Source organism: Marinobacter sp. (genome assembly GCF_052091845.1).
In the GTDB taxonomy this organism is placed as follows: Bacteria; Pseudomonadota; Gammaproteobacteria; order Pseudomonadales; family Oleiphilaceae; genus Marinobacter.
The window spans coordinates 1-57,671 of record NZ_JBQDCO010000010.1 but is presented as its reverse complement, the minus strand read 5'-3'; the positions used below and the strand labels follow the sequence as shown (position 1 = coordinate 57,671).

50 protein-coding genes and 2 pseudogenes (1 of these 52 running past the window's edge) are annotated in these 57,671 nt (G+C 53.6%); 21 read left to right on the top strand and 31 right to left on the bottom strand.

Annotated elements, in window-relative coordinates:
• Together ACTHYN_RS05170 and ACTHYN_RS05165 are read left to right on the top strand one after the other, a co-directional pair.
• Nucleotides 1–285: the final stretch of a SpoVR family protein gene (locus ACTHYN_RS05170; protein ID WP_441811404.1), read on the top strand. It extends 1,266 nt beyond the left edge of the window; only the last 285 of its 1,551 coding nucleotides appear in the window; the start codon falls outside the window, past its left edge; it ends in the stop codon at nt 283–285.
• 161 nt (nt 286–446) lie between these two features.
• Nucleotides 447–1,895, top strand: coding sequence for a WS/DGAT/MGAT family O-acyltransferase (locus tag ACTHYN_RS05165; RefSeq protein WP_441811403.1), 1,449 nt, complete (start codon nt 447–449; stop codon nt 1,893–1,895).
• 21 nt (nt 1,896–1,916) lie between these two features.
• On the opposite strand, the gene ACTHYN_RS05160 is transcribed toward ACTHYN_RS05165, so the two are convergent.
• A complete protein-coding gene (locus tag ACTHYN_RS05160) occupies nt 1,917–2,546 on the bottom strand; it encodes a TetR family transcriptional regulator (RefSeq protein WP_441811402.1) in 630 nt (209 codons plus the stop codon).
• Nucleotides 2,547–2,739: 193 nt separating this feature from the next.
• Between ACTHYN_RS05160 and ACTHYN_RS05155 the strand changes: the two genes are divergently transcribed.
• Together ACTHYN_RS05155 and ACTHYN_RS05150 are read left to right on the top strand one after the other, a co-directional pair.
• Entirely contained in the window at nt 2,740–3,855 is a 1,116-nt protein-coding gene (locus ACTHYN_RS05155; protein ID WP_441811401.1) for a ferredoxin reductase, read from the top strand.
• 11 nt (nt 3,856–3,866) lie between these two features.
• A complete protein-coding gene (locus tag ACTHYN_RS05150; RefSeq protein ID WP_441811400.1) occupies nt 3,867–4,946 on the top strand; it encodes a fatty acid desaturase family protein in 1,080 nt (359 codons plus the stop codon).
• A 27-nt stretch (nt 4,947–4,973) separates the two neighbouring features.
• On the opposite strand, the gene ACTHYN_RS05145 is transcribed toward ACTHYN_RS05150, so the two are convergent.
• Genes ACTHYN_RS05145 through ACTHYN_RS05135 form a run of 3 tightly spaced genes read right to left on the bottom strand, consistent with a single transcriptional unit; the run spans nt 4,974 to nt 6,072 of the window.
• The gene (locus ACTHYN_RS05145) at nt 4,974–5,411 is read right to left on the bottom strand and encodes an RrF2 family transcriptional regulator (protein ID WP_441811399.1); all 438 of its coding nucleotides are present in this window, start codon (nt 5,409–5,411) and stop codon (nt 4,974–4,976) included.
• Between the two features lie 29 nt (nt 5,412–5,440).
• On the bottom strand, nt 5,441–5,809 hold the full coding sequence (locus tag ACTHYN_RS05140; protein WP_441811398.1) for a YbaN family protein: 369 nt from the start codon (nt 5,807–5,809) through the stop codon (nt 5,441–5,443).
• Nucleotides 5,810–5,856: 47 nt separating this feature from the next.
• Nucleotides 5,857–6,072 (bottom strand): hypothetical protein, encoded by a 216-nt coding sequence (locus tag ACTHYN_RS05135; protein WP_441811397.1) that lies wholly within the window; start codon nt 6,070–6,072, stop codon nt 5,857–5,859.
• Nucleotides 6,073–6,317: 245 nt separating this feature from the next.
• Between ACTHYN_RS05135 and moaA the strand changes: the two genes are divergently transcribed.
• The 3 genes from moaA (at nt 6,318) to ACTHYN_RS05120 (ending at nt 10,898) form a co-directional block, all read left to right on the top strand.
• Nucleotides 6,318–7,310, top strand: coding sequence for a GTP 3',8-cyclase MoaA (gene moaA, locus ACTHYN_RS05130; RefSeq protein ID WP_441811396.1), 993 nt, complete (start codon nt 6,318–6,320; stop codon nt 7,308–7,310).
• A gap of 112 nt (nt 7,311–7,422) precedes the next feature.
• Complete coding sequence (locus tag ACTHYN_RS05125) at nt 7,423–9,081, top strand: FAD-binding dehydrogenase (protein ID WP_441811395.1); 1,659 nt, start codon at nt 7,423–7,425, stop codon at nt 9,079–9,081.
• Nucleotides 9,082–9,167: 86 nt separating this feature from the next.
• The gene (locus ACTHYN_RS05120) at nt 9,168–10,898 is read left to right on the top strand and encodes a thiamine pyrophosphate-binding protein (RefSeq protein ID WP_441811394.1); all 1,731 of its coding nucleotides are present in this window, start codon (nt 9,168–9,170) and stop codon (nt 10,896–10,898) included.
• Here ACTHYN_RS05120 and ACTHYN_RS05115 read toward each other — a convergent pair.
• The 14 genes from ACTHYN_RS05115 to ACTHYN_RS05050 all read right to left on the bottom strand — a co-directional run bounded on the left by ACTHYN_RS05115 (nt 10,895) and on the right by ACTHYN_RS05050 (nt 29,541).
• Complete coding sequence (locus tag ACTHYN_RS05115; RefSeq protein ID WP_441811393.1) at nt 10,895–11,437, bottom strand: nitrous oxide reductase accessory protein NosL; 543 nt, start codon at nt 11,435–11,437, stop codon at nt 10,895–10,897. The two genes, ACTHYN_RS05120 and ACTHYN_RS05115, sit on opposite strands and share 4 nt — an antisense overlap.
• A 13-nt stretch (nt 11,438–11,450) precedes the next feature.
• Nucleotides 11,451–12,281 (bottom strand): ABC transporter permease, encoded by an 831-nt coding sequence (locus ACTHYN_RS05110; protein ID WP_441811392.1) that lies wholly within the window; start codon nt 12,279–12,281, stop codon nt 11,451–11,453.
• Nucleotides 12,278–13,210 (bottom strand): ABC transporter ATP-binding protein, encoded by a 933-nt coding sequence (locus ACTHYN_RS05105; protein WP_441811391.1) that lies wholly within the window; start codon nt 13,208–13,210, stop codon nt 12,278–12,280. The genes ACTHYN_RS05110 and ACTHYN_RS05105 overlap by 4 nt, the downstream gene beginning before the upstream one ends.
• Nucleotides 13,210–14,475 (bottom strand): nitrous oxide reductase family maturation protein NosD, encoded by a 1,266-nt coding sequence (locus ACTHYN_RS05100; protein WP_441811390.1) that lies wholly within the window; start codon nt 14,473–14,475, stop codon nt 13,210–13,212. Before ACTHYN_RS05100 ends, ACTHYN_RS05105 begins: the two co-directional genes overlap by 1 nt.
• Before the next feature lie 221 nt (nt 14,476–14,696).
• Complete coding sequence (gene nosZ, locus ACTHYN_RS05095; RefSeq protein WP_441811389.1) at nt 14,697–16,592, bottom strand: TAT-dependent nitrous-oxide reductase; 1,896 nt, start codon at nt 16,590–16,592, stop codon at nt 14,697–14,699.
• An 85-nt stretch (nt 16,593–16,677) separates the two neighbouring features.
• Nucleotides 16,678–18,768 carry a transcriptional regulator NosR gene (gene nosR, locus ACTHYN_RS05090; protein WP_441811432.1) on the bottom strand — a complete coding sequence of 697 codons (2,091 nt, stop codon included), beginning with the start codon at nt 18,766–18,768 and terminating at the stop codon, nt 16,678–16,680.
• 183 nt (nt 18,769–18,951) lie between these two features.
• The gene (locus ACTHYN_RS05085; protein WP_441811388.1) at nt 18,952–19,353 is read right to left on the bottom strand and encodes a ribonucleotide reductase subunit alpha; all 402 of its coding nucleotides are present in this window, start codon (nt 19,351–19,353) and stop codon (nt 18,952–18,954) included.
• 23 nt (nt 19,354–19,376) lie between these two features.
• Nucleotides 19,377–20,126 carry a Crp/Fnr family transcriptional regulator gene (locus tag ACTHYN_RS05080; protein ID WP_441811387.1) on the bottom strand — a complete coding sequence of 250 codons (750 nt, stop codon included), beginning with the start codon at nt 20,124–20,126 and terminating at the stop codon, nt 19,377–19,379.
• 181 nt (nt 20,127–20,307) lie between these two features.
• Entirely contained in the window at nt 20,308–21,114 is an 807-nt protein-coding gene (locus ACTHYN_RS05075) for a peptidylprolyl isomerase (protein ID WP_441811386.1), read from the bottom strand.
• 248 nt (nt 21,115–21,362) lie between these two features.
• A complete protein-coding gene (gene narI / locus ACTHYN_RS05070; RefSeq protein WP_441811431.1) occupies nt 21,363–22,040 on the bottom strand; it encodes a respiratory nitrate reductase subunit gamma in 678 nt (225 codons plus the stop codon).
• 23 nt (nt 22,041–22,063) lie between these two features.
• On the bottom strand, nt 22,064–22,816 hold the full coding sequence (gene narJ / locus ACTHYN_RS05065; protein WP_441811385.1) for a nitrate reductase molybdenum cofactor assembly chaperone: 753 nt from the start codon (nt 22,814–22,816) through the stop codon (nt 22,064–22,066).
• A 10-nt stretch (nt 22,817–22,826) separates the two neighbouring features.
• The gene (gene narH / locus ACTHYN_RS05060; protein WP_441811384.1) at nt 22,827–24,401 is read right to left on the bottom strand and encodes a nitrate reductase subunit beta; all 1,575 of its coding nucleotides are present in this window, start codon (nt 24,399–24,401) and stop codon (nt 22,827–22,829) included.
• The gene (locus tag ACTHYN_RS05055; RefSeq protein WP_441811383.1) at nt 24,398–28,141 is read right to left on the bottom strand and encodes a nitrate reductase subunit alpha; all 3,744 of its coding nucleotides are present in this window, start codon (nt 28,139–28,141) and stop codon (nt 24,398–24,400) included. The genes narH and ACTHYN_RS05055 overlap by 4 nt, the downstream gene beginning before the upstream one ends.
• A 131-nt stretch (nt 28,142–28,272) precedes the next feature.
• Entirely contained in the window at nt 28,273–29,541 is a 1,269-nt protein-coding gene (locus tag ACTHYN_RS05050; RefSeq protein WP_441811382.1) for an MFS transporter, read from the bottom strand.
• 155 nt (nt 29,542–29,696) lie between these two features.
• On the opposite strand from ACTHYN_RS05050, the gene ACTHYN_RS05045 reads away from it, so the two are divergent.
• From ACTHYN_RS05045 to ACTHYN_RS05025, 5 genes are all read left to right on the top strand, one after another.
• On the top strand, nt 29,697–31,559 hold the full coding sequence (locus ACTHYN_RS05045; RefSeq protein ID WP_441811381.1) for a histidine kinase: 1,863 nt from the start codon (nt 29,697–29,699) through the stop codon (nt 31,557–31,559).
• 62 nt (nt 31,560–31,621) lie between these two features.
• Nucleotides 31,622–32,293, top strand: coding sequence for a two-component system response regulator NarL (narL, locus tag ACTHYN_RS05040; RefSeq protein ID WP_441811380.1), 672 nt, complete (start codon nt 31,622–31,624; stop codon nt 32,291–32,293).
• Nucleotides 32,294–32,363: 70 nt separating this feature from the next.
• Nucleotides 32,364–32,876, top strand: a complete 513-nt coding sequence (gene ubiT / locus ACTHYN_RS05035) for a ubiquinone anaerobic biosynthesis accessory factor UbiT (protein ID WP_441811379.1) — start codon at nt 32,364–32,366, stop codon at nt 32,874–32,876.
• A gap of 134 nt (nt 32,877–33,010) precedes the next feature.
• Nucleotides 33,011–33,454 (top strand): hypothetical protein, encoded by a 444-nt coding sequence (locus ACTHYN_RS05030; RefSeq protein WP_441811378.1) that lies wholly within the window; start codon nt 33,011–33,013, stop codon nt 33,452–33,454.
• 36 nt (nt 33,455–33,490) lie between these two features.
• Nucleotides 33,491–34,213: an MOSC domain-containing protein gene (locus ACTHYN_RS05025; RefSeq protein WP_441811377.1), complete on the top strand. Its 723-nt coding sequence runs from the start codon at nt 33,491–33,493 to the stop codon at nt 34,211–34,213.
• On the opposite strand, the gene ACTHYN_RS05020 is transcribed toward ACTHYN_RS05025, so the two are convergent.
• The 6 genes and pseudogenes from ACTHYN_RS05020 to ubiU all read right to left on the bottom strand — a co-directional run bounded on the left by ACTHYN_RS05020 (nt 34,176) and on the right by ubiU (nt 40,102).
• Nucleotides 34,176–35,267: a methyl-accepting chemotaxis protein gene (locus ACTHYN_RS05020; protein ID WP_441811376.1), complete on the bottom strand. Its 1,092-nt coding sequence runs from the start codon at nt 35,265–35,267 to the stop codon at nt 34,176–34,178. The two genes, ACTHYN_RS05025 and ACTHYN_RS05020, sit on opposite strands and share 38 nt — an antisense overlap.
• Nucleotides 35,268–35,346: 79 nt before the next feature.
• Nucleotides 35,347–36,057, bottom strand: a complete 711-nt coding sequence (locus ACTHYN_RS05015) for an anaerobic ribonucleoside-triphosphate reductase activating protein (RefSeq protein WP_441811375.1) — start codon at nt 36,055–36,057, stop codon at nt 35,347–35,349.
• A gap of 1 nt (nt 36,058) precedes the next feature.
• Nucleotides 36,059–36,205, bottom strand: a complete 147-nt coding sequence (gene nrdD / locus ACTHYN_RS05010; protein ID WP_096280261.1) for an anaerobic ribonucleoside-triphosphate reductase — start codon at nt 36,203–36,205, stop codon at nt 36,059–36,061.
• 93 nt (nt 36,206–36,298) lie between these two features.
• Nucleotides 36,299–37,990: pseudogene (locus tag ACTHYN_RS05005) on the bottom strand (ribonucleoside triphosphate reductase); the annotation flags it as partial.
• 209 nt (nt 37,991–38,199) lie between these two features.
• On the bottom strand, nt 38,200–39,093 hold the full coding sequence (locus ACTHYN_RS05000; RefSeq protein WP_441811374.1) for a U32 family peptidase: 894 nt from the start codon (nt 39,091–39,093) through the stop codon (nt 38,200–38,202).
• A gap of 13 nt (nt 39,094–39,106) precedes the next feature.
• Nucleotides 39,107–40,102 (bottom strand): ubiquinone anaerobic biosynthesis protein UbiU, encoded by a 996-nt coding sequence (ubiU, locus tag ACTHYN_RS04995; protein ID WP_441811373.1) that lies wholly within the window; start codon nt 40,100–40,102, stop codon nt 39,107–39,109.
• Nucleotides 40,103–40,395: 293 nt separating this feature from the next.
• Between ubiU and ACTHYN_RS04990 the strand changes: the two genes are divergently transcribed.
• Complete coding sequence (locus tag ACTHYN_RS04990; protein ID WP_441811372.1) at nt 40,396–42,423, top strand: methyl-accepting chemotaxis protein; 2,028 nt, start codon at nt 40,396–40,398, stop codon at nt 42,421–42,423.
• 72 nt (nt 42,424–42,495) lie between these two features.
• On the opposite strand, the gene ACTHYN_RS04985 is transcribed toward ACTHYN_RS04990, so the two are convergent.
• The 3 genes from ACTHYN_RS04985 to hemN form a co-directional block, all read right to left on the bottom strand.
• Nucleotides 42,496–42,627 (bottom strand): putative transporter small subunit, encoded by a 132-nt coding sequence (locus ACTHYN_RS04985; RefSeq protein WP_441811371.1) that lies wholly within the window; start codon nt 42,625–42,627, stop codon nt 42,496–42,498.
• The gene (locus tag ACTHYN_RS04980; protein WP_441811370.1) at nt 42,627–44,303 is read right to left on the bottom strand and encodes a sodium:solute symporter family protein; all 1,677 of its coding nucleotides are present in this window, start codon (nt 44,301–44,303) and stop codon (nt 42,627–42,629) included. The genes ACTHYN_RS04985 and ACTHYN_RS04980 overlap by 1 nt, the downstream gene beginning before the upstream one ends.
• Before the next feature lie 453 nt (nt 44,304–44,756).
• A complete protein-coding gene (gene hemN, locus ACTHYN_RS04975) occupies nt 44,757–46,175 on the bottom strand; it encodes an oxygen-independent coproporphyrinogen III oxidase (protein WP_441811369.1) in 1,419 nt (472 codons plus the stop codon).
• Between the two features lie 229 nt (nt 46,176–46,404).
• Here hemN and ACTHYN_RS04970 point away from each other — a divergent pair, with 229 nt between their 5' ends.
• The 3 genes and pseudogenes from ACTHYN_RS04970 to ACTHYN_RS04960 all read left to right on the top strand — a co-directional run bounded on the left by ACTHYN_RS04970 (nt 46,405) and on the right by ACTHYN_RS04960 (nt 48,762).
• Nucleotides 46,405–46,539: a cryptochrome/photolyase family protein gene (locus tag ACTHYN_RS04970; RefSeq protein ID WP_441811368.1), complete on the top strand. Its 135-nt coding sequence runs from the start codon at nt 46,405–46,407 to the stop codon at nt 46,537–46,539.
• A gap of 10 nt (nt 46,540–46,549) precedes the next feature.
• Nucleotides 46,550–47,441: pseudogene (locus ACTHYN_RS04965) on the top strand (cryptochrome/photolyase family protein); the annotation flags it as partial.
• An 82-nt stretch (nt 47,442–47,523) separates the two neighbouring features.
• Nucleotides 47,524–48,762: a substrate-binding periplasmic protein gene (locus ACTHYN_RS04960; protein WP_441811367.1), complete on the top strand. Its 1,239-nt coding sequence runs from the start codon at nt 47,524–47,526 to the stop codon at nt 48,760–48,762.
• Here ACTHYN_RS04960 and ACTHYN_RS04955 read toward each other — a convergent pair.
• Nucleotides 48,759–50,447, bottom strand: a complete 1,689-nt coding sequence (locus ACTHYN_RS04955; protein ID WP_441811366.1) for an HAD family hydrolase — start codon at nt 50,445–50,447, stop codon at nt 48,759–48,761. The two genes, ACTHYN_RS04960 and ACTHYN_RS04955, sit on opposite strands and share 4 nt — an antisense overlap.
• Nucleotides 50,448–50,533: 86 nt before the next feature.
• Between ACTHYN_RS04955 and ACTHYN_RS04950 the strand changes: the two genes are divergently transcribed.
• Together ACTHYN_RS04950 and ACTHYN_RS04945 are read left to right on the top strand one after the other, a co-directional pair.
• Nucleotides 50,534–50,677, top strand: a complete 144-nt coding sequence (locus tag ACTHYN_RS04950; protein ID WP_441811365.1) for a DUF2256 domain-containing protein — start codon at nt 50,534–50,536, stop codon at nt 50,675–50,677.
• A gap of 108 nt (nt 50,678–50,785) precedes the next feature.
• Nucleotides 50,786–51,697 (top strand): cation diffusion facilitator family transporter, encoded by a 912-nt coding sequence (locus tag ACTHYN_RS04945; RefSeq protein ID WP_441811364.1) that lies wholly within the window; start codon nt 50,786–50,788, stop codon nt 51,695–51,697.
• A gap of 41 nt (nt 51,698–51,738) precedes the next feature.
• Here ACTHYN_RS04945 and ACTHYN_RS04940 read toward each other — a convergent pair whose 3' ends face one another.
• Nucleotides 51,739–52,206 (bottom strand): universal stress protein, encoded by a 468-nt coding sequence (locus ACTHYN_RS04940; RefSeq protein WP_441811363.1) that lies wholly within the window; start codon nt 52,204–52,206, stop codon nt 51,739–51,741.
• Nucleotides 52,196–53,797: a BCCT family transporter gene (locus ACTHYN_RS04935; RefSeq protein WP_441811362.1), complete on the bottom strand. Its 1,602-nt coding sequence runs from the start codon at nt 53,795–53,797 to the stop codon at nt 52,196–52,198. The genes ACTHYN_RS04940 and ACTHYN_RS04935 overlap by 11 nt, the downstream gene beginning before the upstream one ends.
• Before the next feature lie 111 nt (nt 53,798–53,908).
• Here ACTHYN_RS04935 and cadR point away from each other — a divergent pair, with 111 nt between their 5' ends.
• A complete protein-coding gene (gene cadR / locus ACTHYN_RS04930; RefSeq protein ID WP_441811361.1) occupies nt 53,909–54,373 on the top strand; it encodes a Cd(II)/Pb(II)-responsive transcriptional regulator in 465 nt (154 codons plus the stop codon).
• 95 nt (nt 54,374–54,468) lie between these two features.
• Here the strand turns inward: cadR and ACTHYN_RS04925 are convergent, their stop codons facing one another.
• On the bottom strand, nt 54,469–55,386 hold the full coding sequence (locus ACTHYN_RS04925) for an AEC family transporter (RefSeq protein WP_441811360.1): 918 nt from the start codon (nt 55,384–55,386) through the stop codon (nt 54,469–54,471).
• Nucleotides 55,387–55,575: 189 nt separating this feature from the next.
• Between ACTHYN_RS04925 and ACTHYN_RS04920 the strand changes: the two genes are divergently transcribed.
• The gene (locus tag ACTHYN_RS04920) at nt 55,576–56,025 is read left to right on the top strand and encodes a c-type cytochrome (protein ID WP_441811359.1); all 450 of its coding nucleotides are present in this window, start codon (nt 55,576–55,578) and stop codon (nt 56,023–56,025) included.
• A gap of 10 nt (nt 56,026–56,035) precedes the next feature.
• Entirely contained in the window at nt 56,036–57,454 is a 1,419-nt protein-coding gene (locus tag ACTHYN_RS04915; protein ID WP_441811358.1) for a cbb3-type cytochrome c oxidase subunit I, read from the top strand.
• Nucleotides 57,455–57,671 lie beyond the last annotated feature (217 nt).

The window sequence follows — 57,671 nt, the reverse complement described above, 5'->3', positions numbered from 1 at the left end:
ACCGCCATACATGACGAGCCAGGCTACCGTGAATTACGGGAAAAACTGGCCCGACAGTATAATCTAAGCTACCGGGAGCCGAACATTCAGGTATGGAGCGTCGACGTACGCGGTGACCGCTCATTGACGCTGAGGCATGTTCCTGTAGACCGGGTGCCCCTGGGCGAGGATACGGACGAAGTTCTCCGCCACGCACACAGGCTTTGGGGGTTTGATGTGCACCTGGAGAGCGTAGACGAGGACACTATTGTAGAAGAATTCCACTGTCCTGCGAAACACCCCTGAAGCCCGGATACGTCAGAGCGAGCATCACAACGCACAGGGATTGCCAGCCGACCGGCTTTTTTAGCAACGGTCATCGTCTATAAACCCGTGAATCAGTATACTCCCGGTTAACAATTAAAAGATTAACTTGCGACCCCGAAGCGGGAAAAGGTGCACAAGGAATGAAACGCCTGGGAACACTGGATGCGTCATGGCTAGCTGTAGAATCTGAAGATACACCCATGCATGTTGGCACCATGCAGATTTTTTCATTGCCCAAGGGCGCTCCCGAAACCTTCCTGCGCGATATGGTTAACAGCATGAAGGAAGACGGCGACGTGGCCCTGCCCTGGTGCTCCAAACTGGTGTGGTCAGGCCTGTTCGGCAGGCTGCTGGCGCCATACTGGAAAGTAGACAAGGATATCGACCTTGACTATCACGTGCGCCATTCCGCCCTGCCCAACCCGGGCGGCGAGCGCGAACTTGGTGTGCTGGTGTCGCGTCTGCATTCCAACCCCCTGGATTTTTCCCGGCCGCTGTGGGAATGCCACGTTATCGAGGGGCTTGAAAATAATCGCTTTGCCCTCTACACCAAGATGCACCACTCGATGATCGACGGCATTAGCGGTGTCCGTTTGATGCAGCGGGTTCTAAGCACAGACCCGAATGAACGAGGCATGTTACCACCCTGGTCTGTTCGGCCAGCGAGCCGGCGAGGAGCCAAAGGCGATTCGGAAGCAAGCGTTCCTGCGGCATTCTCCCAAGCCATGGACGCGCTTAAACTGCAGGCTGACATGGCGCCGACGCTTTGGCGAGCGGGCAACCGACTTGTACAATCGGTACGTCATCCTGAAGATGGCTTGACTGCGCCGTTTACCGGGCCTGTCTCCAAAATTAATCACCGGGTAACCGGGCAGCGGCGCTTTGCTACTCAGCACTATCAGCTTAAACGTTTAAAAGCGCTGACACGCGCATCCGGCGCATCGTTAAACGATATTGTACTTTATCTCTGTGGTACGGCACTGCGCCGGTTTTTGCTGGAGCAGGATGACCTACCCGATACCCCGCTAACGGCAGGTATTCCGGTAAACATCCGCCCGGCAAATGACCAGGGTACAGGTACTCAGATCAGTTTTATGATCGCCTCTTTGGCCACAAACGAAGCCGACCCTCTCGCCCGTTTACAAAGCATAAAATCTTCTACCCGCCGAGCTAAAGAACATTTGCAGAAGCTGCCCAAAAGCGCACTTAATCAGTACACCATGTTGCTGATGTCGCCCTACATATTGCAGCTGATGTCTGGCCTTGGTGGACGCATGCGCCCCGTATTTAACGTGACTATTTCCAACGTCCCCGGCCCCCAGAAAACCCTTTATTACGAGGGCGCAAAGCTTGAAGCCATGTATCCGGTGTCACTAATCGCCCACGGTGGCGCTCTGAACATTACCTGCCTGAGTTATGCGGGGGCACTGAACTTCGGCTTTACCGGCTGTAGGAGCACTCTTCCAAGCATGCAGAGGCTAGCGGTTTATACCGGAGAAGCGCTGGATGACCTGGAAAAACTGATACTGCCGCCGAAAGCCAAACCAACGCCCCAAAAAGCACAGGCAAGCAAAAGCGGACAGGTCTGAAGCAAGCAAGCGCGCCTGCTTTCAGGGGCGCTTGTTCTTCCAGTTTGCAGCACCCACAAAGATAAGCTGCAGGAACCGGGTTGTCCGCTTCCGGATCTGCTCTACCTGATACTCATCTTCAGACGACACTCCCAGCAGATCGGTAAGGCTGAACGCCACGCTGCGAATTACCAGATCACAGGTCATTTCCAGATCGTCATCACAAAGATGGTCAACCAGCTTTAGCCGTCGCAAATCGTTTGCCAGCTCACTGGAAAAATACCGCATTTCACTGCGGATACCCTCTTGAATGGCTCGGCTTTCGCCCGCCAGGCCCTGTGCCATAAACAGAAAAAAGCTGCGGTTAGCCTGGGCGTGACTGATAAAAATGCCTACCGACTCCTCCATCAGCTTGTCCGCTTGTAACACGTTTGCCCGCGCCTCTCGCATCATTTTTCGCAACACCAGACCCAGTTCATCGACGAGTTGCAGGCCAAGATCGTCCATATTGCGGAAGTGTCGATAAAAAGAGGTAGGCACCACACCAGCCTGACGGGTCACTTCACGAATACCAAGGCTGGCAAAATGCCTCCCCTTCCCAATCAGTGTAAGGGCTGCATTCATCAGCTTTTCACGGGTTTCACCAGGTTTCCGCTTTTTTCGTTCTGACATCGCCGACCCATACCGCAGTTATCCTTTAATTAAGGCAACAAGTGTACACACCCAAGAGATATAAATACCGGGTACTTGTCATTTAAAGCCAACAAAACGCTTGGCATTGTGCCACCCAATACCAATGTGTACAGTCGTACACAACTTGTGAACAACTGTACACATTCAGTGGCCGCGTAAGGAGAGAGGCACCATGCTGGCAAAAACCACGCAAACAAAAGCTCTGCACTGGCTTGGCAAGCAGCTTTTTAACCGGAATGACCCAGCTGCATTTTTCGACCCGTTACTGGAGAAGCTTGACCCCATGCTGGTGCAAGGCCATACCCCCGCACGGGTCGAGCAAACAGTTCAGGAAACCAGTGATACGCGCACCTTCGTACTGAAACCCGCCGCCCGGTGGCCGGGGTTCCTGGCAGGCCAACATGTGAATATCTGCGTTGAAACCGACGGTATCCAGCGTACCCGTACCTTCAGCCTTTCAAGCTCGCCTGAGCTGTGGGCCCAGCAGGGCTTGATTACTCTCACCATCAAACGATTACCGGGTGGCTTGGTAACAAACTGGATGCACGATAACCTGTGTTGCGGTGCGGTCATTAGCCTGGGCGAAGCCTTCGGTGATTTTCTACTTCCAGAACCACACCGGCCTGCCCTTTTTATCGCAGGTGGCAGTGGCATAACGCCTGTTCTAAGCCACCTGGAGACCATGGCAACCCGGGGTTTTCACGCGCCGGTGAGCCTGCTCTATTTCGTGCGATCACAGCAAGACGCTATCGCTGCAGAGCGATTAAAAGCTCTTGAAAGCCGCTACGGCCCTCTGACCGTGAGCGTCATTGCCACTCACGAAAAAAACGAACCCCGTTATTTGAACAGCCAGGATCTGAATAGCGTGCCCGGCCTGAAAGCGAGACAGGTTTTTCTATGCGGACCAAAGAGGCTGATGGATCTGGCAAGCCAGTTGTTGCATCAGCACGGCGTTAAGGACGCAGACATTCAAAGCACCTTTTTTTCCATTGCAGCGCCAGCGCTGAATCCGGATTTGGCGAACCATCCCCTGGGCGGAAAGGTAAGGTTTGCTAAAAGCAGCCTGGAAACCAGCTCTGAGGGTGGGGTCAGCTTATTGGAAATTGCCGAAGCCTCCGGCCTTACGCCCCGCCACGGCTGCCGCATGGGCATTTGCCATCAATGCAGTTGTCGTAAAACCAGTGGAACCGTGATTAACCGGCTCACCGGTAAAGCCTCCGGCCCTGGAAGGGAAAGCATTCAACTTTGTATATCCATTCCCCATGGCCCGGTAGCTATCGACGTTTAAGGAGCACAACCATGAAGCAATTGACGGAACGCCAGCTCCAGGGGCTGGAGCAAGATCTGAACACCATTCGCGACGAGGTACTTGCAGACCTGGGTCAACGGGATGCCCGGTATATCCGCCGTGTTGTTCGGCTTCACCGCGCACTTGAAGTAGGGGGCCGGGCAATGATGCCTTTCGGGTTTATTCCACCACTTTTCGCGGCAGCAACCCTGTCATTGGGTTTGTCAAAGATCATCGAGAATATGGAAATTGGCCACAATGTGATGCACGGTCAATACGATTGGATGAACGACCCTTCCCTGCATTCGCAAACCTATGAATGGGATACGGCCTGCGCCTCGGATTCCTGGCGGCGCACGCATAATTACGAGCACCACACGTACACCAATATTATCGGTAAGGATCGTGATTACGGCTATGCCCTGCTACGCCTGAGTAACGATGAGAAGTGGCGGCCGGCACATAGCCTGCAATTCTTGAACTACATTGTGCTCAGCGTCTTCTTTCAATGGGGAGTCGGCTTGCATGAATTAGAGTTCGAGCGGGTGCGCAGTGGTGAGGTTCGCCCTCGGGATAAGCTTCCATTCCTGCGAGATTTTGCCCGTAAAGGTGGCCGTCAGGCGTTCAAGGATTATGTTTTCTTCCCGCTCATCACCTTCCCTGTTGCGCCTGTCGTGCTGGCGGGGAACATAGGCGCCAATCTGATACGCAATCTGTGGTCATCTACGGTTATTTTTTGCGGTCACTTCACGGAAGATGCGGAAACGTTCGAAGAAAAAGAGTGTGAAAATGAAAGCAAGGGCCACTGGTACCTGCGCCAGCTTACCGGCTCATCCAATTTCACCGGCAACAGGTGGATGCACCTGCTGAGCGGGCACCTGAGCTATCAGGTTGAGCACCATGTTTTCCCTGATTTACCTGCTCACCGGTATCCAGAGATTTCCGGCATGGTTCAGGCCGTCTGCGAGAAACACGGCATACGATATAACACCGGCACCTTCAGCCATCAGTATGGCACCGTACTAAAGAGGATTCTGGCTTACTCATTGCCGGATAGGGTGCGTGTTAAACTGACCGGCCAACCGGCTTGATGCCGGGCTATGTATGCAGGCAGACAGCTAGGCTATTTGCAGCAGTCTCAATAATTGCGGCTGGTGTTGCTCCTTCATAACATCCTTCAGGGTGTAGCGATCGAGCACAGCAAGAAAAGCTTGCAGTGCTTCCTTGAAAACCGGCTGAAGGCCGCATACAGGGCTAATTTTGCAGGTATTGTTAGAAGAATGGCACTCTACAATACTGAGATCGTGTTCGGTTTCGCGCACGAGAATACCAACATTGATCTCTTCCGGCGTCATGTGCAGCCTCATACCGCCTTTTTTTCCACGAACGGTTTCAATATAGCCTTTTTTGTTAAGCTGGTGCACCACCTTCATCAGATGGTTTTTGGAGATTTCGTAACTGTCGGCAATCTCCTGAATCGTCGCCAGGCGATCACCCTGCACGGCCAGATACATCAGCACGCGAAGCGAGTAGTCAGTGTAGCGAGTAATGTGCATTCAACACTCCGGTTGTTCAGTCAAAGCGGTCAAAACGAAGGACGAGTGAGCAAGTAGCTTGCCACGCCCGCCAGAAACACACCGGAGATGGCTAGCACTATCCCCGAGGCACCCATGAAAAACATAAGGCCCCAACTCAGCAGCATCATGCTGCAGGCCAGTATCTTTGCCGTCACAGGAATCACCCTCTTCTGGCGCCAGTTTCTGATAGCAGGCCCGAACGAGGGGTGCCCTTCGAGCCAACTGGCAAAAGCCGGAGAGCCCTTACTGGCAAAAAAAGCCGCCAGCAAAACAAATGGCGTGGTTGGTAATAAAGGGAGCACCACGCCGATTGCAGCGAGAGCTATGGAAAGGTACGCAAGAATCCTGAATCCGGTTTTGCCGGGTTGCGCAGCCATAGCGGGCACCTCTGTACTGTTCATACTTTCATCTATTATACCGCTTATTAGTGAACAGGTCTCCCGAGGCGACTTAAAAAGACCAGCCGCGCGACATAGGAAATCTTGATACCCACCGCAAACAACAGGGTGCCAACATGGGCAAGAACCTGAATCATCATGGGAAAACGACCAGCCAGGGGATATGCCATTAAAATCGTCGCAATCAAACCAAACACAGACCAAACAATGGCGCTATTGGCGCGAAACAAATACTTTTCCATCTTTTTCTCCAGCAAAATATTTTCGAGCTTTGACACTTATCTGTAACATGTATTTTATAATCATGTTTTAATCGAAAATCAATCATTACCTGATAATTCCTGTTGCAGTTCGGTAAAGTAGATGCAACCAAAGGAGGCGCATAGACTTACCCCGCGAGGGGTATCGGATTCGCAGCCTGATTCTGCGATACTTGGTGTACCATAAACCGGTAAACGTGCATTTAGCCGTTACAGGAAAGAACACGATGTCCCAGAGCAAGCTGACAGACCGATTTGGCAGAACCGTCAACTATGTGCGCCTGTCCGTGACCGACCGGTGCGATTTCCGCTGCGTATATTGCATGGCAGAGGAAATGACCTTCCTGCCACGCCAACAAGTATTAACGCTTGAAGAAATCGCCCGCGTCGCACGAACCTTTGTCGACCTGGGCACAGAGAAAATCCGCCTCACAGGAGGCGAGCCTTTGGTTCGCAAGGACATTCTTGAGCTGGTAAAAGAAATAGGTACCTACGGCCTGCGTGATTTCGCCATGACTACCAATGGCAGCCAGCTACCTACAATGGCAGAGCCTCTGCGCAAAGCTGGCCTGAAGCGCTTGAACATCAGCCTGGATTCTTTGAACCCGGAAAAGTTTGCGAGCATAACCCGAACCGGCAAACTGTCGCGGGTGCTCGACGGTATAGACGCCGCCCGCGAGGCCGGGTTTCAGGGCATAAAACTGAATACCGTGGTAATGAAAGGCGGCAACGACCACGAAGTTCCTGATTTAATCGAGTTTGCCCGCAAGAAAAACGTCGACATTACCTTTATTGAAGAAATGCCCCTGGGGGAAATCTCTGAGCACGATCGCGGTGAGGCTCTGTGCACCAGTGACGAAGTACGCGATATTGTTCGCCAGTACCATGATCTGGTTCCTACCCCGGAAGATTCCGGCGGCCCGGCGCGCTACTACCGGATGCCCGACAGCAACATTAAAGTGGGTTTCATTTCGCCCCATTCCCACAACTTCTGTTCCACATGCAATCGGGTTCGGGTTACCGTCGAGGGCAGACTGCTACTGTGCCTAGGCAACGAGCACTCGGTAGATTTGCGCCGGGTTTTGCGCGGCCACCCGGTAACCAATGACAAGCTCCGGCAAACCATTATTGACTCCATGGATCTAAAACCAGAGCGCCACCATTTCTCTACCGAGGGCGACGTGCAAATCCTGCGTTTTATGAACATGACGGGGGGCTAGATCACACTCCGGTAAATCTCAACCTGTACCCCCGTCATGACACTGGTTTGATTAATCGTTAAGCATTAAGCTCTTGGATCAATTAACAATAAAAATGAGCCTGTAACGAGCGATGCATACCCATAAGACTGAAGTCGTTGTGATTGGGGCGGGGCTTGCCGGAATTGCCACGGCGCTGGAACTGCTAGACCTGAATGTACCAGTAGTGCTGCTGGACGGTTCACCAGAGGGCAAACCCGGGGGCCAGGCCAATGAAGCCTTCGGTGGCATGCTACTGAGCGACACCCGCGAACAAACCCGCAACAAGATTAAAGACTCCCCCGAACTCCTGCTTGCTGACTGGCACAACGCGGCCTGTTTCAGTGATGAAGATTATTGGCCAAAGCGCTGGGCCGAACTATACGCAGAACAGAACCGGCCCATGATTTACGACTGGCTAACGCAACGGGGCATCCGGTTTTTCCCTTCGGTACAGTGGGTTGAGCGCGGGCTTTACGGTAACGGCAATAGCGTTCCCCGCTATCACATTGCCTGGGGTTGCGGCCGGGGCGTGGTGCAAACATTGTTACAACGGCTGGAGGCGCACCCAAACCGCAGCCGACTTACCCTTCTCAACGGCCATCGGGTTAACACCTTGAACCTGAGTGATGGAAAGATCACCGGTTGCCAGGGCTCTATCAGCAACAAATTGCACAAAAACCAGAACCATGGCAGTGCCAGCCGAGGGGCTGAGGGCATAGCTTTTAGCGTGTCTGCTGCCCACACTGTTGTTTGTACGGGCGGCATTAACGGCAACCTGGAGAAAGTTCGCCAGCACTGGGATCCCTGCTATGGCCCTGCGCCGGAAAACCTGCTTAGTGGCTCCAGCCCCGATGCAGACGGTGCCATGCACGACGAGATTGTCAATGCCGGTGGCAGGGTGATCAACCTCAACCAAATGTGGAATTACGCCGCCGGAATACGCCACCCGGAACCTGCTTTTGCAGATCATGGTCTCAGCCTGATACCGCCGCGCTCGGCGCTCTGGATGGATCGTCATGGCCGCAGAATTGGCCCCATGCCGTTGATCACCGGTTTTGATACCCACGATCTTTGCAAGCAGATAGGCAACCTGCCCGGGCAGATCTCCTGGCAGGTAATGAATTACCGGATTGCCGTGCGCGAGTTGGCCGTGTCTGGCACAGATACCAACCCGGATTTTCGCGATGGCAAGCTGCTTCGCGTGGTTTGGAATACGTTGCGCGGGGGCGATCCGGCACTTATGGACTGGCTTATAGAACAATGTCCAGATGTGGTCAGCGCCAACACACCGGAAGAATTAGCGGCAAAGATGAATCAGGCGGCGGGTAACAGTGATGTCCATGCCGAAGACATGATTCGCGACATCTGCGCTTATGACAACAACATAGCCCGTGGCAAAAAACTGCATAACGATGACCAGATACGCCGGCTGCTTCAGCTACGGAACTGGCTGCCAGATCGTTTCCGCACCTGCAATCTACAGCCGATAATCGACTCAAGTGCCGGCCCATTAATCGCCATTCGCGAGCAACTGATAAGCCGAAAAAGCATGGGAGGCATGCAAACAGACACCCGGTCACGGGTTCTCAATCAGGCCGGCGAAGCCATTCCCGGGCTATACGCCGCGGGTGAAGCCACCGGGTTTGGTGGCGGCGGGATCTCGGGCATACGATCCCTTGAGGGCACATTTTTATCGAACTGTATTCTCAATGGCCGGCGGGCCGCGCAAGGTATCGCTGGTCAGCTATAAGGTTTCAGCACAGTGAATAGCCCCATGGCTCTGATCACTGTTTAGTCACACTATCTTTTTAAAATAATTACGGTCAGGGCAACTCCATGAAAAAAACCGGCGCCACTCTCGTTCGCCACGCACTGGAACAACTCGGCATACGCCGCACCTTTGGTATTCCTGGTGTGCATACAACAGAAATATACGACGAGCTGAACCGCTCTGTAAGCATCGAGCCGACCCTTGTTACGCATGAAGGCGGCGGAGCCTTCATGGCCGATGCTGTAAGTCGCAGTGGGGCCGAGCTGGGCACACTGTTGATCGTACCAGCTGCGGGCGTTACCCATGCGGCAAGCGGCATTGGTGAAGCCGGTATTGATGGCATTCCCATGCTGATTATTTCTGGCGGAATCCATTCAGAATCCGGACATCGCTATCAACTCCACGAGATGGATCAACACGCTCTGCTAAAGCCGATCACCAAGAAAACCTGGCGTATTACCCATCACCGGCAAATTATCCCCACTCTTTACGAGGCCTATGACCTTGCATTGCATGGCGAACCGGGGCCCGTTTTTATCGAAATCCCGGTCAACATCAGTAATTTTCTGGGCGATGTTGACGACATGCCCCGTTACCAGGCGCCACCCAAGCCAAAGCAGCCTGATCAGGCGCTGATTGAAGCTGCAGCCAAAGCCCTGGTGCAAGCCGCTCAGCCAGGCATTTTTGCCGGCTGGGGTGCGGTTGATGCGCAAGCGGAGCTGATTGAACTGGCAGAGCTGCTGGATGCGCCGGTTTCAACCACACTTCAGGGGCTCAGTGCCTTTCCGGGCAACCACCCCCTGCACACAGGTATGGGCATGGGCAGTTACGCCGTGCCGGCGGCTACAAATGCGTTTGCCAAAGTGGATTGCCTGTTGGCAATCGGCACACGGTTTTCGGAAATTCCCACCGGCAGCTATGGCATCAACCCACCAGAGAGCTTGATCCACCTGGACATCAACCCAGAGGTTTTCAGCGCCAATTACCCAGCCAGTCACGCTATCGAAGGCGATGCCAGAATAACCGTGCCGGCGCTTCTGAAAGCTGTAAAGACACTCAAATCAACGCCAGCCAATACCGGCATCCAGGAGCAGATTGCCCAAGACAAAGCTGCCTACAAGCAAGAGTGGCGTGACCACGATAGCGGCGACCGGGTAAACCCGGAACTGTTTTTCAGCCACCTGCGAGAGCGTCTGGCCAACGACGCCATTGTGGTCGCCGACGACGGTAACCATACATTTTTACTCGCAGAGCTGATGCCCATACACGGGGCCCGCAATTACATGTCACCCAGCGATTTTAACGCCATGGGTTACTGTGTGCCCGGTGCCATTGGCGCCAAGTTGTCCAACCCCAAACGGCAGGTTGTAGGCATTGTGGGCGACGGCGCACTGCTCATGACGGGCATGGAATTGGTAACGGCCGCACGCCTGCAGGCCGGGGTAATCATTTTTGTTTTCAACGATGGCGAACTGTCGCAGATTGCCCAGGCTCAGGAGATTCCCTATAACCGGAAAACCTGCACAGTGCTTGGCACACTGGACTATGAGGCACTTGCCAAGGCTTGTGGCGTAGAGTTTGTTTCGCTGGCAGGTAATCAGGATATTTCTGAAAGCATGGAAATTGCTCTGAGAAAATCGGCCGCCGGGCGACCGGTTCTGGTGGATGTTCGCATTGATTATTCCAAATCGACACGCTTTACCAAAGGCGTTGTAAAAACAAATCTTGGCCGTATGGCGACCAGGGACAAGGTTCGGGTTGTGGGCCGCGCACTTTGGCGAAAAGTCAGACCTTAGCTGCTCATATCCCCATGCATATCACCCGCGGGCATCTCTGTATTCAGGTGCTCCAGGGTGATGGCTTCATACCGCAAAACCTCACCACCATGCTCCACCATAAAGTCATGGGCCGCGGATTCTTCGGAGAACGATGCCAGTGTTTGTCCCATAGCGCCCTCGCGCTCAGAACCCACGACGAAAAAGGCATCGCGGGCATCGATCAAGGCAGCATCGTCCGGGCTGGCCCATTCAGTCTGGCTCATGTCGTGCACATACAGAGTGTGCTTGCGCCTTATGTTCTCCGGCTGCAACGCCCAGGCAAACATGTCCCGGGTGGAACAAAACTTGTGAACGGTTTGCTCTTTCTCCGTAATCACTTCGCCTTTCGGCCCGGGGAAGCGGGTGACAGACATACCGCATACGTGGCACTCATCGCCGGATTCAAAATGCACCGGAGCCGGTTTTTCGGCCACTTTTTCAGCTTCGCCGGAGCACCCCGAAAGGAGTACCGCAAGCATCAGTAAAGCAGGCAGGGATTTGAAACTAAACGGCTTCATCAGTATCTCCAAATTAAATGCGACGGCGCCGGAAAAGTGCCCAGGCGCCTGTTAGAGGAATAACAAACCAGAGTATCAACGCCACCCAAAGTCCGGACGGGCCGATGGGCAGATCAGCGCCCAGGCTGAGAACCCCACTGAGCTGTGCTCCATCGCTGAATGTAACGATATTCAGCAAACGGTATATGTCGGTTGGATTCAGCAGCAGAAGCCAGGGCAGCAAATCCGGATTAAACTCCCCCTGGCTGGCTACCAATGTGCCCAGCAGCATCAAGTCAAAAATCAGCACAAAAAAGAACCAGATCGCCAAGGCCAGGCCTGCAGCGACCGGCTTCTCACTGACCCGCACACTGACCACATAGGCCAGCGCAATAAAGCCCCAGCCAAGCAGTGTGGTAGACACAATAAAGCGCAGCATAGCCGCAGCAAGTGCCGCCACCGCCACATCCTCCACCAGCAAGGCAATGGCAACACCGGCAACGCCAAAGCCAATCAGGGTGGCCAGTGCCAGCGTAAGCCCGTGACCGAGGAACTTGCCAAACAGCAGTTGCCCGCGACTCAGGGGGTATGTCATTAGCAGTAACAGCGTGCCGCCCTCTTCCTCACCGACAATGGCATCATAAGCCAACAGCAACGCAATCAACGGAATCAGGAAAATACCCAGGCTGGCAAGACTGGCTATCGTCGCCGGGGTGGAGGCATAACCCACCTGGCCAGACGCAGCGGCACCAAACCAGGCAATGCCCAGCGCAAGTGTGGCGAACACCAGGGCAATGGCGACCAGCCAGCGGTTCCGGAAACTGTCGCTGAGTTCCTTACGGGCGATAGTCCAAATGCTGTTCACTGGGCACCTCCACGATGAGAAAGGCCGCCGGAGCCAATAAAATGCACGTACACGTCCTCCAGCGTTGGCTGGTAGATACCCAGGTCACGCACCTCTCCCGAGGCCATCAAAGCCTTAACCAGCGCCATTTTTTCTGCTGGTCGGACATCCACGTGCAGCCGGCCGTTGTCGTGCCGCATCATCAGGCCAGCCGAGGCCTTGTCATTATTAACGGCGGCTTCAAGTGCCGCCACGGTGCTTTCAGGCTCAAGAGAAAGCGTGACCGGCATGTTTGCCTGTCGGCGCAGTGCCGCAAGGTCCCCCACCGCTTTCACACTGCCGTCGGTTAGTATCGCTGCCCGATCAATGTAAGGCTCAACACCGGGAAGTACATGGGAACAAAGCACAATACCCGTGCCTTCATCACGCAGCTTGCGCAACAATCGGTAAAGATCGGCCGTGGCGACCGGGTCCAGCCCCACGGTGGGCTCGTCCAGCATCAACAACCGGGGATTTCCGAGTAAAGCCTGAGCCAGCCCCAGGCGTTGGCGCATACCCTTGGAGTAGGTTTTCACCCGGGTATCCATAGCATCTTCCAGCCCAACCTGGCCTAGCAACTCCGGCACCTGCCGCAGATTAGCGCCCTTTAGCCGAGCAAAGTGCGCAAGAATCTCGCGGCCGGTAAGCTGAGGATAAAACATTACATTCTCAGGCAAATAACCAATGTGCTGACTGATGCGAGGGTCCCCCGCTTCGCCATCCAGCACAGATACTTTGCCCTTGGACGGCGTCATCAACCCCAGAATCAGTTTGATACTGGTGGTCTTACCGGCGCCGTTATGCCCAAACAGCCCCAGAATTTCTCCGGGCTCCAGACGCAAATCAACGCCGTTCAGTACCAGCGCCTTTTCGTACCGATAGCTCACATTCTCAAGACGAAAACAGCTCATCAGGACTCCGGTTGTACTATTTTTTGTGGGCTCATCAACGGATGTGAATCACTGACACCCGCAGATTTGACCACGGGGAAAGCTTCCTGAACCCAGCGCAGGGTGTCCACCGCCGGGCTGAACATCAGAATTTTGGCTTCAGGGTAGGTCCATAACAGTCGGTCAACATTGTCGTTTGGCTCATAAGACACATCGCCAATACCATCCTGATTGCGATCCCAGCCCAGATAATCACTCCAGAAGTTGCCCTCACCATCCTTCGACCATTCCTGCGTACGCAGCGCCACATACTTCACCTGGCGCTGATTGTTTATAAACGCATTACTGAAAACCTCATTGTCTTCCGAGCCTGCAGTCAGATGAATGCCCACGCCACTGTCCCGGAACACATTACCTTCAAAGGTGTTATACAAAGAGTTGTAGATAAATACGGCCTTGCCTTCCGCACCTGAAACAGACACGCCGCCAGTCTGGCCCTGGGATACCCCCGAAACCACGTTGTCCCGCAGCACCGACTGGGTAATGAAGTTCATCAAAATGCCATAGTTCTGGTCATTCTCAGATCGGTTGTTAATCACCGTAAGCCGCTTGCTCTGCATCAGGGCATAACCGGTACGGGTGCCACGGGTCACGTTGCCTTCCAGAAGATTATCCATGGAATACATATAATGAATGCCATAGCGCAGATCCGACATAGTGTTATCGCGAATCTCATTGCCGTTGGACGTCTCAATATAAATCGCATCCCGCGTCTCGCGGATATCATTGCCTTCAATCAACGCGCCAGTTGTATTGAACAGATGAATACCATTACCCCGATCGTTCGGGCGCACGGTCGCATCGCCGCGAATAGTGTTGCCCCTGACCGTCACATCCGGCGTGGCATCCAGCCAGATACCAAACGCCGACCCTTGCAGGTCGCTATTCTCAATCGTTGACCCGCGAGCCTCCCGGGCAATAAACACCCCGGCATTCATCTCATTCAAATCCGTACCCCAGTTCCGGATACGGCAGCCACGAAGCGTTACACCCTCCGCCTGAATCTCAACGGCGTTACCTTCACCGCCGCCATCAATCAACGTTTCCGGAGAGCAGGCAACAGTGGCTCCCTGCACCCGGATAGCAAACGGCGAAACGGTTTCAGAAGGAAGCTCAAAGGTCGCGCCAGGCTCCAGTTCATCCAGCTGCTGCTGAATACCAGCCTGAGCGGTCAGCGATAGCAAAGCGACTGTCACGGCCGCCCCTAAACGCAAAATGTGGTGCATTAACGATCACTCAATAGGTTCAAGGCTTGCTGCAAATTCTGGCAAAGCAAGGGAAGAAGGCCTGTCAAAACTGTGCGGAGCCATGGATGGCGGAGCCCAGGCGCCACATGAATGTGCCGCAAGGAGCGTGTTTTGACAGGCCTTCTTCCCTTGATTTGCTTCTCCGAAGTATGACTAAAAAAACCGGAGCCCCATAAAGGACTCCGGTTATAACTGCTAAATCAGGCCTTCTCTACCAACATCCGGCCAGTCATCTCCATGTGCAGAGCGTGACAGAACCAGTTGCAGTAGTACCAGTGAACGCCTGGTTTATCGGCAACAAACGTCACCGAAGAGGTCTGCTGTGGGCTAATCTCCATCTGAACACCGTGATTAACCATGCAGAACCCATGAGTCACATCCTCAATGGTATCCTGGTTAGTGACATACACAGTCACCTCATCACCCTGCTTCACCTTGAATTCCGTCATGCCATACATAGGGGCAACAGACGTCATATACACCCGCACCTTGTTACCATCGCGGATCACCTTGTTGTCTGCCTCAAGCGTAATACCATCTTTTTCTGCTTGCGCTCGGGCACTGGCGAAATATGGATCGTCGCGGGTATAGACCTTCTTGGTCTTGATCTGATCACGACGTACAAGAATGCAATCGTGAGGCTCAGCAAAAGCCGGACCATCGTGAACCAGCTTCATTTCATCACCAGAAATATCGATCAGCTGATCGTTTTCCGGGTGCAATGGGCCAACCGGCAAGAAACGGTCCTTGGAAAATTTCGACAGCACCACCAACCATTTACCATCGGCGTCGCTGGTTTCTGTCAATGACGCATGGTTGTGCCCAGGCTGGTAGTGCACGTCCAGCTTCTGGCGCAGGTAGTTTACATCTTCGCCATTATAATGTTTAACGGCGTCAGCGATGTTCCACTTGGCTATCTGGCTATCGATAAACAAAGTGGTATAAGCATTGCCACGGCCATCGAATGTGGTGTGCAGAGGCCCAAGACCCAGTTCTGGCTCAGCAACAACAGCATCGCGAAGCTCAATTTTGTCATCAAACAAATCGTCCAGCTTATCAATCGCAATTACCGTAGCGGTTGGCGACAGCTTACCGGCAGCAATGAAATATTTGCCATCTGGAGACGTATTCAACCCATGCGGGTTTTTCGGCACCGGGATATAACGAGTCAGCCTGGATTTTCCGCGACCATCCACAACGGGTACCTTGGAGTCACCCAGAGTTTTGAAGTCGCCATTCTTAACAGCTTCTTCAATGCGCTCAACGTTAAACACCACCGCCCAGTCACGATCGTTGCGCATGGTGCCAGCCAGATCCGTTGCTTTCTCGGAGTTGTAGCAGGTAGAGGCCACATATTTACCGGTGTAATCCGCGTCGGTGTTATCCAGGTTGCCGTCTACAATCACCTGCCAGGCGACTTCCATGGTTTCCGCATCCAAAGCGTTAAACATGGTGTAGCTGTTCTCCATAGAGAAATCGCTACCGTCGTTCGGGTGTGGAATCACGTACTCGGCGTTACAGAAAACGTACTTGGTATGCGGTACTTTCTGCAGGCGCAAACCGTGAATGGCTTGCACGTTCGGAACATGGGTGATTTTATCGCACTTCATAATGTCCAAACGGACACGCGCCACTCGGGTGTTGGCTTTATCGTTTATGAACAAGTATTTGCCATCGTAACGACCGTCGGTCATTGAGATGTGCGGGTGGTGACAATCGCCACTCAAAAACTCTTTGTCATGCCCCAGAATGTCTTTACTTTCGTTGGTCATGCCCCAGCCGGTGGCACCATCCAGGTTAAAAATCGGAATCCGCATCAGTTCCCGCATGGATGGTATGCCCATGACACGAACCTCGCCAGACTGGCCACCGCTCCAGAAGCCGTAGTATTCATCCAGGTCGCCGGGGCCCACATGAATCTTGTTTTGCGCTTCTTTCGCAGCCGCTGCAAACGATTCGCGGGACATCACCGCGGACCCAAGGCCGGTTGCGCCAGCGACACCCGCAAGAGCGGCAGCGCCCATGAATCGGCGACGACTGAAACCACTTTGTTCCACTTCAGAGGTTTCAGCACTCAGTTCATCTTTCTTTTTCATAACATCCAACTCCGTTATTGGTAATGGCTATTCTGTTTTTAATTTCTTTTTAATTTCTTTTTGATTTCTTTTTGATTTTGCCCTGCTAAGTCACCTGAACCACCGGAATTTCCTCCGGACGGCCGGGTGCGTTATGACCACGGCGCCGCCCCCTGCGCTTTACAATCAGCGGTGGGCATTTGTTGTCATCGAAATAAGTCACCTGACAATCCAGGCAGTAATGGCATTCCTGGTAGTTGATGGTGCCGTCAGGGTGAATGGCCTGAACTTCACATTCCTTGGCGCACAGCTGGCAAGGGTTGCCGCACTCTTTGCGGCGTTTAAGCCAGTCAAATACACGCAACTTGGTGGGTATGGCCAGCGCTGCGCCCAGCGGGCACATGTAACGACAGAACACTTTGCGGGTGAAAATGTTCACCACAAGCAGCAGTACTGCGTAAGTTACAAACGGCCAGCTGCGATCAAAATGCAGGGTGATAGCGGTTTTGAAGGGCTCAACTTCTGCCATTTGCTCGGCGGTTGCCAAAGAGTCCAGAGACACTCCAAACAACACCAGCAGTATGATGTACTTCAGCGCCCACAAACGTTCATGAATAGGCCAGGGCACATTGTACTGGGGTACTTTGAGCGCGCGTGCAATCTCGTTAATCAGTTCCTGCAGCGCGCCAAACGGGCACAGCCAACCGCAGTAAACTGCCCTGCCCCATAGCAACACAATGCCCGCTACCACAGCCCAAAGCACAAAGATCACCGGGTCAATCAGGAAGGTTTCCCAGGTAAAGCCACTGACCAAGCTGTGCACAAACGCCAGAACGTTCACGATGGATAACTGGCCAAGCGCATACCAACCGATAAAGAACAGTGTGTAGGTCAAAAACCCGTGACGAATCCACCGTGTGAGGTTCGGCTTTTTCACTAACCAGTCCTGGAAGAACAGAATCAGCATGAGTACGAAGATGCCAATACCCAGCACGATTACCTGAAACTGGCGCTGATACCACACCTGCACCCACAATGGCTGCTCTTCAAGCCACTCTTCTTGCGTCAGCACCGGCTCTGCACGGTTGTAATACTTCTCGGGCAATTGGTACTCCAACGGGAACACCTGGAATTCACTGTCCAGAGGGCCTGTCTGGCGCTTTACAGTCAGCTCCAGAGTCCAGGGCGCACCCGGATCAAACTTGTGCTGCTGCCGGATGATGAAGATGGCCATTTCTTTGAAATCAGGCATGCCTTCGGCATACACATCACTGAGTCGGTAAAAATCGAGATCGCGGAAGTTGAACGTATCCCCGTACTGGCGAATCTGAACCCGATCAAAAATACCGCCGCGCACGTAGCCCGACCCCTTAAAGGAATACTCACCGTTAGCCATAACAGCGATGGCCTGTTCCCCCTCTTTCAGCTCAGAGGTCAGCCATTCGTATTGGCTCTCACCAAGCAGGTTACGGCCAATAGTCGGAACATCAAGATAAGCTGTGTAAAGATCAATCAGCGGCTCGTCCCGCTCATCCGGGGCCGCTGTTCCGACGCCTTCTGCTTCAGTGCCCTTGAACGAATCGTCTACCTGCCCTTTGGTGAGCAGCATGCGACGAATGGAACCATCGCCGGTGAGCGCTTCCCAGCTTTTGGGCTCAAAGTCACCTTTGATTACTTCTGCTGTAGGCGGGCGTTTGGTGCCACTGCCCTCAACTATTCCCAACTCAACGCCCACACGGTGAGCGGTGCGCATGATCACTTCGTTAACCACCATCACGGTGACTGTGGCGCCGGATAGCCCATCAACAGCAACTTTACGTTCACTGGATGTTCCACCCACGGTTACTCGCTGATCTGCCTGCAGACCGGTGTATTGGTCGGTAAACGCGTGAAGTTTGGCTTCGGGTATGCCGATCAGAAGGATAGGCTCATCATGGTGGATAACTTTGGTATAGCGGATAGTGCCTTCGGTATCCAGAACCACCATGGCATTCAGTGGCTTGCCGGAATACGCAGGCGTTGTAGCAAAATCGATGGACTGATATGCGTAGCCTTTCAGCTCGTCACCGGCGTATAGCTCCTGAATGGCGCGATTGCTTTCTAAAGGCTCAAACCGAGTCACTTTTGGGAAGGCTTTCTCGATAACCTGGCGCCCGGCTATCGGCTCATACTTACTGATTGGCTCTGCCTGAGCCATGGGCACAGTCAACAACAGCAGGGTAAACAAACAAAGCACATTGCGGAAAATAGCGTTCAAAACAAGCCCCCAAAAACTGCGAATCACCTATACCTGAGCTACGTAGCCTAGGCGATCGGGAAATTAATCAAATACCTCTACATGGCTATATCTTCCCGTGAACAGCCAATGAGAAGCCCTACTTTAACCGAGGCTAACGGCGTCTCCACTCGCATCCAGCGGCAGGTAATTGCTAACATTCCCAAGTCGAATTGATTCCACCATCATGGTCATAGGTTGCTGGGCTTCATCTGAAGACGGAGGGGTGCCGCCCCGGCCAGACATGGCCGCAACAAATACAACATCCCACGCCTGACCAGTATTGCGGGATTCATTAACCAGCTCAGAAAACTCCATCACTTCTTGTGGTGTCTTGTCGACACAGATCACTGGCGTAAGCGCGCCGCCCTCTCCTCGCTCAAATGCGGCTTTCTCGTCTGCTGAGGCATCATCTGGCAGTTCGGCGCGGCAGAAGACAAACAGTAGGCGTTGCGGCTCTTGCTCGTCTTTAGTTGCTTTGATCAAATCGTTATAACTGCTAATCATGGAAGCCATATCCTTTCTATTTTCTACTGACTGATATCGATCAATCGCTTGGGGTCGGAAATAAACAGCTTGCTTCGATTTACTCGAACCAACCCATTGGCTTTGAGGTCTGCCAGAATTCGGGAGAAAGTTTCTGGCTGCATCGCGAGTCTGGACGCGACAAGACATTTTGGCAAAGGTAGTTCAACCTCTCCACCTTCTACTGCGCCATTAGGCAGCAGGTCAATCAGATAGCGGATCAAACGGTCACGGGCATTTTGTACTGTCATGATTTCAAGATCGTGAAACCGGGACACAGCGCGCATGGCGTAGTGCCGGAGCGCTGCATGTGCGTATTCCGGGTTACGATCCAGCAGTTCTTGGTAGGCTTTGACGGGTATCATCAAAACCTCACTGGATTTCAGAGCCTCCGCATAACAGGCATAGCGGGCCGGGTCGGCGTATATCATCACTTCTGCAAAGCAATCGCCAGGGGCAATGCTGTCAAGCGTGCGGTCAACGCCGGATGAGTCCAACCGGTACAGCCGCAGGCGGCCAGATATGACAAAGAAAAAATGGTGGGCGGGCATGTCCTGCCGGTATAGAAGCTGGTGATGCCCAAGGCGCAAGCGGCGAGATTGCAGAACCAGGTTCTGCAAATCTTCGTCATTGAGGGTATTAAAAAGAGCATGCCTGCGAAGTGGCTGAAGTCCGTTTTCATCATCGATCAGAGTGTTAATAGCCACCAGAACAGGTTTGGCGTAGCGGGTTTCACCAGATTGCATCGCCACCATTTTATTTCCTCTTCCATATCATGCATTCAAAATCATGTTTTAGATAATAGGAGGATGGCTGCAAAAAATCGCTCCCTCCATGGAGGTAGAATCAAGGTTACTTCTGAAAAATTGACTTAACACAAAAATTCACATTACTGCCCGCTAAGTTGTTGCAATTCAATCGCTAAAGTGGGTGTCGCTACTGCATTAACGGCGAATCGGGTATCTCAAGGTCCACGCCCTTAACATTGGCTTCAGCGGCCAGTACCTGAAGATACTGACGTAAGGCCCGGCGAGTAACGCTCTCGCTGAGATACTGGCGAATATTTGGTCTCACATGCTCATACGGCAGCTGTTCGCCATCAATACGCTGATCCACACGCACAATGTGCCAACCATAACGGCTTTCGATCAACTCAGGGTTAAGCCCTTCCCGGAGAGTCAGCACCGGTCGCTCGAACTCTTCAACTGTTTGTCCTTTGCTTATCTGTCCAAGGCTGCCGCCCTCGTGACGGGATTCACAGGCGGAGTACTGTTTGGCCATGGCAGCAAACTGGGCTCGTCCCTCCAGCAGGGAGTTCAACACCTGCTGCCCGACTTCTTCCTGGCGCATACGCTCGGCCACATCGTCCGGGGCGGCAGCCAACAGAATATGGCTGACAGCCATCAGGGTGGGGCTGCAAAAGCGCCCGGGGTTGGCGGCGTAGAAGCGCTCACAATCAGCCTCGCTCGGTTCGGGAACGTCCAGCTCCTTCTCCAGAACGGTGGCAATAGTGGCTTCTTCATCCAGCTCTTCGGGCAGCTGTAGCAGCCTGGCCTGCTGCAGCAGCAATTCGCGGATAACCAGGCTTTTGGCAGCCTCGTGCCAGGCTTCGGCGACTTCCTCCGCCGGGTGATGCTGAAGCTCCCGGGCGATGTCGTCCTCGGCGATCAGGGTGTCACCGACATACACGGGCGGAAACTGGTTTCTGGGTTGTTCGGCGTTGCCGGTGGGAATCAGTTGCATGGTGAGTCTCCGTATAGATGTTTTGGGGTGGTGCAACCCCCCTCTCCCCCAGCCCCTCTCCCACGAGGGGAGAGGGGAGCTACACATCCCAGGCTTTCGGGATGGCAACCAAGCCCGAGGACTGTGCAGTAAAAGCCCCTCTCCCACGAGGGGCGAGGGCCTGTACTGCGTTGTTCGGGAGCTTGGGAGTAATACTCCCCTCTCCCCTCGTGGGAGAGGGGCCGGGGGAGAGGGGGCCAAAGCGGCCATTAAGCCCGCTTGCGTACCACCTGGTACTTCCGGCCAAAATACTCCAACGGCACGCTCAGCATATGTACCAGCCGAGTGAACGGGAAGAGCACAAAGATGGTCAGGCCCAGGAAGATGTGCAATTTATAGATCCAGCCTACGCCCACCATGTATTCAGCTGCACCACCCTGGAAGGTAAAGATGCTTTGCGCCCATCCGGCCAGTTGCATCATGGTGGAGCCATCCAGGTGTCCCAGTGTTGGCAGAATGGTCAAAAGGCCCAACGCCACCTGCACCACCAGCACCACAATGATCATATTGTCCGCAAAGGTGCTGCTGGCCTTGACCCGTGGATCCGTCAGCCGGCGGTAAGCCAGCATGGCGCCGCCAATCAGGCAGGCTACGCCGGCAATGCCGCCCACTACGATTGCCAGCACCTGCTTGGTGCCAGGCGACATGAACGGTTCGTACACAAAGTGGGGGGTCAGCAGACCCACCAGGTGGCCAAAGAAGATCACCAGAATACCCACATGGAACAGAACACTGGCCAGCACCATATTCTTTTTGCGCAACATCTGGCTGGAATGCGCCTTCCAGGTGAACTGCCCCTGGTCGTATCTTGCCCAGGTACCAACAACCAGCACCACCAGGGCGATATACGGGTAAACCCCGAAAATCAGTGTATTCAGATAAGACATCATCTTGGTCTCCTCCTGCGCCGTCAGGCGTCTCTTTCAGCCGCACGCGCCTGAGCGGGCGTTACATCTGTCATCAGGTGATCACTGAGGTGAATAGTCTGGGTTTGCTCCAGTTCGCGACGACGCTGACCAACAACGCTACCGGTGCTGCAGGAGCTGCCCTGATCATCCACAAACTTCACCATTTCTTCTTCCCAGACCTTGTCCAGCGCTTCCGGTGTGTCATCACGCTCCTCAGAAGCCACCAGCTGGGCCAGTTCCTGTCGATCAGTGGTGCGGCCAGACAACTCCAGCAGGGAGTCCATGGCAACGTGATACACGCTTTCACGTTGATAAAGTCGTTCGCCCAACAGGCCAAGAATATGGTGAATATCCTCCAGCCAGTTGCGAATCTCTTCCCACGGACGGGTCGACAGATATTCCAGGAACAGCGGGAGATAATCCGGCAGTTCCCTGGCATCAATCTCCAGACCACTAGCCCGATACTGCTCCATCAGATCCACCATGGCCTGACCTCGGTCACGGGATTCTCCGTGCACATGCTCAAACAGCAGCAGCGAGGTCGACCGGCCTCTGTCAAAGATGCCGGTATACGCCTCTTCAAGATCCAGAAGGTCGCCGTCGCACAGGCGGTCGAGGCACTGGAGCAGTTGCTCCTTGTTTTTCCGTGGCAGCCGCTGGTCCTCAAGAACAACCGCAACCAAGCCATCTTTGGAGGCCTGAAGTTCTGCTGTTGGATACTCCAGAACTCTTGCCAGCACTTTTAATAGTTTCATCGTAGCCTCCTTATTCCTGCAGCTGCTTGGGATCGACTTGCTTCACGGTGGTCAGCTTCTGCACCATGGTGGTGGTCTGTTTGCGGCCACCAAACATGTTGAATTCGCTGTCACCGTTGCAACCATCACCAAAGCTGAAACCGCACCCGTTACGCTCTTCGTGCGCTGTCGCATTGGGGAAGGCCTCTTTCGCCAACTCCCGATGGGTAGTGGGAATCACGAAGCGATCCTCGTAGTTGGCAATCGCCAGGTAGCGGTACATTTCATCCGCCTGGGCCTTGGTCAAACCGGCCTCTTCCAGCGCTGTCAGGTCTTCCACGCCGTCCACAGTTTCCGCCCGCTTGTACAGGCGCATCGCCATGATGCGCTTGAGTGCGCGCACGATCGGCTTTTCGTCACCGGCGGTAAGCATGTTGGCGAGGTACTTCACCGGAATGCGCAGGCTTTCGATCTTCGGCAGTACACCGTCAAACTCCACATTGCCAGCTTCGGCCGCCGACTGGATCGGGCTCAGCGGCGGCACGTACCAGACCATGGGCAATGTGCGGTATTCGGGGTGCAGCGGCAGCGCCAGTTTCCAGTCCACCGCCATTTTGTAGACCGGGCTACGCTGGGCCGACTCGATCACGTTCATCGGCACACCGTCTTTGCGCGCCTGCTCGATGACCTTCGGGTCGTTGGGGTCAAGAAAGATCTCCAGCTGCTTTTCATACAGCTCGTGCTCGCCCGGAGTGCTGGCTACTTCTTCAATACGGTCAGCGTCGTACAGCAGCACGCCCAGGTAGCGAATACGGCCTACGCAAGTCTCGGAGCATACCGTTGGCATACCGGCTTCAATACGCGGGTAGCAGAAAATACACTTTTCAGACTTGCCGGTTTTCCAGTTGAAGTAGATTTTCTTGTACGGGCAACCCGACACACACATGCGCCAGCCGCGGCACTTGTCCTGGTCGATCAGCACTATGCCGTCTTCTTCCCGCTTGTAGATAGCACCACTGGGGCACGCAGCCACACATGTAGGGTTCAGGCAATGCTCGCACAAACGCGGCAGATACATCATGAAGGTGTTTTCGAACTGGCCGTAGATATCCGCCTGCACATTGTCGAAGTTTTTATCCTTGCGGCGCTTGGCAAACTCGGTACCCAGGATTTCTTCCCAGTTCGGGCCCCATTCGATCTTCTCCATGCGCTTGCCGGAAATCAGCGAACGCGGGCGAGCAACCGGCTGATGCTTGCTGTCACCGGCTGTATGCAGGTGCTGATAGTCAAAATCGAACGGCTCGTAGTAGTCGTCAATTTCCGGCAGGTCCGGGTTGGCGAAAATATTCGCCAGAACCCGGAACCGACCGCCAATACGGGGCTGTATTTTTCCAGACTTAGTCCGCATCCAGCCGCCTTTCCACTTGTCCTGGTTCTCCCACTCTTTCGGGTAGCCGATGCCAGGCTTGGTCTCGACGTTATTGAACCAGGCGTACTCCATGCCCTCACGGCTGGTCCATACGTTTTTACAGGTGACCGAACAGGTGTGGCAGCCAATGCACTTGTCCAGGTTCAGCACCATGCCTACTTGGGAACGAATCTTCATTTTACAGCCTCCTGAACAATGTCGTTGCCTTCGCCGTCAAGCCAGTCAACGTGCTTCATTTTGCGCACCACCACAAACTCGTCGCGGTTGGACCCTACGGTGCCGTAGTAGTTGAATCCGTAGGAGAACTGGGCGTAGCCGCCAATCATGTGCGTCGGTTTGGGGCATACACGGGTCACCGAGTTGTGAATGCCGCCACGGCTGCCGGTAATCTCGGAGCCGGGGATATTCACAATCCGCTCCTGGGCGTGATACATCATCATCATGCCTGGCATGACTCGCTGGCTCACCACTGCGCGGGCTGCCAGAGCACCGTTGGCGTTGAACACTTCTACCCAATCGTTATCCTCGACGCCAACATCCCGGGCATCGTCTTCACTCAGCCACACAATGGGGCCACCCCGTGACAGCGTGAGCATCATCAGGTTGTCACTGTAGGTACTGTGAATCCCCCACTTCTGGTGTGGTGTGAGGAAGTTCAGCGCTTTTTCGGGGTTGCCGTTGCTGCGCTGGTTGAGCATTTTGCTCACAGTCTTGGTGTTGATCGGTGGACGATACACCAGCAGGCTTTCACCAAAGGCACGCATCCACTCGTGGTCGAGGTAGAACTGCTGACGGCCAGTCAGGGTGCGCCAGGGAATCAGCTCATGCACGTTGGTGTAGCCGGCGTTGTAAGACACATGCTCATCTTCCAGGCCAGACCAGGTGGGACTGGAGATGATCTTGCGTGGCTGTGCCACTATGTCGCGGAAACGGATTTTCTCCTCTTCCTTGTTCTTCGCCAGGTGGGTGTGATCCAGGCCGGTAAACTCGCCCAGAGCGGCCCAGGCCTTTACTGCCACCTGACCATTGGTTTCCGGTGCCAGGGTCAGAATCACTTCTGCCGCATCAATGGCACTGTCAATTTTGGGACGGCCGGCGTTGGCGCCGTCTATATGTTTGTAGTTGAGATCACCGAGGAACTGGACTTCTTTTTCCGTGTTCCAGTTGATGCCCTTGCCGCCATTACCCAGCTTGTCCATCAAAGGCCCAAGGGAGGTAAAGCGTGCATAGGTGTTGGGGTAATCACGCTCTACGGTGACAAAATTCGGCGCGGTTTTGCCTGGAATCAGGTCGCATTCGCCCTTCTTCCAGTCTTTCACATCAAACGGCTGGCCCAGCTCCGCAGGCGCATCGTGCATCAGCGGCACGGTAACCACGTCTTTCTCCACACCCAGGTGGCCCTCCGATGCCTTGGAGAAGGCCTTGGCGATGCCCTTGTAGATCTCCCAGTCACTGCGGGATTCCCAGGCGGGGTCGGTGGCTGCGGTCAGCGGGTGGATGAACGGGTGCATGTCTGAGGTATTCAGATCGTTCTTCTCATACCAGGTTGCGGTCGGCAGAACTATGTCTGAATACAGGCAGGTGGTGGACATGCGGAAGTCCAGGGTGACCAGCAAGTCGAGCTTGCCTTCCTTCGCCTCATCGTGCCACTTCACCTCTTCCGGCTTGGCACCGCCTTCGTGGCCCAGGTCCTTGCCCTGCAGGCCACTGGTGGTGCCCAGCAGGTACTTGAGCATGTACTCATGCCCCTTACCGGAAGAGCCTAGCAGGTTGGAGCGCCAGATAAACATATTGCGTGGGTGGTTCTCCGGGGCTTCCGGATCTTCCGAGGCAAATGCCAGCGTGCCGTCCTTCATAGACTGGGTAACATACTCGGGCACTTCCATGCCGGCTTTTTCAGCTTCTGCAGCTATGCCCAGAGGGTTGCGGTTAAGCTGCGGCGCGGATGGCAACCACCCCATGCGCTCTGCGCGCACGTTATAGTCAATCAGGCTGCCACCGAATTTTGATTTATCTGCCAGTGGCGACAGAAGCTCGTCAACACCCAGCTTCTCATAGCGCCATTGCCCGGAGTTAGCGTAGAAGAACGAGGTTCCGTTCATCTGGCGCGGTGGGCGCTGCCAATCCAGACCAAACGCCAGCGGTTGCCAGCCTGTCTGCGGGCGCAGCTTTTCCTGGCCAACATAGTGAGACCAGCCCCCACCACTTTGGCCAATGCAACCACACATAACCAGCATGTTGATCAACGCGCGGTAGTTCATGTCCATGTGGTACCAGTGGTTCATACCGGCACCCACAATAATCATGGAGCGACCCTTGGTTTTATGGGCCGTTTCGGCAAACTCACGGGCAATACGGGTTACTTTATCAGCAGGCACACCGGTGATTTTTTCCTGCCAGGCGGGCGTGTACGGCTTAACTTGATCGTAGGCAGTGGCGCCATCGTCGTCACCCAGGCCACGGCTAATGCCGTAGTTTGCGATCATCAGGTCGTACACGGTGACCACAAGCGTTTCACCGCCGTCAGCCAGCTCTACTTTGCGGCTGCCCAGCTTGTGAGTCAGAGTGTCGCTGATTTCAACCGACTTGAAGTGATCGTGCTTAACGCCACCAAAGTAAGGGAAAGCAACGTCAACCACTTCGTCGTGTTTTTCAACCATCGACAACTGCAGGTTCACCTCTTCAGCTTTCGCAGTCTGCTTCAGGTTCCACTTGCCCTTTTCACCCCAGCGGTAACCAATGGAGCCATTAGGCGCGGTCAGCTGGTTGGTGGTTTCATCAATAGCAATGGTTTTCCATTCCGGGTTGTTCTCTTCACCCAAACCGTCTACCAGATCACTGGCGCGCAGGAATCGGCCAGGTACGTATCGGCCGTCTTCCATTTTGTCCAGCTTTACCAGATACGGCATGTCGCTATAACGACGCACGTAATCGGTGAAATATTCGCTGGGATTGTTAACGTGGAACTCTTTCAAGATGACATGGCCCATAGCCATGCCCATAGCCGCATCTGTGCCCTGCTTGGGGTTTAACCATTCGTCTGACAGCTTGGAAACTTCGGCAAAATCTGGTGTAACGGCAACGGTCTTTGTGCCTTTGTAGCGCACTTCGGTAAAGAAGTGGGCGTCCGGAGTACGGGTTTGTGGAACGTTGGAGCCCCAGGCAATGATGTAGCTGGAGTTATACCAGTCTGCGGATTCGGGAACGTCGGTCTGCTCACCCCATACTTGCGGGGAGGCCGGTGGCAAGTCGCAGTACCAGTCGTAGAAGCTCAGACATACCCCACCGATCAGGGACAGGTAGCGGCTGCCGGAGGCGTAAGAAATCATCGACATGGCAGGGATTGGTGAGAAACCAATAATACGATCCGGGCCATGCTTTTTGGCGGTGTAAACGTTAGACGCGCCAATTAATTCGTTCACTTCATCCCAGCTTGACCGCACAAAGCCACCCATACCACGGCGGGGCTTGTACTCGGCAGTTTTCTTGGGATCCTCAACAATGGAGGCCCAGGCTTCAACCGGGTCATTGAACTGCATACGGGCTGCGCGCCAAAGCTTCATCAAATGCTTGCGCATCAACGGGTACTTCAGGCGGTTGGCGCTGTACATGTACCAGGAATAGCTGGCGCCCCGAGGACAGCCACGGGGTTCGTGGTTGGGTAGATCCGGGCGGGTGCGGGGGTAGTCGGTTTGCTGGGTTTCCCAGGTAACCAGTCCATTTTTAACGTAAATTTTCCAGCTACAAGAACCGGTGCAGTTTACGCCGTGAGTGGAGCGTACAATTTTGTCGTGTTGCCAGCGTTGGCGGTAGCTGTCTTCCCAGTCGCGATTCACATCGTGGGTTTCGCCGTGGCCGTTCGCGAAGGACTCGCGCTTTTTGCTGAAGTAGCTCAGCTTATCGATCAAATGACTCATGGTCTCTCTCTCCATCAACCCGTCTGTCGGATCGTTTTTCCCGAATTAGAATCATTGTGTGGCAGAACAACCCCAAAATCTGCATGGTTACTACCACATAACTGACCTCTACCACTGAAGGGGTAGAGCACTTATATCCCTGGCTGGAGAAGCGCCTGGCGTTCATACCGACGACTAAAACGGGCAAACATAACCTGGCAAATACCGAGCAGCAGAAATAAAATCATGAACACGGCACTGCGCACACCCAGCCAGTGATTCACTGCGCCAAAAATAACTGGCAACAAGAAAGCAACAGTGCAAGCGCTAACCAGCAACAGCCCGGCAACAAATGCTGCATTCTGGCGACTTTCAACAATCACTATTCTCTGCAAACTACCCATGGCACACCCAAGCGCCACACCCAACACCACTACGAAAACACCTTCAACGCTCAAAGGCAGGGCATACTCCACCCTGACGGTTGTTTCCACACCTTGAATAAATAGCGTCATGGGCGGGTAGGACAGCGCTACCAGCGCGACTAAACCAACAAACAGTGACCGCCCTACAACCTTCGGGCTGCCGTAGCGGTCCGATAAGCCGCCGCCCAATATCTGAGCCAAAGCACCAGGAATAACAAACCATTGCGCAAGTCTGGCTCCGGATTGAACTTGCAATTCAAACTGTGATGAAAGGTAGTCCGGAAGCCACAATGCCAGAGCAAAAAAGCTTCCTGCGACCAGGCCAAAATAAACACCTAGCTGCCAGGTACCCTGCTCTCTAAGGTGCTCGAAAAGTACTCTGATGGAGGTTTCGGCTTCTGGATCTGCGATCGCATCTTCCGAGTCTGTGAGCAGCAAAAGCAGTGCAAGTACAAGTAGAAGAACAATCAGATAAGCAAGCGGAACGCCATGCCAGGAGAAGGCCTCATGAAACAGAGGCACAAGGTAGTAGGTAAACCCAGCACCGGTAACGCCAGCACCAAACACACCTAGCACCAGGCCGAGACGGTCGTGATGGCAATTACTGGTCACAAATTGTAGCCCTGCGCTGTAGAACCCTCCGGCCAGCCCCAGCCCACCCGCAGCTAAAAGATACCCACGAAAGGTATTCGTAGTCAGCAAGATCACCATGCAAACCGCAAGTCCGGCAAGGCAAATGAGCATGATACGGCGCGCACCAAATTTTCGGGCGGCAAGCCCGGCAGGCACAGCTAGCAGGGCACTAACGGCCATAGGCACGGCAAGCAGAAGGCCAAATTGCAGGTTACTGAGGTTTAACTCGCCCCTAAGATGTATGCCCGCAACAGCGAATAGCGTCCAGCAGCCTGCTGCGATGACAAAGCCCACCACGGCAAGCGGCAGAATTACGGCAAGTGATGCCAGCCGTTCATCCTCCTGATCCGCCTCTGACTTCATTAAGCAATATCCTTAGAAACACCTTTATAAGCTATCTTCCAGTCTCAGCTTTTGCCCTGGCGCAGGTCAAAGACTATGATGGCATACCAACCATTGGGGTAATTGACTAACCTCAAGGAGGTATCGAAGCCAGGTGACAGCAAAGACGAGACTTCATGAAATCTAGAAGCCCCCTTGTTAACCGGATTGCCATTGTAGTGTGTGCCGTGGTGCTCACCTCTATAGTTAGCATGGCTACCACACTTGCGGTATCAAAAAGTATTGAGGGAAACGCGACAGCCATCAACCTGACTGGTGCGCTGCGCATGGGCGCGTTTCGGTTGCTGTCTCACGTGGCCAGTGGGCAAGAGAGCAGCGTCGGCGAAAACAACCTGCAGAATATGGCATCTCAATACGGGCTCAGCCTTCGCGACAACAACAACATTGCCCGAGCTATTCCCGACACTGAAGATCATCCACTAGCCAAACAGTACCAAGCTATTCAGGCATATTGGGAGCAAACCTTACGCCCAGGACTAGAAAACCACCCGCCGGGATCGTTTGCCAGTGCGGATATAATTGCTGCCACTCAGAGCTATGTAAACTCGGTAGACCAACTCGTCAGTATGTTAGAACGGCGAACCGAAGCCCGCATCGGCTTGCTGCACCTGATCCAGATGATCAGCCTGGCGTTTTCCATACTGATCATTATCGCGCTGTTTGTAGACCTGAGAAACCGCGTGCTAAAGCCGCTGCGCAAACTGGTTAGCATAGCGAATGCAGTGAGTGAACAAGACTTTTCCCACAAGGCTAACCTCAAAGGAAGTGACGAACTGGCACAATTGGGCAGCGCCTTTGATCAAATGAATAGCGAGCTCGCATTGACCTACTCCAACCTTGAGGAACGAGCCCGCAGCAAAACTGAAGAACTGGAAAAAAGCCACGCTGCACTGCAATTGCTGCATGCCTCCAGCCGTGACCTGTTTGCCAATCACGATTTGTGCAGTGGCGCGGTTCCTATGCTGCAGGAACTGGAGCAGCTTTTGGGCATAGGGCCAATTCGGCTTTATTTGCATGACAAGCAGTCAGCCGAGCCGGTTCAGGCGGTGACCACAGCCTCGGTAGAGCGCCCCTTCTACTGTCGCGACCATCACTGCAACGCCTGTCTGGTCACACCGGAGGTTTACGACGAGCTACCCATAGAAGAACACGATGGCCGCAGGCTGCTACTGCCGATCCGAACACCCGGTAAACTCCTTGGCACTTTAGAGGTGTGGTACCCTGTTGAAAAAGGACTCTCAGACACGGCACGCCGCCTTCTTGAGACGCTCAGCGATCAGTTGGCAACTGCCATTTTTCTTGAGCAGCAAATTACCGAGGAGCAGCAACTTACGCTGGTCGAAGAGCGCACAGTTATCGCTCGGGAACTACACGACTCCCTGGCTCAGTCACTGTCTTATTTGAAAATGCAGGTTGCGCGCCTGCGCCGGCTAGGTATTGAGGGGGAACAAAAAAATGCCCACAACGCCATACTTGACGAGCTTAGCACGGGGCTAAACAGCGCTTACCGGCAGCTAAGGGAGTTGCTAGCCACTTTCAGGTTAAAGCTAGACACGCCAGATTTGGCCACGGCCTTACGTAAAACCATTGAGGAATTTTCGGAACGGCTGGGCAAGCCCATAGAACTGATTTACAACCTGCCACCTCAGGCGCTATCGCCCAACGAAGAAATTCACACACTGCAGATTGTGCGTGAAGGTCTGGCCAATGCCGTTAAGCATGCCGATGCCACAGAAATTTCTGTAGAAGTAGTCTTTGAATCACCTCAGGTACAGGCAAGAATACGGGACAATGGCAAAGGTCTGCCCGAAGGTGGCCAGCCGGTTAACCATTACGGCCTGATTATCATGCAAGACAGAGCCCGCACACTTGGCGGCCAGGTTGCGGTACAGGATCGCAATGAAGGGGGCGTTGAAGTTACTCTAACGTTCGTTCCGAAAAGCCGGCACCTGATTCCGGCTGAAGTTTCTAACACCTGAACATCAAAAAAGCGGCGCCCCACTACGCCGTTACGAAATCAAGAGAGAGGAAACGAAGTACCATGTCTGATACACCATCTGACACACCCGCAAGCATATTGCTGATAGACGATCACCCGCTGCTGCGCCAAGGCATCAAGCAACTTATCGAGATGGAAAGTGACATGGTTGTAGCAGGCGAGGCCAGCAACGCTACCGACGGAATTCGCATAGCAACTGAACTTGAGCCTGACCTCATCCTGATGGATCTCAACATGCCGGAAGTCAGCGGCATCGACGCCCTGAAAAAACTGCGGGAACTGAACATAAGCTCACGCATTGTCATGTTTACCGTATCAGACCAGGAAGACGACGTGGTTGCTGCTCTGCGTGCCGGTGCCGACGGGTATCTTTTGAAGGATATGGAGCCGGAAGACATGGTTGCTCAGCTGCACCAAGCTGCGGTGGGTAAAATGGTGATCAGTGATCGGCTAACCACTCTTCTTGCCGAGGCTTTGCGATCCAACAAGCCCCAGCAGGCTTCGCGGCCAGATTTCGACAGCCTCACACCACGGGAAAAAGACATCCTGCGGCTGATCGCCGAAGGGCTTTCCAACAAGATGATCGGCCGCAAGCTGGACATCAGCGACGGCACGGTAAAAGTACACGTAAAACACCTACTGAAAAAACTTAGCCTGCGCTCACGGGTAGAAGTCGCCGTATGGGCAGTAGAAGAGGGCTTGCACAAGGGCTGAGCTATATCAAATCAAATGTTCGACATTTTGGTTACTCTGGGCAGACTGAATTCACTGCTCGGAGTTGACTATGGCTTTGCCCTTACCTGCCGCCCTGCCCTTTTCCATGGCTCTGCCTCTACCCACCAGATCCCTGGCCAGTGATACCGCTGCATTGCTTACTGAATACTTGCCTTCGCCATTTCCTTTACTCGGAGCGATCGACCGTTCTATTCCTATTCCGATAAAACAACTGGTTGCAGAAGCACCCCTGAACCGGGTCTTTGCCGAAGCCATTGCTGAAGGTGAGTTTGACGATTTTGAAGGTCGTCGCATTCGGCTGGAAGTAAACGGAGGCCACCCTGGCATCACGTTTGGTTTTTGGGCTGGCCGACTGCGGGTGCTGGACGGCCCCGGCGAAGCCACCATTCGAGGCTCTCTTTCTGCCTTCAAAACGCTTTCCGCGCGCCAGCAAGACCCAGACCAGCTGTTTTTCCAACGACTCCTGATGATCGAAGGGGATACCGAGCTAGGGCTTGCCTTGAAAAATCTTCTGGATAGCCTGGAATGGGATTTCAATATCCGTCAATTGCTTTTCTTCTGAGGCCTTATGCCACTATAGCCATATCAAATCTGCATGGCCCTGTGAGATGGTTCAGACATAAACAGTTAAACCCTCTAAACCGACACCCATGCGGACTTACTTAGTGGTCATGCAGACTGGAAGGATAAAACCCAATGACACTGGCTGAAAAACTCTGCCTGACGGCTACCTTTGTTTTTTTCATGACGGGGCTGTTAACCGGTATCTGGAAATACTGGAGCATGGCCCGCAGCCCGAAAGCTGCCGCGCCAAGGTACGTAGACATTGCCCACCGCAGCTCGCTCATGTACAGCTTTGCCGCCATGCTTCTGGGCTGGCTTGCCAGCCATAGCGCGTACCCGGACTGGTTGAACACGCTGGCTGCCCTCTGTGCCCTGGGCTTTTTTGCCCTGGCTATTGGTACCTATGTTATTCATGGCGTGCTGCGCGACACCAGCAACCAACTTCGTAAGCCTCACCGACTGGGCAGCATGACACTGCCACCGTGGATCGTTCACGGATTTATGATCTCATTGGTCGTAGCTGAAGTGGGAGGGTCGCTGATTCTTGGCGCCGGTGCCATGATGTCTGTCTGGTGATAGCCTCTTCATTTCAGGACACTCTGGGAGACTAACATGGCAAAAATAATTGAAATCAAGCAACTACGGACAGGCAGCCTGACCAGGCTTGCAGGCACCGAAACGCTAACGGGCATTCACAAACGGGACATTGAATCTGCCTACCTGGGCGAAAATGGCCTAAGCGATGACCAGCAAGGTGACAAACGTCACCATGGAGGCCCCGAAAAAGCGCTGCACCACTTTGCCTCCGACCACTATATCCGCCTGCAAACTTCGCTTCCCGCCCCAGCCTCAGCGCACTGCCTGCCAGGCGCCTTTGGCGAAAACCTGGTTACCGAAGGGTTTACGGAATCGGATGTATGTGCCGGAGATATATACGAATTTGGAGAAGCTATTATTCAGGTGTCTCAGCCACGCCAACCTTGCTGGCGGCTGAACTTGCGCTTTGGCATACCGGATATGTCCCGCCGACTACAACGTAGCCTCAGAACAGGATGGTACTACCGGGTGTTGCAGCCTGGCATGGTCTGCAAGGAAGACTCGCTGATACTCAAGGAACGGCCCCATGAAGACTGGCCCTTAAGCCGAATATTGTCTGTGCTTTACGAAAACACCATGGATAAGAGCGCCCTTACAAATATGGCAGAGATGAAAGAGCTCTCCCCCAATCTTCGTTACCTCGCAAAACAACGCCTTGAAACGCAACAAGTCGAAAACTGGGAGGGACGGCTATTTGGACCTACCCCACTGAAACAAGGCGGCGCAATCGGCCCATAACGTCCAGATTGTTAGCCTCCATTAACTCCAGGGCTTTCAAGGAATCGTCTGGGCGACCTTCGTGATGTGCGCGCACAGCATCCTTTGCATAAACATGCACCAGCCGGTGCGGCTCTTCAATTGCTTGAAAGTTCATTTGGCCCGCATACTGTTTGTTGCCGTCACCTTCGTAATACCATTGCCCGAGACGGCATTCGGTTTCGCTGGGCAAGCTGTCTGCCGTTCTGTCACAAAGCCCGGCCAGAATTTGATACACTGTAAGTTTAATTTCCAGCTCTTCAAGGTTGGCTAATTCGATCTCAGACAGTAAAGCTGCGTTGCCCAAGGCTTCTGAGGACGTGCTAGCCAGATCAATCAGCGTAAGCAGCCGGTCGCGTGCGCTCTCTGCCTCTGTGGCCAAGGTTTCCATTTCCTCGCTGTTGTAACGGCTGGCCCCGGCAACGGTTTGGGTTTGCGCCCGAATACGGGAGATGGCGCCTTCGATTTCCTTGGTGGCCTCCCCCGCCCGAAACGCGAGGCTTCTAACCTCTGTTGCCACGACACTGAACCCGCGCCCATGCTCACCGGCACGGGCTGCCTCAATGCTGGCGTTCAGTGCCAACAGTGATGTTTGCTCCGAAACACCCTCTATCACATCTACCAGCGATGTGATGCTACTGGTTTCTGTTTCCAGAGACTCCATTTCCTGAGCCGAGTTGGCCGCGCTTTTTCGTGCGCTACCCAGTCTTTCCACAAGAGACACCATCCCGTCTTTTACTTGGCCAGACTCATCCCGGGTTTTCAGAGCTTCATTACGGCGCGAGCCTAAAAGCTGCGATAGCTCACCAAATGAGCCTTTAAGTTCACTTAAAGAGCTACCAAACTGGCCAAGCCCCGACATTAATCGACGACCAAGCGCCTGCTGGGCCGTTACTTTTTGCAGCGCCTTGGTTTTCTCCTCGAGCTGGACCTCAAGAAAGTGCTTGTCTTCGCAGAGCTTTTTTTCGCTTTCCCTGGCCGTAGACAGTTGTTGCTCAAGCACTTCAATCTGTTTTTTGTACCGCCCAAAAAACATACTTCAACTCCACCAACTGATTAGGTTCATATTATATAAACCTTATAGAGTGAAAGGTGTACGGAAATGTAACAATAACCTACACAGAGGAGCGCATTTCACAAACATCAAAATTTGATTCTAACGCCTCTCTGATCCATCGCTTATGTTCCGCGCAAACCCGGCTATCACCAATAGCTGGATTAAGCATCTGCTCCCCGCGAGCGACCTGAATCGCAAATTTCGAAACCCCTTTCAAGGACAGTAATTCGCCAATAGATACCACTTGCTCCCACGAATGCAACGCCCGGTGCCAGGTCATCCTGCATTCGAAATCCACTCCGGCTTGCTGAAGCTCCGCAATAGCAGCCCAGCTTTCAGACCCAGAGCGACGGCGAGTGGTAACTGCCTCATAATCTGCTGGCATAGCTTTAATGTCTAACCCCACCCAATCTAGCCAAGGTAGCAGGGGTTTCAACAAACTCAGGTTAGGTGCGCCGGTATGCAACGCGTTTTTGAAGCCCATCTCTCGGGTTTGTTGAAGGGCAGGCAACAGTGCTTTCTGGGTAGTAGGCTCGCCTCCGCTGAACACCACTGCATCCAAGAGGCCCCGGCGCCCTTCAAGATGGCGACGCACCTTTTGCCAGGTGATACTTTGTTGGTCTGAATGCCGGGGTATCAAGTGAGGGTTATGGCAGTAATGGCAACGCCAAGGACAACCCTGCAGGAACAGGGTTGTCGCTAAGTGTTGCGGATAATCAACGGCGGAAAAGGTTACCATGCCACCTATCACCAGGTTATCCGCAGGCATATCAACGCTCCCTGAAGTGGGTACGTTCGCGGTGCTCGGATTGCTTACCTTTGTTGAAGGCAGAAACCGGGCGGTGATAGCCCATCACCCGTGTCCATACCTCACAACGTTGGCGCTGATGTTCATTCGGAAGCTTTTGGTTTTCCATAATGTTCTCCTTAACACTCTCTTCTCGGGAAAATCCGAAAGGCAATTTTGTTAGCCATCGCCTTTCGGCTATATCGGAGCCATGCTCCGGGGCTTAAGCAATGGCTGATACCGGCAGTGGCTGGTCAGCCATCAACAACTCATCACATTTAGGGCAGAATTCGTGCTCACCGTTCAGATAACCGTGCACGGGGCAGATGGAAAAGGTAGGCGTAACCGTGATATACGGCAGCCGGTAATTCTCCAACACCCGCCGAACAAACCGGGCACAGGTAGTGGCATCGCTGATACGCTCCCGCATATACAAATGCAGCACCGTGCCGCCGGTGTAGCGAGTTTGCAGTTCGTCCTGCAAATCCAGGGCTTCAAAGGGGTCGTCGGTAAAGCCAACGGGTAACTGACTGGAATTAGTGTAATAGGGTGCGTCGTGCGTACCCGCCTGCAGGATTCCCGGGTAGCGCTTTTGATCTTCTTTAGCAAAACGGTAGGTGGTGCCTTCCGCTGGGGTGGCTTCAAGGTTGTAGAGGTTACCTGTCTCTTCTTGGAACACTTTCATTCGTTCCCGAACGTGGTTTAGCAAATCCAGCGCAAACGCTTTTCCCCATTCAGAGGCTATGTCTTCCTGATCGTCGGAATAGTTCCGGATCATCTCATTCAGGCCATTCACCCCAATGGTCGAAAAATGGTTTCGCAGGATACCCAAATAGCGCTTGCTATAGGGCAGCAGGCCTTCAGCCATATGCCTATCAATCACCTGGCGCTTGGTTTCCAAACTATCCCGGGCCAACTCCATCAATTCATCTAGCCGTTCATACAAAGCTTGCTTACGCCCTTTGTAGAGATAGCCCAGCCGAGCACAGTTAATGGTTGCCACCCCAAGAGAGCCGGTTTGCTCTGCTGAACCAAACAAGCCGTTGCCACGCTTTAGCAGTTCCCTTAGGTCTAGTTGCAGGCGACAACACATAGAACGAACCATGCTGGGCTCAAGGTCTGAATTCAGGAAGTTTTGAAAGTACGGCAGGCCATACCGAGCCGTCATATCAAACAGACGCTGGGCATTTTCGGATTCCCAATCGAAATCTCGAGTGATGTTGTAGGTGGGAATCGGGAAGGTAAATACTCGGTTCTTACTGTCTCCAGCGGCCATAACCTCAATGTAAGCCCGGTTAATCATATCCATTTCTAATTGCAGATCGCCGTAGCTAAAAGGCATTTCCTCCCCGGCAATGATCGGTATCTGCTCCCGGAGATCTTCCGGGCACACCCAATCAAACGTGATGTTGGTAAACGGCGTTTGAGTGCCCCAGCGCGAGGGTACGTTAAGGTTGTAGACGAACTCCTGAATACACTGAAGTACCGTTTCATAACTCAGTTTATCCCGGCGAATAAACGGTGCCAGATAGGTATCAAAAGAACTGAAGGCTTGGGCGCCTGCCCATTCATTCTGCAGGGTGCCGAGAAAGTTCACCATCTGCCCGATGGCGCTCGATAAGTGCTTGGGCGGAGCAGATTCCACCTTGCCGGGCACACCGTTCAGGCCTTCATGCAACAGGGTGCGCAAAGACCAGCCGGCACAGTAGCCACTGAGCATGTCCAAATCGTGTATGTGAAGGTCTGCGTTGCGGTGTGCCTGGCCGATGCTCGGAGTGTAAACATCGTTAAGCCAGTAGTTAGCGATAACTTTACCGGCAGTATTCAGGATCAGGCCGCCCAGGGAATAGCCCTGATTGGCGTTGGCATTTACTCGCCAGTCGCTGCGCTGAAGGTACTCACTGATCGTTGCCGAGATATCTAGCAAAAAGGGTTCTGTTGGCTCGGGGGCTACGGGGATGGCTGGCATGATGTTCCTCCTGGAATCGCGTCAGTTCCGGACTCTCACCGGATCCCCGCCACTAAAAACACAACATATAGTGGCATATAAAGACAAAAACACTATATACGCGACTCTAAAGAGTTTCAATAAAAATCATTTATTTTACTGCTTATGCATTTCGCTCAGGAAGGAACCAAATCCATCCCCGGTTTTCCATACCAATACCCATTGCACGGCGGCGCTTCAACCAACTGCAGCGGGTCGGTCGCTGGCACTTCACCCCGACGAGCCTGATCAAAACGGCGAACCACTTCACCCATGCCCTGATGCTCTGGACTTAGGCGCACGGTAGATACCCCCATCTGTTCCATATCGGGCACTTCCCGCATCAAGTCGTAACGCGCACCAGACAATGTGGAAGTGCCATTCAAGCGAAACAACTCTTGGGATTCGCGGGAGCGCAACTCCATGCCATCCGGGTGCTGCAGACAGCGAAACTCGCAGTTGTCTTTGGGCAGGTTGTAATGCCGTGCAGTAAAGCAGCGAGACGACCACGCTAAAGGGAGAAAGCCCCAAGCGAACACCTCTGCGGCTAAATCCAGCCCGTCTTCTTTTAACTCAGCAATCAGTTGGCGCAGAGTGTCACGGCCCAGTTCTACCGGCAGGTTCCAGCCTTTCAGGCCCTGTTTTGCTAACAGTTTTAACGTTGCGCTGTTGTAGATATTCATGGACGGACCGGTTACAAACGGCAGGTTATTTTGAGTGGCCAGTTGCAGAGCACTTTGATCGTTAGCCTCTACCAGATACTCCTGCTGACTACAGATTTTGCGCAATGCCCGTAAATCTGCCTCGGATTCAATCAACGTTTGTGTTGAGAGCACCACCTGCTTGCCAGAATCCTTGAGCACACTGGCAATGTCCAGCCAATCCGCTAACTTTAGCTCACGGCGGCGGGAACACACAGTTTCGCCCAGGTACACAGTATCAACCGGCCATGCGGCAGCGTTGGCGTAAAAATCAAACACGGTTTGTTTGGACCAGAACCAGAGAATCGGGCCCAGGGAGAGCTTCATCATGGGTAGTTCAGCCTTATTTCCATTTGCGGTGATAGGCGCCGATGGTGGTTAAACCACCTTCAGACAGGCCCGCCAGCGTGCTGTTCCAGGCAGGATCTGCACAAAACCCTTCACCCTCCGTATCCAGTTTGTTCAAGGCTTGGCGCCAGGTGCAGGCAACATCGGCAATATAGGCAGGGCTGCGCTGACGGCCTTCAATTTTTACAGCACTAATGCCCAGTTCTTTCAGCTCCGGCAAAAGATCCAGCGTATTCAGGCTCACCGGTTCTTCGATGGCATGGTAAACGCTGCCCTCCACATCAAATCGCCCTTTGCACAGTGTCGGATAGCCGGCAGACTCGCCCTTGCCGTATCGGTCGATAAGCACATTATTCAGGCGAGATTCCAGGCCACTCGGGGTTTCCTGCCAGCGCACAGCCTTGGCTGGTGAGCAGGCCCCACGGGTGTTGGGGGATTCATCTGTCAGATAGGAAGAAAGATAACACCGCCCTTCCGCCATGATGCAAAGACTGCCAAAGGCAAAAACCTCCAGCTCTACCGGGCTGTGTTTCGCCACGCCGCGAACCTGATCTATAGATAACACACGGGGCAATACAGCGCGGCGAATATCAAAGTTGTCCTTGTAGAAACGCAGAGCTTCGTAGCTGGTGGCCGAGCCCTGAACGGAAAGGTGCCGGTGAACCTGAGGATGCCTTTTTGCCGCATACTCCAGCAGGCCCATATCGGCCAGAATAATGGCGTCTACCCCTAAGGCAGCAGCCCGGTCGACAGCCCCTTTCCAGGTTTCCCAGCCGTCTGGTTGCGGGTAGGTGTTGATGGCACAGAACACTCTGGCGCCTTTTTTATGCGCGTATTCAATGCCCTCACCTGCCCGTTTTTCGTTGAAATTAAGGCCAGCAAACTGGCGGGCATTGGTGCTGTCTTTAAACCCCAAATACACCGCATTGGCACCGTTATCTACCGCTGTTTTCAATGCCGGTAAACTGCCAGCCGGACAAACAAGTTCCATGGGCTCTCTCCAACTAAAGGTTCTACAAACCATACGTTGGGTGCGCTTCCACGGCATTGACCTTTGTCAGCAGAATCGAAGGTACTCGTTATGCACCCTATAAATACCCATTAAGCAATACTCCACGCACCATTACCTATAGCCACAATTTTCTGTTAAAAATTGAGGGATTAACATTTAATAACAAAGCGTTATGAATACAGCCCTACCACCACAGCTACCTCGTACTATGAATGGCACTGATCGCTACACTTGCCCACAATAGGCGTCACTCACAAACGCGAGGGTTTCCCGTGAAAAACATTATCAACAACTTCTCCATGCGAGGAAAACTAATCACGCTCGTGATGCCCGCCTTGCTGGTGATCGTCTACTTTGCTGTTGAAAGTATTGCGTTAAACTTGGGGCAATTAAGCGATATGCGCCAGTTGCGCTCGCTGGTCCAGCTGGCTGATATCGGCGACCCGCTGATCGAAACACTGCAGAAAGAACGTGGTCGCTCTGCCGTAGTGCTTTCAAGTGGTTCGGATCAAAATGCCGCACGGCTGGCCGAACAGGCCTTAACCAACCAGCGCCGCCAAACCAGTGGCCGCCTTTCAGGCTACCGCTCCCGCATTGCTAACCTTAAACAGGAAACAAGCTTTAGCTCTGAGGTTGCCAGTAGCATTCAGTCGGTGGAGCAAGATCTGGCCACCCTTAATCAACTTCGCAACAGCGTCGATAGCCGCTCCGCAAATAGCAATGAAGCCGGGTCAGGTTATACACAGCTGATTACCGGGTTGCTTGGCCGGATCCCCCTGATAATTTCACGCTCCACCGACCCGGGTCTAACTCGAGATATCAATGCCTATTACACTCTGGCAGAGGCGGCAGAATCGGCCGGCAAAGAGCGCGCGGCTGGAGCGGCGCTAATTAGCAGCGGAGACTTTGATCTGCCAGCCATCAGAAATATCGCCGCGTTTGGGGGCCATCAAGAGGCATTTATCCGCGAGGCTGCAGCCATGTTACCTTCGGATTCAAGTCTGCTTAGCCGGCTTAAAAAACTGCCTGCAACAACCGAAAGCCGTAATCTTCAGGAAAAGCGGAATACTTTATTCAGCAGCCCTTCTGGCATGTATGCCCTGGACTCGGTGGAGTGGTTTGACACCACTACCCAGCGTCTTGCCAATCTGAACAGCGTGCGTGATTCATTACTCCACAACACCTCAATGGCGGCCTCTCAAAGCGTAGCCAATGCCCGCCAGGACCTGCTTATAGCGTCAGCTATTGCAGTCACGGCTATTGTCGCTGTGTTTGCTCTTATGCTACTGATGGTCAGCGCCATCAATCGGCAAATCAATAGCCTGCTCGACGGCGTCAGGTTTGCCATGGACAACAAGGATCTCTCGCAACCGATCCACATATCCAGCAAAGATGAGATAGGCACCATCGGGCAAGCAATCAATGAACTATTCGGTCGGTTTGGCGCTGCTCTTCAACATATCGATGGGGCCAGTGTGCAGCTTGCTGCCGCCACAGAAGAGACCAGCGCAACAGCTGGCCAGAACACCACTCAGGCGAAGAGCCAGCAGGAGCAGATAGAGCAAGTTGCTGCAGCTACTGAGGAAATGTCTGCGACTTCAGAGCAGATCTCCCAGAACACCCAACAAGTGGCAGATGCCGCCGGTAACGTTATGGAGAGAAGTCGGGCTGGCGAAGAGGTTTTACAGGGCAGCGTGCGCGGCATACATTCTCTCGCCCAGTCTGTGAAAGACGTAAGCGAGGTCATTGCAGAGCTGGAAAACCGTAGCAGCAGCATTGTGGAGGTGGCAGATGTGATTCGTAAGGTAGCCGACCAAACCAATCTGCTAGCCCTGAACGCTGCCATTGAGGCCGCCAGAGCCGGAGAGCATGGCCGCGGGTTTGCCGTGGTTGCCGATGAGGTTCGTACGTTGGCCCGCCAGACACACGAATCTACTGCCCAGATTGAAGACATTATTAATGGTTTCAAGGTGATCACCAACAATGCCAGTCGCTCGATCAGCGCCAGCCAAAAGCTTGCCAATGAGACCAGCGAGCAATCCTCAGAGCTGGAGCAAACCTTCGTTGCCATCTTGGGGGATGTTAACAACATTTCGAACATGGCCACTCAAATAGCCGCAGCATCTGAACAGCAAGTTGCCGTAACCCGGGAGCTGGCGGGGAACATGGAAGCCGTAAGTGGCGTGGCAATATTAACGCTGACAGGGTCGCAGGAAATTTCCCAGGTTACCGCAGAGCAGGCAGAATTGGCCCGGCAGCTCCAGGATTTAGCTAATGAATTTAAGGTTTCAAATGCCTGAGTTCTGTAAGCTAAAAAAAAAGCGGGGGCCCGCAGGCCCCCGTTTCGTACATATACTTTCTAACTACTGGCGTCAGACCATACCACTATCTGACTTACGCGCCTGAACCGCGTCTTTAAGAACCGCGCTGCAAATAACCGCCAGAACACCCAGCGTCAGGGCAGGCCAAACCAGGATATAAGTACCGTATGCGAGTTCACTCATTAGTGTGCTCCTTCTGGAATCATCGTGGATTCATCTTCATTTTCAACGTCGTCGTAGTTACCGACACGCTGGTTAATCAAGTCAAAATCAAACCTTTCTTTGTTGAACAACGTCATAGCCGTGCACACAACAGCACTGGTGCCATAGGCTGTCAGCGAGGCTGTCAAAACCATGTAGTCACGCAGGAAGCCGGTGGCATACACAAGCATCAATACGCCGGCAACCGCGCCGACCAACAGGCCTACCACACGCCCAAAGAAGCCGAACGCCATCATTCCGAACACCACAGCACCGCCTACAGAGGCCAGTATTTCGAAAAACAACACAGTAATACCCGTCATTTCGAGCAGTTCAAACCGTGCGATGCAGAACAGGGCCATGGCAACAACCACCGACCAGGTAAACGCTGCGTTGGTTACCCTGTCCCAGTAGCAACTGACAATAACCGGGAACACAATGGCCCCCCAAAGCGCGCCGACAAACACCAGCATCACAAGAATGTCCAGGGAGAAGCTCGCGAAAATCAGGCCAGCAACGGTTGCCACAATCATGGTAATGCGCCCGATAAACAGCATTTTCTTGGGGTCAGGATTGTCCTTGGCAATGTTTTTGCCATAGATATCCGCCATCACAATGGTCGACAGCGCCGATAAATCAGAGTCAGCTGTTGACGACAAGGCACCGATAACCAATACAAAGAACAGAGCCACAAAGGCTGTCGGCAGATACGTAGAGACCATTTGCGGGATCAGGTTGTTCATGTTGCCGTTGATTGGCTCCATGCCCACGGTAAGAGCCATCAGGCCAATCATGCCCAAACCAATAACAATGGCGCCGTAACCCAGTGTTGCCGTCACAAATGTGCGTTTTATGTGCTTTTCGCGAACCGCAAACAGGCGCTGCGAAATAGTCTGATTACCAATGGCATAAGCAAGTACCGCCACGAAGAAGGGCGCCCCCTGGCTCATAATCGCATCAATAGAGAAGAAGTCTCCCTGCTGTTCGGTCAGGTTTTGCAGGCCGTCGACCATCACAGATGGACCACCCACAGAGAACAATACAGCCGGAATGATGACAACCGTGATGGCCATCAGCGCAACAAGCTGGGCAAAATCTGTGAAAACAGACGCGCGGAAGCCGGAGGTTAGCGTGTAGCTAAGTACACCAATCCCGGCAACGATCACACCCGTCTGGAACGATAGAGGCGACAGAATCGATACCAAGGCACCAGCCGCGGTAAAGTTCACCATCAGGCTGATAATGCTGCCAAGAATGTTGGAACCGGCCAGGATCAACTGGCTGGAAGACCCGTGGCGTGCGTGAATCAGCTCACCCAGGGTGTGGCCATTCGGGGCCAATCGGCGAAAACGTCTGCCAAATGGGTAGATGAACAGAATCATCAACGCGCCCCATAGGCCGTAGTGTATGGGTCCCGAGACACCGTAGGTGTAGCCTGATGTGGCCGCAGCGTAAAAAGATGCGGCCCAAATCCAGGTAGCCGTCATACTTGCGGCACCCATGCCAAACCCTACCTGATGGCCAGCAACCATAAAGCCTGAGGTGTCTTCTTCTTTTTTGCGGATCAGCAGGGTGAGCAAATAGGTGCCGCCATAAAATGCGACCAGCAATAACACAATCGTCAGTATCGAAAACTGAACAAAACCATTCTCGTTCAAATCGGGACCTCTTTATAACGGCCGTGCCCAGCAAAACAGGTGACGACCCGGGAGGTTCGATTACCTGAGGCACGAGCATTCAACAAAACCCGCGGTAGGCGGAAAATGACAATCGAAAGGAACACCGTAGTGGTGTCGGTAAAAAGCAGGGCGCTATTTTACCAAAGCGTGAGGGTCGCTATGGAAAGCGAAAACGCATATATAATCTTGAAATTTGTTTAGTAGTCATAATGTTTGCAGCCTATTCAGCCCTGAGTTCAGTTGCCGGAGGCTATTTTTCTGGCCGTAAGTTAAGCCGGAAAAGGGTTTTAAAAGCAAAAACCGTTAAATCAGGGCGATAAATCTGAAATTTCCGTAAGGAAGGGGGAGAACTTACTCCAAATCCAGGTGCGAGTCCAGTATTTAGAGCACAAAGAAATAACCGGGGCGCTGACGGCCCCGGATCAAAATGAATCAGATGATGCGGGAAAAACGCTGGCTCGCTCCCTCCTTGCGATAAAAATCAAAGATTTGGCAAATAGCGCGAATCAATAACCGGCCCGCAGGCTCAACCTGCAGCACTCGGCCGTTGTCACTAACCAGTTCATCAGCAATCATCGGCTTTAAACGGCTGAGCTCATCTGCAAAATAGTGATCGAAATCTTCCTGCCACTCAGCTGAAAACTGCCGACGATCCAGACGGAACTGACAAATTAGCTGTCCGATGACCCAGCGGCGAATGCGGTCGTCCCGGGTCAGGTTCACGCCTTTGGTAATCGCCAGATTACCCGAGTCGATCGCAGCTTCCCAGGTAGGTAAATCGTGGTTATTCTGAAAATACGCATCATTGGTCTGGCCAATGGCAGACACACCCAAAGACACCAAATCACAATCCGAGTGAGTGGTGTATCCCTGGAAGTTTCTATGCAAACGCCCGGCACGCTGAGCCACAGCCAGGCTGTCATCCGGCTTGGCAAAGTGATCCATACCGATGTATTCATACCCCGCCTCGAGCAAGCGGTTGATGGTGTTATGCAAAATAGTCAATTTTTGCTGTGGCGATGGCAGCGTGTCGTTTTTGATCCGGGTTTGGGGGTAAAAACGATCTGGCAGGTGCGCATAACTGAACACAGACAGTCTATCCGGCGACATCTCAAGCACCGCTTCCAGAGTCTGCGCAAAGCTCTCCGGAGTTTGATACGGCAGGCCGTATATCAGATCAAGGTTGATAGAGCGAAACCCTAGCTGACGGGCCTCACTCAGCACCGCTTCGGTCATTTCCCGGGGTTGGATACGGTTAACGGCTTTCTGAACCTCAGGGTTTACATCCTGTACACCCAGGCTGATGCGATTAAAGCCCAGTTTCCACAGGGTCGGCAGGGTATCCTGATCCACCTCACGCGGGTCTATCTCCACGCTATAATCGCGCTCTTCGCCGCTTTGCAGGTTAAATAACTCAGCGTAGCCTTCCATTAACTCCCGCATTACTTCATTGGGCAAGAAGGTTGGTGTACCGCCGCCCCAATGCAACTGTTTTACCGGACGATTCGCACCAAACAGTTCAGACTGCATGGCCGCTTCTTTCAGAACACGCTCTACATAGGGCATGGCCTTGTCATACTTTTTGGTGATCACCTTGTTGCAGGCGCAGTAATAACAAAGGTGTGCACAAAACGGCAGGTGGGTATACAAAGACAGCGGTCTGTTACTGGCTTTGCTGCGCGCCGCTGCCTCAAGCATCTGCTCCACCGGGTAGTTTTGCTCGAATTCCACGGCTGTGGGATAGGAGGTATAACGTGGCCCGCTGAGATCATAGCGTTTGATTAGAGCATCATCCCAGATGAACTCCGGAAGTGTGGATTCAGCAGTCTGTGAGTCGGGATTGGAAGCCATAATAGAAACTCTGTGCGTGTAATGGGAAAGGCCAGCCGAGGCGCGGGCGCATTGTATGCCGGGCCCGCGGCGCGCATCTTGATGCGAGTCATTTTGACGAATGTCTGTATTCTATCAGTTCCGGGTCTGAAGCACTCTTACGCTCAAGGCGTATTCTGACTACCTCCTTTGGGTAACAGTCTCAGCAACCCTAAAGGCAAAATTCGCCAGTCACTGGAGTGCACTCTTCATGGCCAATCTAATCCTGGTCCTTGGGGATCAGTTAACAACCGATATCAGCGCACTTGACGGGGCGAACCCTCAAACTGACAAAATCGTTATGGCCGAGGTGAACGAAGAAGCCAGTTATACCAATCACCGATAAAATTATTACCACAGAATGCGGTGAATGGCGCCTGCACGATAAGATCTCTCGCTGGCAGGAAAGCCTGAACGTTCCGGTAGAAATCCGTACAGATACCCGCTTTATTACCAGCAAACAGGAATTTGCTAACTGGGCAGAAGGTCGCAAGCAACTAAGGATGGAATACTTCTACCGGGAAATGCGCCACAAAACCGGCCTGTTAATGACCCCGCACCATTCCGGATAGAACCAGACACCATAACCCGTGAAGTAATTGATCTGGTTGAGCGGTACTTTCCCGATCACTTTGGCGTTACCGATGACTTTCACTTTGCGGTAACGCCAGAGGATGCTCAAAACGCCCTGAATTACTTCATCGAGTTTGCCCTGCCCTGCTTCGGCGGCTACCAGGATGCCATGTCGGACAGCGAAGACTGGCTGTTTCACGCCATCCTTTCATCCTATATCAACTGCGGCCTTCTTGATCCGCTCACCGTATGTGAAACCGCTGCAAGAGCCTGGTATTCAGGGCAGGCGTAACACCGGATGAAATCTGCGACTGGTACCCGGCGGTCTATGCGGATGCTTACGACTGGGTAGAACTACCCAATGTGCTGGGCATGGTGATGCACGCCGATGGCGGTTATCTCGGCTCAAAACCCTACGCCGCCAGCGGTAAGTACATTCAGCGCATGTCTGACCACTGCAGCAACTGCCACTACAAGGTCAATAAAAGTACCGAGCCAGATGCCTGCCCATTCAATTCTCTGTACTGGCATTTCATCGACCGCCACAGACACGAGTTTGAGCGTAACCCACGCATGGCTATGATGTATCGAAATTGGGACAAGCAAAAGCCGGATAAACGCAAAGCACTACTTAAAAGGGCTGATAACCTACTGGCTCAGATTGGCGATATTTGAAAACAGAGAGGAAAAAAATCTTTGCAACTGCTAGTGTCCTATATACTTTATCACTCGCAGACAAACGGAATAAACGGTCACTATGGAATACCGACCACTTGCATTTGGCATCTTGGCACTGCTTATCTTTCAGGTGTGTATGGCGCAGCCAGCTGAACTAGATCTTGTGACCTTTGAAGCGCCACCTTATCAGTCCGTTGAATCCACCGGCGATAAACAAAGGGCGATAACCGGCGAAACCGTCGAAACGGTTACCTGTGCTGCAAAGCAGGCCGGCTGGCCTGTACACATTACTCTGGCGCCTCAAAAGCGCGCGATTTATTCGCTGAAACGAAATGACGTAGATGGTTATTTTGCCGCAGACCCATCCGCAGAACTGGACTCTATTGCCCGCCGCAGCAACCCGATTGCCCTGGAAAAGTGGTATTTTTTCACTCCAAACTCAACGCCCAAGCCTGACAAGCGCCGTATCGGCGTGGTAGACGGCGGCAATGAGGAGGCTTGGTTAAAGGCAAACGGCTACACTGTGTACCTGGGTGTTGTCTCTGCCAGTCAATTGCCTGCACTGCTAAAGCGAGAGCGAATTGATGCCGCATTAATAGATGAGCGGGTAATGGAAGGGCTTAACATCGAAAACAACAGTTTCATAGACAGCTTGAACCCACAGTTTCTTCGCTACGCTCCGCTGCACCTTTATGTTGCAAAAGTCTTTGACGCGACACACCCGGAGTTTTTGCCAGCCTTCAATCAGGCACTTCCAGCCTGCATGGAAAAGACATTGACACTGTCTAGCCAGGAGTCAAAGCACATTGAAGAACTCGCAAAAACACTGATTGCCGAACTGACAGAATTTGTTGACGTACAGTCGGCCCTGAAGGCCGGCCCGAAGCAGGAATCCCTAGCCGAGATATTATCGATTGATAGCAAGTGGCAGGCTTTGGCACCAGAGACCGAGCTGCCATTGGCCTCGCACATTCTGTCTCTGCCCGCATCACAAAACCTGAAAGCCTGGCAAAGCTCCCATCAGGGCTTGGTCACAGAAATAATGGTGATCAATAACATGGGCGCCATCACAGCTATGAGCCAGCTCACCTCTGATTTCTGGCAGGGTGACGAGCCGGAATTTCTGGAAGTAGCCGGAGGAGAGCTTTCCGAAGAGTCGCTCGACCGAAAAGCATTTTTTATCTCTTCCATTCGCTACGACCACTCAACCACACGGTTCCAGATCTCAGTCAGCATGCCCGTTATTCCTGGAAGCAACCACACTCCAAACGGGGTAATTGTTCTAGGTCTGGATATTGAAAAGGCCATGGGCATTTAAGGCGGCCCCACTTCACAGGCAAGCACCAGCGCCCAAAACTCCGAGAAATCATTTACCACCACATCTGGCTTATCAGGGTGCTTGTGGGTACCTGGAAATATTCGGGTCAACCAGGGCAGATCCCATTGCGCGCCGTTAAAGAACACCGACGTCATGCCCGCGCGCTTGGCTGCAATCACGTCTGTGGTGCTGTCACCCACATACCAAACACTGGGGTCAGGTGGATAATCAAGCTTTTTTACTGCTAGTAAAAGCTGGTCTGGATACGGCTTGCGCAAGGGCGTATCGTCACCACACACATCCACATCAAACAACTCCACCCAACCGGTGTCTTCAACGGCTGCCAGCTCGTGCTCGAAAAACTCGCGATCGCGATTGGTGATCACTCCTACCTGAATATCTAGCCGCCGCAAACCTTCCAGCACCGCCCGCACTTTTGCTTCAAAGGCTTTTACTGTGCCGTAATGATTGCGGTAATGGTGATTGAACGCTTTATGAGCAATCTGTTTTGCGTCTTGATCATCCCCAAAGAGCACTTCAAAAATGTCCGTGCGAGAGATCTTCCGGTTGGCTTTTACCTTGGGATGGAGTTTGGCGAACTCCTGAACGTACGCTACCAGCCTGGCGTCTTCCGGGGTTTTGCTGTCTTCCGGCGCCAGCATTCGCTGCATTAACCCGAGCTTGTGAAAATCCGGGAACATGTCATCCACGGCGTGGTACATGGCATCCAGCGTATCCACCAGTGTGGCGTGCCAGTCGAACAGAACGATTTCCGGGCGAATCAGCCGCACCACTGCCGGGTGCCAGTCCGGTTCTATGCGGGGTTCAGGCCGGGGTGGGGGCGGAAACGGCTCAGGCCGAACCTCGGCGGGCGTAAAACGGAACCTGTCCGGCTCGCTGCGCTCCAGAAAAGCCAGCACGTTCATCAGCACCTCAAAGCTGTCGAGCACCGCAAGCGGTCTGTCGCGCCGGGAAAACCAGCCACGAATACGCTCAGACTCCCAGCAGGCACCATTGTAGAAAACCCCGGCAACACCGGCGCGACTGGCGGTTTGCATGTCCACATAGCTGTCGCCCACATACCAGACATCTGTGTCCGCCGGCAGTGCCAGTTTCTCCAGGGCGCGGCTGATAACCTGAGGGTCGGGTTTGTACTCGGTGACATCATCGGCACACACGGTCACCTCAAACAGATCCTGCCAGCGGCCTTCATCCACCGTTTGCAGCTCTTTTTCCAGGAACTCCCGGTTGCGATTGGTGACCACCGCCAGCCGTATTCCCATGGCGCGCAGGGCGCACAGGTATTCGTACGCACCCGGCTGAAACGGCACAACCTGCCCAAAATAACGCCGGTAAGCCTGATTATAGGCATGGTGTGCTACCCGCTTTGCCTCCGTGTTGTCACCAAACACCGCGTTGAATATATCCGTTCGCGACACCCGCCGTTCCGCCAGAATACGCGGGTGCAAACGCCGGAAGATACGAATGTAACGCACCAACCGAACGTCGTCCCCGGTGCGGCACTGCTCTTCCGGCAACAGCTGATCCACAAGACCCAACTCTTCCAGTTGTGGCAGCATCTCCTCCATGGCACTGAACATGGCATCGTGGGTGTCCACGAGCGTACCGTGCCAATCAAAAATAAGTACAGAAGGCACTTTCAGATCTTCGCTCACCTGATCCATAAACAATCCTCAAGCGCTTCCAAGGCGTATGCCCTGTTAGCGTCCACCCCCCCCGAACGAAACTCACGTAAAACCATAGTGGCCCAATGCACAAAAAACTGCACCTACGTGAAAAGAAATGCCCTGTGTGTGAGCGTCCGTTTACCTGGCGAAAGAAGTGGGCCAATGACTGGGATAGTGTCCGTTACTGCAGCGAGCGCTGCCGGCGTAACCGAAAGCAAAAACCCTGACCACGAAGGTGTCGTTCAAGCAGGGTTTAATGAGCAAGGCCTTGACCCTGTATCAACTACAGGGTTTTAAATAGGCCAAAATTCACGCAACAGGTTAAAAGCATCTCCATGCACACTCACACTCATGGCCACGGTCACAGCCACGCAGAACATTTCGACACCCACAATCGGGCCTTTGCCATAGCGGTTTTGCTTAATGTGGGATTTGTGATCATTGAAGCCGTTTACGGCGTGTTGTCCGGTTCCCTGGCCTTACTAGCAGATGCCGGTCATAACCTGAGTGATGTGCTGGGATTGGTAATGGCCTGGGTGGCCAGTTGGCTGGCAGGGCGCAAGGCCACCGACCGCAACACCTATGGCCTGAAAAAAACCACCATCCTGGCGGCGTTGTTCAATGCCCTGTTTCTGATTGCGGCGGTGGGCGGCATTGCCTGGGAGGCCCTCCGGCGCTTCAGCGAACCGGCGGACGTGGCCGGTTTAACGGTGATTGTAGTCGCCGGCATCGGCGTACTGGTAAACGGGGCCACCATGCTGCTGTTCCTCAAAGGTCAGGAAGGGGATCTGAACATTCGCGGCGCCTTCCTGCACATGGCGGCAGATACGCTGGTATCTGTGGGCGTGGTGGTTGCCGGTGTGGTAATCATGCTGACCGATGCCCGCTGGATTGACCCGGTGGTGAGCCTGGTGATTGCCGTGGTGATTTTTATCGGCACCTGGCGCTTGCTGAAGGACTCCGTAAACCTGGCCGTCGATGCCGTTCCCAAGGGCATCAACCCGGGCGATGTTATTGAAAAACTGCAGGCCCTGCCGGGAGTGGAATCCGCCCATCACCTGCACATCTGGGCACTTAGCACCACTGAAAACGCGCTCACTGTGCACCTGGTAAAACCGGACACGGGCAGTGATGATGAGGTTATCGAGAAGGCAAACCACATGCTGAACCATGAGTTCAACATTCAGCACGTAACCATCCAGTGGGAACGGGCAGTCGCTGGCTGCCCCAATACCGCCGGGTGCTAATGCCGCCACCTGAGCAACCAGTGCATTCAAACTTGTCGGGCTCACGCGCCGGAGCCTGGTTCTCTTTCTACACGGCGCTCCTCCAGATCTTGCGGTAAAATCAGTGTGGCGCAACAGGCGCTCATCACCACATACTCCTTGGTAGCCCGGCGCAGCGGCCACCGGCCGCCGCCTCCCTTGGACACCAGAATAATCAGATCGGCACCAATATTGGCCGCCAGCGCCACCAGCTTTTCTCCCGGGGAGCCAGCAATGATGTGCAGCTTGGCGCTGTACTGCATGGGCAGATATTTGCGCGCCAGCAGGCTTAGCTGCTCCCGTACCTCGGCTTCCCGCTCGGCAGGAGTTTCTGTGGATACGTGGGGGAAGAAGCCGGCACCGCCCGGTTCGTAAATTGTGGCCAGGTGCAGTTCCCCGCCCTCACTGAGCAGCCTTACGCCTTCGTCCAGAGCCCGCTTGCCCTCGCCATCGTCTTCGTAGTCTATGGCTAGCAATATCTTACGATACATTCTGACCCTCCTGTGTCTGTACACTGGCAGCTTCCACCTGCGGGAATGCGCGCCCCTGTACCAACTCGCTCACGGAATAGCCACGGTGGTCGGCCCTGAGCGCACGGAACAGCGACACCGCCATAAATATAAGAAGTACACAAAACGGCAACCCCAGCGAGGTAATCACGTTCTGCAGCGCATCCAGCCCACCTGCCAGAAGCAGCGTTGCCGCGATAATACCCTGGGATGTGGCCCAGAATATCCGCTGGCGCACCAGTGATGGCTGATCGTCTCGTCGGGTGAGCATATCAATCACCAGGGATGCAGAGTCCGACGAGGTGGTAAAGAAAATAACGATAATAATGATGCTCAGCAGCGACGCGATATCCGCCAGCGGAAAAGCCTCAAGGAAGGCAAAAATGGCCACCGAAGGATCCTGCTGCACCTGCTCTGCCAGCGCCACCTGGCCGCTCATCTCAACGTTAATGGCCGACAGACCAAACACTCCAAACCACACCAGGGTGAACACCGTGGGTGCGAACAGCACGCCCGCAATAAATTCCCTAATGGTGCGCCCCCGGGAAATTCGCGCAATGAAAATACCCACGTAGGGTGCCCAGGAGATGGTCCAGGCCCAGTAGAACAGTGTCCATTGACGCTGCCAGCCTGTCTCCGCAAATGTCTCTGTCCAGAACGCCAGCCAAGGCAGATCTTTAAAGTAATTGCCCACACTCTGAACCATGCCCTCGGCTATAAACACCGTCGGTCCCACCACCGCCACAAACAGAATCAATAGCAGCGCCAGCACAATATTCACCTGGGATAAACGGCGCACGCCCTTATCCAGCCCCAGTGCCACCGAGGCCGCGGCAATGCCGGTAATGACCGCAATCAACAACACCTGGATCCAGCCTTCGGTTGGCGTGCCAAACAGATACGACAGGCCGCTGTTGAGCTGCAAGGTGCCCAACCCCAATGATGTGGCCACGCCAAACAGAGTGCCAAGAACGGCAATCACATCCACTGCCCATCCCAACGGGCCGTAGATGCGTTTGCCCAGCATGGGATAAAAAAGACTGCTGATTCGCATGGGCAGGTTATGCCGGTAGGCAAAGTAACCAATGGCCAGGCCAGGCATGGCAAAGATCGTCCAGGTGTGCAGGCCAAAATGATAAAGGGCAATGGTCATGGCATCGCTGGCGGCACGCTGGCTGTTGGCTACAACCCCATCAAACGGCGGGCGGGCCAGATGCGATACAGGTTCGGCCACGCCCCAGAACATCAGTATGGTGCCTATGCCTGCGGCAAACAGCATGGTGAACCAGGTCAGATTGGAATAATCCGGCCGGGAATCGTCGGCCCCCAGGCGAATCTTGCCGTAGCGACTCAGGGCCAGCCCAAGCAGAAAAATCAGCAGGGAGGTTACCGAAAGGATGTAAAACCAGCCCAGATTTTGCGCAACCCAGCCTGTCAACACGCCGAAGGCATTGGCCACCGCCTGATCGTAAGGTATGGCCAGTAACACAAAAAGCGCGGCTATACCTGCCGATGTAAAAAAGACGCCCGGTATCGTCTGCAGTCCCAGTCGACGTTGCAGCTTTTCCAGCAAGTTGATTCTCCCTGTCTCAATTTACAAGTGATAAGCTTGTTAACTACCATATCCAAAGTAATCGAGTTGCGATACTCGCCAGATCAATTCCCGGCAGGACGTACAGAGACCATGAAGATCGGAGAAATAGCCAAGCATTCATCCGTTCCCGTAGAAACCATCCGGTACTACGAAAAAATTGGCCTGTTGCCAGCACCAGACCGGGATACCAGTGGTTACCGTGCCTATCGCAACGCCCACCTGGACCGCCTTCTGTTCATCAAGCGCTGTCGTAATCTGGATATGACTCAGGAGGAAATTCGGGAGCTGATCCGGCTTTCCGAGCATCCGGAAGCCGACTGCCATGAAGTGAATGCGCTTCTGGCTCACCACCTGAATCATGTAAGAGACCGCCTGAGGGAACTCCAAACCCTTGAGAAGACCCTGCAGCAATTGCAGCAAGCCTGCTCTGAAGCGGGCACGGTAGAGGAATGCGGCATTCTGGGCGGCCTGAGTGCTGAGCTGGAGGATTTGCCGGATACAACCTCTGGTCACGAAAGCCACGTGCCAGGCACTCACCGGCCGGGTAAAACCTGAGCGACCTCCCCTTTTAAAAAAACAGTGTGCTGACTGCTTACTCTCTGGTAGCTACAGGGCTTAATAGCCACTTGTAGCAGCAAAACAGACTCCGGCTAAAAGGCCAGTGAAATCATCACCGGAATAAACACCAGCGCAAACAGCGTGCTAAGCATGACGGTGCCTGCAGCCTGCCGGGGCGAGGTATCCAACAACGTTGCGATAACCACCGTGTTAGCGGCGATGGGGGTAATGGAAATCAGGAAAACAGCCTTGTGTACCGCTGGCTCATAAACGCCCAAAACCTGCGAATCAAGCCACCAGAATGCCGTTGCAAGCAGTGGCCAGGCCACAAACTTGCCAAAAAATGCAAAGGCCGTAAAACGCAGATTACCCACCAGCCCGCGAAAGCTGCTTATGCCCATACCGATAATCATCATCCCCAGAATGCTGTAAGCACCGCGCAGGTTGTCAAAGAGAGGCACAAACACATCAGGAATGCTAATACCTGAAAGATTAAGCGCCACAGCCACCAAAAAAGCATAAACAGAAGGCAGTTTTGCCACCCGCCAAAGAGACTCTTTCAGATTATGCCGGCCACGGGCGGCAAGGTAGAACCCCACCGAGCTTTCAAACAGGGTAACGCCCAACATGCACACAATATAAATGGCCAACCCTTCTTCGCCGAACAGCAACAAGGCCACCGGCACCCCGAAATAGCCTGTATTGCCAGATCCCACACACAGCGGAATGATACTGGCGGTGCCATCGGTCAACACCCGCCGCGCCCATTGGAAGTGGGTGATAGCCAGCACCGATGCAAACCCGAACACCAAAAAGGGTAGAAAAATAACTTCTGGCGAGAGTGGCGCCGCCATTACGCCAGAAAACACCACCGACGGCGTCACGATGTAGAGCATGATGCCGGCAATATGCTTGCCGCTCGCCTCAAGATAGCGGCCGGCCACCCAGCCAAGCGCAACGGTTACGTAGAGCGGAATCAACTTAATAAATAACGCCAGCGCTGCGGCCATGATGGCTCCGGACATGCAGATTCAGGAAAATCGGGCTGCGAATTCTACCATCTACCACTCCAGAGGTAACTCCCCGGCGCAATAGTGTGATTTCTTGACATGATTGATAATCGTCAACAGCATTGCGAATACATCTTTATATCCTAGTAGGGCAGTCAAGTATTCCACAATCACCAAGGAGAGAGTCTAATGGCCGAACGCTTTACCAAAAGCATGGCCCGAAACATATATTTGGGGGGAAGCACGTTCTTCATCCTGCTGTTTCTGGTTCTGACTTTTGATACTCAATCGCGGGCAATGCCCGAACGAGATAACAGAGAAAATCTTACCGAGGAGGTAGTCCGAGGCAAACACGTCTGGGAAAACAACAACTGTGTTGGTTGTCACTCCATCATGGGTGAAGGTGCTTACTTTGCACCAGAGCTCGCCAACGTGTTCGACCGCCGCGGCGCAGGCAATAGCGACGTATTCAAGGCTTACATGAACGCCTGGATGAACGCCATGCCCACCAACGTGCCTGGCCGCAGGCAAATGCCGCAATTCAACCTGACCGACCAGGAAATCAACGATCTGGCTTCATTCCTCGAATGGACATCGAAGATCGACGATAACGACTGGCCGCCCAACATTGAAGGCTAAGGAAGTAAACATGAAATACGAGTCTCAACGGGTCGCGATGCCCTACTTTGTCTTCGCCCTGGTTCTGTTTGCCGGTCAGATCGTGTTCGGCCTGATTCTGGGCTTGCAGTACGTGGTGGGTGATTTTCTGTTTCCGGAAATACCCTTCAACGTTGCACGTATGGTTCACACCAACCTGCTGATCGTGTGGCTATTGTTCGGCTTTATGGGTGCCACCTACTATCTGGTGCCAGAAGAAGCGCAAACCGAGCTCTACAGCCCGCTACTTGCGTGGATACTGTTCTGGGTCTTCGCCGCTGCCGGCACACTCACCATTCTTGGCTATCTGTTTGTGGATTACGCCACTCTGGCGGATATCACCATGAATAAACTGCTGCCCACCATGGGCCGGGAGTTTCTGGAACAACCCACTATTACCAAAATAGGCTTGGCCCTGGTGTTTGTCGGGTTCATATTCAACATCATGATGACTGCGCTCAGAGGCCGCAAAACTGTGGTCAATATCATATTGATTACCGGTTTGATCGGCTTGGCAGCGCTGTGGATGTTCTCCTTTTACAACCCCAGTAACCTGGCTACCGACAAATACTACTGGTGGTTCGTCATACACCTGTGGGTTGAAGGTGTATGGGAACTGATCATGGGCGCCATCCTGGCCTTCGTATTGATCAAAATCACCGGTGTAGATAGAGAAGTTATCGAGAAGTGGCTGTACGTCATTATTGCCATGGCGCTGATTACCGGCATCATCGGCACCGGGCACCACTACTTCTGGATTGGGCCATCGGAGTACTGGCTGTGGCTGGGCTCTGTGTTCGGGGCACTGGAACCCCTGCCGTTTTTCATGATGGTGCTGTTTGCCTTCACCATGATCAACCGGCGCAAGCGTAACCACCCCAACAAGGCTGCCACGCTCTGGGCTATGGGCACAGCGGTGATGGCCTTCCTGGGCGCAGGCGTGTGGGGCTTTCTGCATACGCTGGCACCGATAAACTACTATACCCATGGCAGCCAGATCACTGCGGCCCACGGCCATATGGCGTTCTTCGGAGCCTATGTGATGATCGTGCTTACTATCATTTCCTACGCCATGCCTATCATGCGTGGCCGACCCTACGGCAACAGCAATACGGCCCAGGTGGTGGAAATGTGGGGCTTCTGGCTGATGACCATTTCCATGGTGTTTATCACTCTGTTCCTGACTGGCGCGGGCATACTGCAAATCTGGCTGCAACGTATTCCGGAGAGCGGTGAAGCGCTGTCGTTCATGGCCACCCAGGACAACATCGCACTGTTTTACTGGGCTCGCATGATTGCTGGCTGCTTCTTCATGGCTGGTCTTGTGGTGTACCTGTGCAGCTTCTTTATCAAGGGACAAGCGTCCTTTGATGAGGAAGCTCACAGCGGCCCTGCGCTGAAAGACGCCTAACCCCACCATTCTTTAACCTAGCAGGGCCGGAACAGGTTTCCGGCCCTGCTAATCTGGAGCTGAATTGTGACCGTGCAGCAGGCGAACCCCAAGGACACCCTACAAAGTAAGCGGCTGACAACCCGCGCCGCTTTCTTTGGGCTGTTCCTGCTGGCACCGGTTTTGAATATTTTTCGCTATGACTTAACGGAAACCCGGTTTGTATTGTTCGGGTTTC

What these genes read in the sequence shown, in the direction of transcription:
- ACTHYN_RS04955 (WP_441811366.1), bottom strand. Translation starts at nt 50,447, where the DNA reads ATGGATCAGGTGAGCGAAGATCTGAAAGTGCCTTCTGTACTTATTTTT.
- ACTHYN_RS05050 (WP_441811382.1), bottom strand. Translation starts at nt 29,541, where the DNA reads ATGAAGTCAGAGGCGGATCAGGAGGATGAACGGCTGGCATCACTTGCC.
- ACTHYN_RS04940 (WP_441811363.1), bottom strand. Translation starts at nt 52,206, where the DNA reads ATGTATCGTAAGATATTGCTAGCCATAGACTACGAAGACGATGGCGAG.
- ubiU (WP_441811373.1), bottom strand. Translation starts at nt 40,102, where the DNA reads ATGGAACTTGTTTGTCCGGCTGGCAGTTTACCGGCATTGAAAACAGCG.
- ACTHYN_RS05105 (WP_441811391.1), bottom strand. Translation starts at nt 13,210, where the DNA reads ATGAGCTGTTTTCGTCTTGAGAATGTGAGCTATCGGTACGAAAAGGCG.
- ACTHYN_RS04945 (WP_441811364.1), top strand. Translation starts at nt 50,786, where the DNA reads ATGCACACTCACACTCATGGCCACGGTCACAGCCACGCAGAACATTTC.
- nosR (WP_441811432.1), bottom strand. Translation starts at nt 18,768, where the DNA reads ATGGCTCAGGCAGAGCCAATCAGTAAGTATGAGCCGATAGCCGGGCGC.
- ACTHYN_RS05080 (WP_441811387.1), bottom strand. Translation starts at nt 20,126, where the DNA reads ATGGTGGCGATGCAATCTGGTGAAACCCGCTACGCCAAACCTGTTCTG.
- narI (WP_441811431.1), bottom strand. Translation starts at nt 22,040, where the DNA reads ATGTCTTATCTGAATACACTGATTTTCGGGGTTTACCCGTATATCGCC.
- ACTHYN_RS05025 (WP_441811377.1), top strand. Translation starts at nt 33,491, where the DNA reads ATGGCAAAAATAATTGAAATCAAGCAACTACGGACAGGCAGCCTGACC.
- ACTHYN_RS05020 (WP_441811376.1), bottom strand. Translation starts at nt 35,267, where the DNA reads ATGTTTTTTGGGCGGTACAAAAAACAGATTGAAGTGCTTGAGCAACAA.
- ACTHYN_RS05155 (WP_441811401.1), top strand. Translation starts at nt 2,740, where the DNA reads ATGCTGGCAAAAACCACGCAAACAAAAGCTCTGCACTGGCTTGGCAAG.
- ACTHYN_RS04960 (WP_441811367.1), top strand. Translation starts at nt 47,524, where the DNA reads ATGGAATACCGACCACTTGCATTTGGCATCTTGGCACTGCTTATCTTT.
- ACTHYN_RS05030 (WP_441811378.1), top strand. Translation starts at nt 33,011, where the DNA reads ATGACACTGGCTGAAAAACTCTGCCTGACGGCTACCTTTGTTTTTTTC.
- cadR (WP_441811361.1), top strand. Translation starts at nt 53,909, where the DNA reads ATGAAGATCGGAGAAATAGCCAAGCATTCATCCGTTCCCGTAGAAACC.
- ACTHYN_RS05165 (WP_441811403.1), top strand. Translation starts at nt 447, where the DNA reads ATGAAACGCCTGGGAACACTGGATGCGTCATGGCTAGCTGTAGAATCT.
- hemN (WP_441811369.1), bottom strand. Translation starts at nt 46,175, where the DNA reads ATGGCTTCCAATCCCGACTCACAGACTGCTGAATCCACACTTCCGGAG.
- ACTHYN_RS05145 (WP_441811399.1), bottom strand. Translation starts at nt 5,411, where the DNA reads ATGCACATTACTCGCTACACTGACTACTCGCTTCGCGTGCTGATGTAT.
- ACTHYN_RS05100 (WP_441811390.1), bottom strand. Translation starts at nt 14,475, where the DNA reads ATGCACCACATTTTGCGTTTAGGGGCGGCCGTGACAGTCGCTTTGCTA.
- narL (WP_441811380.1), top strand. Translation starts at nt 31,622, where the DNA reads ATGTCTGATACACCATCTGACACACCCGCAAGCATATTGCTGATAGAC.
- ubiT (WP_441811379.1), top strand. Translation starts at nt 32,364, where the DNA reads ATGGCTTTGCCCTTACCTGCCGCCCTGCCCTTTTCCATGGCTCTGCCT.
- ACTHYN_RS04920 (WP_441811359.1), top strand. Translation starts at nt 55,576, where the DNA reads ATGGCCGAACGCTTTACCAAAAGCATGGCCCGAAACATATATTTGGGG.
- narJ (WP_441811385.1), bottom strand. Translation starts at nt 22,816, where the DNA reads ATGAAACTATTAAAAGTGCTGGCAAGAGTTCTGGAGTATCCAACAGCA.
- ACTHYN_RS05055 (WP_441811383.1), bottom strand. Translation starts at nt 28,141, where the DNA reads ATGAGTCATTTGATCGATAAGCTGAGCTACTTCAGCAAAAAGCGCGAG.
- ACTHYN_RS05135 (WP_441811397.1), bottom strand. Translation starts at nt 6,072, where the DNA reads ATGGAAAAGTATTTGTTTCGCGCCAATAGCGCCATTGTTTGGTCTGTG.
- moaA (WP_441811396.1), top strand. Translation starts at nt 6,318, where the DNA reads ATGTCCCAGAGCAAGCTGACAGACCGATTTGGCAGAACCGTCAACTAT.
- ACTHYN_RS05075 (WP_441811386.1), bottom strand. Translation starts at nt 21,114, where the DNA reads ATGCAACTGATTCCCACCGGCAACGCCGAACAACCCAGAAACCAGTTT.
- ACTHYN_RS04985 (WP_441811371.1), bottom strand. Translation starts at nt 42,627, where the DNA reads ATGAGTGAACTCGCATACGGTACTTATATCCTGGTTTGGCCTGCCCTG.
- ACTHYN_RS05150 (WP_441811400.1), top strand. Translation starts at nt 3,867, where the DNA reads ATGAAGCAATTGACGGAACGCCAGCTCCAGGGGCTGGAGCAAGATCTG.
- ACTHYN_RS04915 (WP_441811358.1), top strand. Translation starts at nt 56,036, where the DNA reads ATGAAATACGAGTCTCAACGGGTCGCGATGCCCTACTTTGTCTTCGCC.
- ACTHYN_RS04950 (WP_441811365.1), top strand. Translation starts at nt 50,534, where the DNA reads ATGCACAAAAAACTGCACCTACGTGAAAAGAAATGCCCTGTGTGTGAG.
- ACTHYN_RS05015 (WP_441811375.1), bottom strand. Translation starts at nt 36,057, where the DNA reads ATGCCTGCGGATAACCTGGTGATAGGTGGCATGGTAACCTTTTCCGCC.
- nrdD (WP_096280261.1), bottom strand. Translation starts at nt 36,205, where the DNA reads ATGGAAAACCAAAAGCTTCCGAATGAACATCAGCGCCAACGTTGTGAG.
- ACTHYN_RS05000 (WP_441811374.1), bottom strand. Translation starts at nt 39,093, where the DNA reads ATGATGAAGCTCTCCCTGGGCCCGATTCTCTGGTTCTGGTCCAAACAA.
- ACTHYN_RS05085 (WP_441811388.1), bottom strand. Translation starts at nt 19,353, where the DNA reads ATGATTAGCAGTTATAACGATTTGATCAAAGCAACTAAAGACGAGCAA.
- narH (WP_441811384.1), bottom strand. Translation starts at nt 24,401, where the DNA reads ATGAAGATTCGTTCCCAAGTAGGCATGGTGCTGAACCTGGACAAGTGC.
- nosZ (WP_441811389.1), bottom strand. Translation starts at nt 16,592, where the DNA reads ATGAAAAAGAAAGATGAACTGAGTGCTGAAACCTCTGAAGTGGAACAA.
- ACTHYN_RS04970 (WP_441811368.1), top strand. Translation starts at nt 46,405, where the DNA reads ATGGCCAATCTAATCCTGGTCCTTGGGGATCAGTTAACAACCGATATC.
- ACTHYN_RS05160 (WP_441811402.1), bottom strand. Translation starts at nt 2,546, where the DNA reads ATGTCAGAACGAAAAAAGCGGAAACCTGGTGAAACCCGTGAAAAGCTG.
- ACTHYN_RS05125 (WP_441811395.1), top strand. Translation starts at nt 7,423, where the DNA reads ATGCATACCCATAAGACTGAAGTCGTTGTGATTGGGGCGGGGCTTGCC.
- ACTHYN_RS05045 (WP_441811381.1), top strand. Translation starts at nt 29,697, where the DNA reads ATGAAATCTAGAAGCCCCCTTGTTAACCGGATTGCCATTGTAGTGTGT.
- ACTHYN_RS04925 (WP_441811360.1), bottom strand. Translation starts at nt 55,386, where the DNA reads ATGGCCGCAGCGCTGGCGTTATTTATTAAGTTGATTCCGCTCTACGTA.
- ACTHYN_RS05115 (WP_441811393.1), bottom strand. Translation starts at nt 11,437, where the DNA reads ATGAAGCCGTTTAGTTTCAAATCCCTGCCTGCTTTACTGATGCTTGCG.
- ACTHYN_RS05140 (WP_441811398.1), bottom strand. Translation starts at nt 5,809, where the DNA reads ATGGCTGCGCAACCCGGCAAAACCGGATTCAGGATTCTTGCGTACCTT.
- ACTHYN_RS05120 (WP_441811394.1), top strand. Translation starts at nt 9,168, where the DNA reads ATGAAAAAAACCGGCGCCACTCTCGTTCGCCACGCACTGGAACAACTC.